Origin of the sequence: Embleya sp. NPDC020886, from assembly GCF_044333915.1 — a bacterium.
In the GTDB taxonomy this organism is placed as follows: Bacteria; Actinomycetota; Actinomycetes; order Streptomycetales; family Streptomycetaceae; genus Embleya.
In genome coordinates, this window is record NZ_JBIRRX010000018.1 from 57516 (window position 1) to 114233 (window position 56718).

The window sequence follows — 56718 nt, forward strand, 5'->3', positions numbered from 1 at the left end:
CCTGCCGCGCGCACCTCGACCAGCACCTCGCTCGGGCCGGGCGTCGGGCGCTCCGGTTCGATCACCTTCAGCACCTCGGGACCGCCCAGAACGTCCTGACTGACAGCGCGCATGCGACTTCTCTCCCGGTCCGAAGGATCCACTCGCACATCGTGGCGGCCGGGCCGGCGCTGGGAGAAGCGTCCGGAACGACATGATGTATACAATTCCGGACGTGAGCACAGTTGCGATAGCCGTCGCCGACGGGATCCTGCACTTCGAACTGGCCCTGGCCTGCGAGCTGTTCGGCACCGCGCCGCCGGTTCCGGTGGAGGACTGGTACCGGCTCGAGATCTGCGGGGCGGGCAGCGTGCGGGCCGACGGGCGCTTCCTGCTCGAACCCGATTGTGGCCTCGACCGGCTCCTCGTGGCCGACACCGTGATCGTCCCCGGGTGGGCCGATGTCGACCGGGAGCCGCCCGCGGACCTGGTCGATGCCGTGCGGGCCGCGCACGAGGCGGGCGCGCGGGTGGCTTCGCTGTGTACGGGCGCGTTCGTGCTGGCCGCGGCCGGTCTGTTGGAGGGACGGCGGGCCACCACGCACTGGGCGCACACCGAGGTGCTGGCCGCGCGCCATCCCGGGGTCGAGGTCGACCCGGATGTGCTCTACGTCGACAACGGCAGCGTGCTCACCTCGGCGGGCAAGGCCGCCGCGATGGATCTGTGCCTGCACCTGGTCCGCCGCGACCACGGCTCGGTGGTGGCCAACGCGGTTGCCCGCAGGCTGGTCGTACCGCCGCACCGGGCGGGCGGGCAGGCCCAGTTCGTCGCCACCCCGATGCCCGAACAGCCCGACCATCCACTCGGCGAACTGCTCGCGTGGGCGACCGGACGGCTGGACCGGCCGCTGACGGTGGAGGACCTGGCCCGCCGGGCGAACATGAGCTCACGCCACCTCGGCCGGCACTTCCGATCGATGACGGGCACCACCCCGCTGCAGTGGTTGCTGACCCAGCGCATCCACCGGGCCCAGGAACTCCTGGAAACCACCGACGACAGCGTCGACGCCATCGCCGAGGCCACCGGCATGGGCACCGGAGCCACCCTCCGCCGCCACTTCAACCGCACCGTGGGCGTTCCCCCGGACGCCTACCGCCGCACCTTCCACCGCCGCCGCGCCGAACACCTCACCGCCCAGGGGTGAACCCCGGCGTCAACGTCGGCGGGCGGTGATCAGCCAGGCGCGGGAGTCGAGCCATACGCCGGCGGCGGTGGTGTGGGTGGCGAGCATCGTGTGCAGGCGGGCGAGTGCGTGTTCGGTGGCGGCGGGGGTCAGGCCGCTGAGCAGGTCCCGGGCCGGTTGCAGGTGGAGTACGGCCGCTTGCGCGTGGTCGGCGTCCGGGCCGTAGTAGACGGGTTCGCGTACGTCGGTGACCTGCACGGTGGTGAAGCCGGCCGTGGTCAGGGCGCTGGTTGCGACGTCCGGATCGGCCAGGGTGAAGGCGGCTTCGGTTTTGTCGGTAGAGGTGGTCGCCGATCGGCCGGGAGCGAGTGCCGCTCGGATCTCGGTGTCCCACTGCTGGTGGTCGCGGGGCTGCCAGACGAGTTGTGCGAAGAGTGCGCCCGGGCGCAGGGCGCGTGCGATGTTGGCGAATGCGGCGGTGGTGTCGGCGAAGAACATCGTGCCGAATCGGCTGACGGCTACGGTGAATTGCCCCGGCGGGAAGGGGTGGGTCTGGGCGTCGGCCCGGACGAAGTCGAGGTTGGCGAGTCCTTCCGTTTCGGCCTGTCGGCGGGCCTGCGTCAACATCGGGTCCGAGATGTCGATGCCGAGCGCGGTGCCCGGGGAAGCGGCTCGGGCGGCGCGGCGGGTGATTTGGCCGGTGCCGCAGCCGATGTCGAGGACACGATTGCCGGGGCGGACGTCGAGGGCTTCCCAAAGGTGTTCGTGGTACCGGGCGAGTTCCGCGTCGTAGTCGAACAAGGCGATCGATTCCTTACCGTGCGGGGCCGTCGCGGAGCACACCGCGCACGGTGTCGAGCGGTACGCCCGGGTCGAGTTCCGGCAGCCACCATGTTGCGCCGGCCTGCGCGTACGGCTCGGGATCGACACCGGGCGGCAGTGCGACGGCGATGTCGTACGAGGCCATCTCGCCCCGGCGTAGTTCGGTGAGGGTGGCGACCGTCTCGGCGAGCCGGTCCGGGTGTTCCAGGTTGATCGGGAAGAAGCCGTCGAGCCGGGCGGCCCGACGGATCGGCCTGGGGCGGCCCGGGAATCCGGCGGCCCATACCGGCACGCCGGGCCGCTGGATCGGCCTGGGCAGGAAGGTGAGGTCGTCGACGGTGTAGTGCTCGCCGTGATGGCGCACCGGCTCGCCGGACCAGGCGGCGGCCAGGATCTCCAACGACTCGTCGAGCATGCGCCCGCGCCGCCGGTCGTCGAGTTGCTCGCCGGTCTTGGACAACTCGCCGCCGAACCGGTCGCCGCCGAGGCCGACGCCGAGGGTGAGGCGGCCGTCGCTGAGCCGATCCAGCGTCGCCGTCTCCCGGGCGACCTTGGCCGGCCGTCGGCGGGAGAGCGGCGACACCATCGGGCCGAGCCGCAGCCGCTCGGTCGCGGTCGCGATCGCCGCCAGCACGATCCACGGGTCGGCGACCCGGCTTACCGGCGGCTGCCAGGACAGGTGGTCCCACACGAAGCAGCCGTCCCACCCGGCCTCCTCCGCGTCGGCGGCGAGCCCCGCCACCACCCTCGGGTCGGCCAGGTCGTCGAAGAGCGGCAACCACAGTGCCGACCGCAACCGGCTCACGATCGGCCGCCTTGCGTGTGCCGGATCAGGGCCGAGACGAATGCGTCCCACACCGGCCTCGGCAGGTCGTGCCCGGCTCCCGCCAGGACCAGCAACTTTGCCCCGGGGATCGCCGCGCACAGCGCCTCGCCGTGCGGCAGCGGCAGCAGCGGGTCGTGATCGCCGTGCACCACGAGCGTCGGCGCCGCGATGTCGCCGAAGCCGCCTCGGGTCGGGCCGTCCTGGTCGATGGCGTAGTGGTTGACCAGCGTCGACGCGTAGTTCTTGGTGCGTGCCACGTCGTGTTCGGCCAGTGCTCGCATCGCGGTCTCGTCGAAGTACGGCGAGCCGCCGGCGCACGCCCGCGCGCCGGCGACCACGTATTCGGCGAGCGCGGCGGCGTCGGAGGTGTCCGGCTCGGCCGGCATGGCCAGGTCGGCGGACGGCGGCGGCAGGTCGTCGGCGCCGGTCGAGCAGGAGAGGAAGGTCAGCGACGCGAGCCGATCGGGATGGTCCACGCCGAGGATGAGTCCGGCCCCGCCGAACATCGATTGGCAGACCACGTGGGCGCGTTCGATGCCCAGGGTGTCCAGGAGCGCGACCACGTCCAGGGTCAAGTCGGTGAACGAGTAGGCGGGTCGGCCCGGCGGGTAGGTGGTCGACCGGCCGGTGTCCCGGTGGTCGTAGCGGACCACGAACCGGCCGTGGGCGGCGATGCGTTCGCACAGATCGGCGTCCCACCACAACATCGAGGCGGACGACCCGGCGACCAGTACGACCGCGGGGGCCGTGCGGTCTCCGAAGGTCTCGACGCACAGTTCGACACCGTTGATGTGGAGGAGTTGCTCGCCGTGTGCTTGAGAAGAGGTCATGTCCGGAACGTTAGAGTCGGTGGCTCGATCGTGAAAAGCGATGATTTTCGATCGGATCGATCGGGAATCGCGATGCTCCTCGCTAGATTGGCGCACATGACCGACGTCGAGCTGCGCCACCTGGCGGCGTTGGCCGCCGTTGCCGAGGAGGGCTCGTTCGGCCGGGCCGCCACCCGTCTCGGGTACACCCAGTCGACGGTGAGCCAACAGATCGCCGCGCTGGAACGGGCCGTCGGCGGCCTGGTGTTCGACCGGCCGGGCGGTCCCAAGCCGGTACGACTCACCCCACTCGGTTCCGTGATCCTCGGCCACGGTCGCGAACTGCTGGCCAGGGCCGAGGCGTTGGCCCACGCCGTGGACCGATTCCAGGCCGGGGAAGGCCGCATCGAGATCGGCACGTTCCAGAGCGTGTCCAACGCGATCCTGCCGCCGCTGGTCCGCCGACTGCGCGACGAGCACCCCGGCTGCGACATCCGGTTGTCCGAAGACGAGCCGGACCAGCCGCGGATCGGTGACCTCGACCTGCTGTTCTACGACGGCCGCATCGACGGCGACGCCGAACACCTCAAGCTGCTCGACGACCCGTACCTGCTGGTGGCAGGCGTCGGCACCTTCCCGGACGGCCCGGTTTCGCCGGCCCGGCTCGACGGTGTGCCGCTGGTGGCCTGGCCGCTGACCTGCGATCAGCCCCGCATGGAGCAGGCGATCGCCCGGAGCGGCGCCCGTCCGCAGATCGTCTTCCGCAGCGCGGTCAACGACACCCTGCTGTCGATGGTGCGCGCCGGCATGGGGTCGGCGGTACTCCCGTGGCTCGCCATCCGCGGTGCCGACGTCGCATCCGACGACCGCCTCCGCATCCACGAACTACGACCCGCCGTGCCGCCACGCGAGATCTACCTGCACTGGCAGGCCGGCCGCACCCAATCCCCACTCACGACCAGAGCCATCGAAATCGCCACAGAGGTCGCCACCGCCCTCGCACCCCCACCGCCCACCGCCTGACGCCTCACGGCGTGCCGCCCCGAGTTGCCCGGTCCATCCGACGTCGGCTGGGCTCCGATCTCTCGTCCGACCCGGAACCGAAATAGCACTGCACATCCCGCAGTTGCATACCGATACCGGATGACGGCCCTCGGTGACTTGGTCAACAGCCTTTTCCTACAACGGCGTTGAACGCCGCACAACCGGCGTGCGCCCGCAACGTCTCCCGTTACAGAATGCGGAATGCATCATTCCGATATCTCGAGCCCGCGTATTCAGGCATGCGCCCGACGGGCAACTCCCGTACCACGTATATGAGGTGCTTCGGTCAGGTCCTCCAAGCCGCCGGCAAAACAGCCGTGGCAAGTGGTCCGAATCGCCTTATCGCCTGTAACGTGTGATGTCGGCGGGGTCATGAGCAGATAACCTGCCGTATCTGTCACACCGCCGTGAGATCCTGCCGGACCGGCGATGACATGCGCATTCGAGCACCGGGCAAGGCATGCCCGCCCGACCAGTCCGGCCGCACCAAACAGAGCCTCCCGCACGCGAAGGTTCGTAGGTCCTGATCGCGAGCCTGTCGACGGAGGTGTACATCATGGTCGGACCCACACTGCCCCCTGCCTCACACCCGGCTCCCGAGGTGCGCAAGGTCTTGATCAAGTGGGTGGCAGCCGGGTGGTCGCTGGCCAAGGAAGCCCATTGGGGCAGGCTGTATTGCCCATGTCAGTGCACCACCATCCCGATTCCGGGCACTCCGAGGAGTCCGAGCAACGCGGCTCGACGGATCGACCGTGCGGCTGCGCGCTGCCCGTTGCCTGCCGACGACCCGCGTCGTTCTCAGACGGGGCGGCGCCCGTGAGTGGGCAGGCGAGTGCCCACCGTGTTCATTGCTGTTGACGCATGTCAACAATCGCGGAACACTGGATGGGTTGCACCCCGGCCGGCGGATCACAGCACGACAGGGAGGTGGGACATGGAGTACGAGTTCACATTCGTGGTCGACGGTGTCGATGTCGAGGACGACGCCCTGGTGTGCGCGTTGTTTGACTCTCTGGACGCCATGCTGGTTCGAACCGCAGGCCGGCATTTCGTCACCCTGAGCGCCGAGGGGCCGGGTGCGATCAGAGCGGCCCAGACCGCCGTCGCAGCGCTGGCTACCGTTGCCCCCGCAATGCGAGTGATCCGTCTGGATCGCGATCTGGTCGGAATTGCCGACATCGCCGAACGCACCAAGCGAACGCGCCAGAACGTCACCCAGTGGGCGCACGGCGCCCGCCATTCGAAACAACCTTTCCCGCTGCCCGATGGCGTGGTCGGCTGTTCTCGCGTCTGGTTGTGGTCGGAAGTCAACACATGGCTACGCACCATCGACCTTGGCGATCCGATCGAATTGCCGAGCCGCGAAGAAATGGCCGCCATCGATTATGCTCTCGCCTTCCCACGGCAGGACCTCGGCCTGACGCTGGAACTCCACATCGCCGCCGACGAGCATGAACGTGAACGCCATGAGGTCGCTCGTCGTTTGATGGCCAAGGCCGTGGCTCACGCCGGTCGCATCTCCGACGACGATGTGTATGGCGGGGGTCCCATCCTGGTCGTATGCGCCGTCTGTTCCGATTCCCTCGCCTGGGTGATGTCGCAACTCCCACTCGGCGGCAAGTTGGCAGTCGTCGCAGTGTCGGTCGGCGACGACGGAGACGTGTGGGAACTCGGATTGAGCGCCGTGCCACTCCCAGGGAGCGTTCCCTTGGAGCAGGCAGGTCTGGATTGCCACGCAAGTGTCGGCGACCTCGTGCGAGCACACTCGTCGGGTCGTCTCGATCGCCAGACGGTCCTGGAGATGTGAACACCGGATTTGCGGCCTTCACCGGGACGCTTGCGTCTCGAAGGTCGACCCCGAAAGAAGCGGACACTGTGGATTGCTTCGCGCCCGGCCTTGCCTGGGTTGTCGGGGGCGACGGATCGGGCGCGGGCGACCGGGCCTGCCCACCTGGGCGCGGCGTTCCATGACGAGGGTCGCAACCTCGGTGAGATCCGTCGCCGGATGTGGCGATTCCCGGAATGGCGCCGCCCCCCGCAAGTCGCACCCTTGTGGATGCGATGGTCGGCCACGCGGCCGGCCGAGCCATCTGGCGGATCAGCCTGATCGACACACCCATTGCTGGCCGACCCCCGACCCGCCGCCGCTGCCACCGGCGGGCGGAGGCTGTGACCGCACCGGCCTGCAACGGCCGACGCGCTTGTATCCCGAGAGTTATGCACAGTCTGTGGATAACCTTCTGTGCGCACAGGGGAGCCTGAAGATCCCCAGTCGCCGAGTTCCGCCGTCATGCACACCCTGTGGAAACCCGCCCATGCCGGGCGCTCCGCCGTGGATTGGCACGGCTTTTCGGTCCTCCTCGGCGCTCGCCGAAACAAGCGCGCCACGAACCGGACCGGTCCCGGGTAATCGCCGGGTCGCCAAGGTCGCATCCGTGGGCAGGACGGCGGTGATGTCGGTACCGGACGCGCGCCCGTCGGGCGCGGTCCGGACGAACGGCCGGTCCGCGTAGGTTCGTTCGTCGCTGCTGCCGTTGTGGGTCGTGCTCGCCGGTCAGCTCTTGAGCGTGCGCACGAGTTCGGCCCATGCGGTGGCGCTGATTTCGAGGTGGCCGCGGGCTCGGTCCTTGGTGTCGCGTATGCCGGTGGCCGTGGCGAACCGGGCTATCTCGACGCACTCTTGGTTGTGCTGTGACCAGGTGGATGTGCGCCATTGAGGGGTTGGTCCGCTGCTCACAACTGCTCCAATCTTCTCGTGATCATTGCTCTTGAGGCGATCTCGTCCTGCGCCGTACCGCAGTAGTAGTCGAGATCCCGTCGGTAGCGTCCGACTACTCGCTCGTCTCGCAGTAGCTGAGACCCCGCTTCGTATGCAACATGTACCACTGCATCGTTCGTGTCTGGGAGTTCATACATCGTGACCGAGCCGAGGAAGGCTGCGGTCGGTGTCTCGAAGGAGACGATTCTCAACTCGACGTTCGTCATTTCGCCGAGCAGCAGCAGGTGCTCAAGCTGCTGACGCAGGGCCTCCCGACCGCAGAACGCACTCGCGAGCGCAGACTCGGACAGCGTTGCGGTGAGTTTGAGGCGCGTCGATGTGAGCACCTGCTGCCGCCTGTGCCGTACTCGCAGCAAGGATTCGGCATCGTCCGGATCCGGCACGAACGGCGACTGCAACAGTGTTGCTCGGGCATAGGCGGGTGCTTGCAGAAGACCGGGGACCATGGTGGACGCGGCATTGATTGTGTGCGCATAGGTCTCAAGAAAGATGAGATCTTCATACTCCGGGGTCAGTACCGATTCGTACTCGGCCCACCAGGGGGCGTCTTCCCCGTTTTCGAGGCCGAGCAGCCCCATCACGCGTCGTTTGTCTGCCGGTGAGAGCGACAGCACGTCGACGAAAGTGTCAACGTGATGCCTGTCGATGAGCATTGCTCCTGTTTCCAGGCGCGACACCTTGCTTTTGTCCCAGCCGGCTCGTTCGGCGACGGAGGTGAGGGTCATTTGCCTGGCAGTGCGCAGGCGCCGGAGCTCATCTCCGGCCTGGCGTTGCGCAGTACTGGGTCGCGAAGGCATCCGGACTCACCCCATTTTGTGACGGCATGGCTGCCGCAAAGGTCCGTCTTTGAAACGGTTGCGGCAACGAGTGTTGCATGTCACGTTGAGGGAGGCAATCGTCACGTCGGGCAATGGAGTTGCTCGCGTCCGTCCTTGTTCGCACCCCTGTCTTGGGAGTCGTCACATGGCAGATTTCCCCCAACGCGAGGTCTCGGGAGACGATTTCGACTACTTCCGGGATCACCCGGAGGCGTGGATTCGGGACGGCCGGTCGGGCTTGCGCGGGAGGTATGAGTACGCCGGCGAGTGCGTGGTGGTGGCTCGGACGTTCGGCGGCTTGCGGTTCCGTGTTCGACCGTCCGATGTCGAAATCCTGCACCCGGAGGCAGTGGCCTCTGCCGTATTCACGCCGCTCGTTGAGCCCCCGAACAGCGCGCGCTCTCAACTGTCGATTGGCATGCCGGACACGTTGGCGCCAAGCAACGGTCGGGGTGATTTGCCCTTCAAGCGACAGCGGCCGGGTTTCTCGATTGGAGCCGTGAGCCCGGCCGCTGTCTCCATCTATCCACCGTGAGGCAGTGATGGAGATTCAAGAATATCCAGCCGAAGGGCGGTTGCCGATCCGTGTCGGCTCGCGCGTTCGGCACGTCGACGCGCATGCCGAGTTGCCGGACGGGACCATCGTGGCCCTACCGGCAGCCTCGGAGCGCGTCGCCGTCGTGCAACCGCAGCAGGCTGGGCGGTCGCCGTACCTGTGCCCGATCGGTCATCTGGTCGTGCTCGACCTGGATACCGAACTGACCCTGGTGACACGGCAGTTGAGGCGTGTTGACGAGTTCGGATGCGCCGTTGGCCGCCCGCTGTCGGTGCCGATCGCGCCCGGCGGCGAATCCGTGCGGGAGGCAATGTGACCAGGCGCTACCGCTGGAGTGAACTTCCTTTCCAGGTAACCGAATTCGTGGAGAAGGCGGCCGGCCCCGTCCATGCCGTCGAACCCGTCACCGGACCCCACACCAGTTCCTTCGCCGCGACCGTCACCACTCCCACCGGCCTCGTGTTCGTCAAGGCCGCCGAAGAGGCCACCGCTCCCTTGTCCGCCCGAGCCCAGACCAGCGAGATCGCGGCCAGTGCCGTCACGGGCATCCTGTCTCCGCGCCTGTTGCACCACAGAGCGGTCGACGGGTGGCGGGTCCTCGTCTTCGAGCACGTCGAGGGCCGCCCCGTACGGCTGTGTCTCGACTCGCCCGACATGGCCCAGGTGGTCGGGATGGTGGACCGCATCGGACGCATCCAACCCGGCCGCAGCGCCGGGCTGCCCACGCTCGTCGGCCGGCTGCGGGAACACCTCCCGGCCACCCGGACCGGCCCGCTGTGCGGCAACCGCCTCCTGCACACGGACCTGACCTCGGCGAACATGATCATCCGATCCGACGGCCGACTCTCCGTCGTGGACTGGGGCCAGGTGGCGCTGGGCCCGCGGTGGGCGGAGATCGGTCACCTGGGTGCGGCGCTCCACCACGAGGGCCACAACCTCGGTGAGATTCGTCGCTGGATGTGGCGATTCCCCGACTGGCGCCGCACACCCCTCACCGCCCGCCGAGCGCTCGCGGAGGCGATGATCGGCCACACCGACGGCCGCGCCACCTGGTGGATCAGCCTGGTTGACCCACCCATCCCGGGTTGACCCACCGGCACCCCGAGCGAGCGGAGGACGCCGCCGAGGCGTCCTCCGCTCGCTCGGGGCCGACAATCCGACGGCCTCGACGGCGTAGAGCCCTTGGCACGCTGTTCCAACGCTCGACTCGCTCCGGCCCGCAACCGCTCGCCTTCACCTTCGAGATCGGTCGTCACACTTTTTTCGGCCCGTCCGTCAGGGAAGCAGGAGCCCACCAAGGGCCCCGACGAAGAGGCCGGGAACCGAAAGAAGAGTCCCGGTCCGAACAACGGGAGCAGTCATGACGAAGTCGATCCTGGTCACCGGCGGTACCGGCACCCTCGGCCGGCTGGTCGTCCCGCTGCTGCGCGACGCGGGCCACACCGTCCGCGTGCTCAGCCGCACCGGCGGCGCGGCCGAGGAAGACGTCGAGTACGTGACCGCCGACCTGGTCGAGAACAAGGGCGTCGAAGCCGCCGTCGCCGGCATCCACACCGTGCTGCACCTGGCCGGCGGCCCCAAGGGCGACGACGAGGCCGCCCGCAACCTGGTCCGGGTCGCCAAGGCGGCCGATGTACGACACCTCGTCTACATCTCGGTGATCGGCGCCGACCGCGTCCCGCTCGGCTACTTCAAGGCCAAGTTCGCCGCCGAGCAGGCCGTGGCCGAGTCGGGCCTGCCCTGGACCACCCTGCGCGCCGCCCAGTTCCACGACCTGATGCTGACCGCCGTGGACAAGATGACCAGGCTGCCGGTCGTCCCGGTACCGGGCGGGGTTCGGCTCCAGCCGGTCGACGTGCGCGAAGTGGCCGCGCGGATGGCGGAGTTGACCCTCGGTGACCCGGCCGGCCTGGTGCCGGACCTGGCCGGGCCGAAGGTGTACGGGATGCGCGAACTGAGCCGGACCTACCTCCAGGCGCGCGGCCGGCGGCGGCCGATGATGCCGGTGCGCTTCCCGGGAAAGGCCGGCCGGGCCTACCGCGCCGGCGAGAACCTGACCCTGCAAGGCGCCACCGTCGGCACCCGGACCTGGGAGGACTTCCTCGCCGAGCGCGTAACCGCGAAGTAGCCCGTGACCGGGCCCACCACCCGAACCCGCCCCCGAACGGGGCCTTCCGCACCGACCCGCACCGACCCGCGCGACCTACAAAACCCACGCGACCCACGCGACCGGCCCGGAAGGCCCCACCCCCCCGCCCCGCCTCAGTGCACCTGCCGCTCACCCTCCGCCCAATACCGCGCCCGCAACGTCTTCTTGTCCGGCTTGCCCAGCGGCGACAGCGGAATCGAGTCGGCGAAGTCGACCGACTTCGGCGCCTGCACCGCGCCCTTGCGCTCCTTCACCAGCGCGATCAGCTCGGCCGGATCCACCTCGTGCCCCGGCCGCAGCACCACGACCGCCTTGACCGCCTCGCCCCACTTCTCGTCCGGCACCCCGACCACCGCGACCGCGGCCACCGCCGGGTGGGCCGAGATGACGTCCTCCACCTCGCGCGGGAAGACGTTGAAGCCGCCGGTGATGATCATGTCCTTCTTGCGGTCCACGATCGTCAGGAACCCGTCCGGGTCCGCCCGGGCGATGTCGCCGGTGTGCAACCACCCGCCACGCAGCGCCTCTTCGGTCTGTTCCGGCTTGTTCAGGTAGCCGGCCATCACCAACGGGCCGCGCACGCAGATCTCGCCCGGCTCGCCCTGGGCCACCTCGTTCAGCTCCTCGTCGAGCAGCTTCACCGTCAGGAACGGCACCGGCCGACCGCACGAGGCGAGTCGCGCCGGGTCGTTCGGGTCGTGCTCGTCCCGGCGCATGACGGTGATCGTCATCGGGCATTCGGCCTGACCGTAGTACTGGAAGAAGATCGGCCCCAGCCGCTCGATGCCCTCCTTCAGCCGCGCCGGCGACATCGCGGAGGCGCCGTAGAACACGGTCTCCAGGCTGGACAGGTCGTGCTTGTCCAGGTCCGGGTGATCCAGCAGCACATACAACATCGTCGGCACCAGCATCGTCGCGGTGATCCGATACTTCTCGATCGCCGCGAGCACCTGCTTGGGGTCGAAGTGCGGCAACACCACGATCGAACCACCGCGCAACAGCGTCGGGATGAACGCCGACATGCCCGCGTGCGACAGCGGCGTCGCGACCAGGAAGCGCACCTCGTCCGGCCAGTCCCACTCGGCGAGTTGCACGGTCGGCAGGGTCACCCCGGAGCGGTAGGTGGACATCACGCCCTTGGGTCGCCCGGTGGTGCCGCCGGTGTACGCGTAGCCCGAGACGTCCTCGGCGTTCACCTCCGGCGGCGTGAGCACCCCCGGCTCGAACTTCGCGGCCAGCGCGAGCAGATCCACGCCCAGGTCGTCCGACGCCGGCCCGAAGGCCAACAACTTCAGGTGCGGCAGCCGCTCCTTGAGCGCCGCCGCCCGCTCGCCGTACGGCCCCGGGTCGTAGATCAGCGCCTCGACGCCGGCGTCGGCCAGTACGTACGCGTGATCCTCCAGCGAGCCCATCGGGTGCAGCGGCGTCGCGCGACAGCCGGTCAACATGTTGCAGCCGGTCGCGAACAACACCTCGGGTCGGTTCGCCGACAACACCGAGACCATGGTGCCCTTGACCACACCCAGCGAGGCGTACGCCTGCTGGTATCGGCTGATCTCGTCGCGCACCTGACTGGCCGTCAATACCCGGTCGCCGATGTACATCGCGGGTTTGTCGGCGTGCCTGGTCAGGGCGTGCAGGAGCAGATCGGGGACGAAGACCGGGCGGTGCAGCGCGGCGGGCAGGTCGTACGACATCTGCGGCTTCCCCTCGGAGGTGGCGGATGGTGGTGGACCGCGGCGGATGCCGAAGGCATCGCCATACGACCCATACGACAACATGTTTTCGCCATCCATTGACCTCGTCAAGGAACCTTACCTATCGTTCGGCCGGTGGCCGACCTCGTTCCCAGGCCGAGAGGATGACCGTGTCGACACAGACCGTCAGTACTATCCAGTTCCCTTACAAGCGCACACTCGGACCGGTCATGGGTCGCTTCTTCTCGGAGCTGACCGCCCGTCGGATCGTCGGGATCCGGTCCGGTGAGCGGGTGATCGTGCCGCCCATGGAGTACGACCCGGAGACCGGGAACGAGCTCGCGCACGACTTCGTCGAGGTGGGCCCGGCCGGCACCGTCCGGTCCTGGACCTGGGTCGCCGAACCCATCGAATCGCACCCGCTGGACCGCCCGTTCGCCTTCGTGCTGGTGCGGTTGGACGGTGCGGACACCGATCTGGTGCACGTGCTGGACGCCGGCAGCGAGGACGCGGTGAGCACCGGCATGCGGGTCGCCCCGCGCTGGCGCGACGAGCCGGTCGGCCGGATCGACGACATCGTCTGCTTCGTCCCCGGTGAGCACGCCGAGAGCCCCGAGGGGGAGCCCGGCGAGGCGCAGGACGTGACGACGATGGAGTACTTCTCCAAGATCACCTACACCGACGTGCTCTCGCCCACGCTGGTCCGCTACGCGAGCAACCTGCGGGCCGGCCGACTGACCGGGCAGCGTTGTCCGAAGTGCAACCGGGTCTTCCTGGGCCGGGGTTACTGCTCGGTGGACGCCATCCTGCTCGGTCCCGAGCTGGACGAGGTGTTGCCCGACCGCGGCGTGGTGTCCAACTACACGATCATCACGCCCACGCCCTATCCCGGACAAAAGGAAACCGAGCCGTTCGCGCGGGCCTCCGTCGTGCTCGAAGGCGACGAGATGGTGATCGCGCAGCAGCAGATCCTGGACATCCCGGTGTCCGAGATCAGGGTCGGCATGCGGGTCCGGGCGGAATGGATGCCCGAGGCCGAGCGGGACGCGGCGGAGATCACCAGCAAGGGCTGGGGCACGGTCTCCGGCTTCGTCAAGGGCTGGCGGCCCACCGGTGAGCCGGACGAGCCCGCCGAGCAGTACATGAACCGGGTGTTCTGATGACGGCGCGTCGAAACGCGGGCGAGACAAGGGAGACGGCAGTGCGGCAGGACAGCGACATCGCGATCGTCGCGACCGCGCAGCTCCCGGCGGTGCGCCGGCAGGAGCTCACCGAGACCGAGATGTTGTTGATGGTCGTGGACGAGGCCCTGGACAAGGTCGGGCTCAAGCGCTCCGACATCGGCTTCAGTTGCCAGGGGTCGTGCGACTACATCTCCGGCGGCACGTTCTCCTTCGTGCCCAACCTGGACGCGATGGGCGCGTGGCCGCCGATCCACGAGTCGCACGTCGAGATGGACGGCGCGTGGGCGATGTACGAGGCGTGGGTGCGCCTCAAGCACGGCGACATCGACGTCGCGGTCGCGATGGGTTCGGGCAAGTCCTCCACCGGCGACCCGGCCGCGATCTACCCGCAGGAACTCGACCCGTACTACCTCGCGCCGCTCGGTCTGGACCCGGTCTCGCTGGCCGCGCTCCAGGCCCGGCAGTTGATCGAGTCGGGCAAGACCACCGAACGCGAACTCGCCGAGATCGCCGCCCGCTCGCGTCGCGACGCGGCCGGCAACCCCAAGCAGCAGGTGCGCGGCGCCGAGCAGGACGTGGACAAGTTGCTCGCCGAGGGCTACCTGCGCAATCCGCTGCGCAAGAGCGACCTGCCGCCGATCTCGGACGGTGCGTGCGCGGTGGTGCTGGTGCGCGGCCCGCGCGCCGCCGAACTGACCGAGCGCCCGGCCTGGATCACCGGCCTGGACCACCGCAGCGAGGTGCACAACCCGGCGCTGCGCGACCTGACCGACTCGTCCTCGACCCGGATCGCCGGGCAGCGGGCGGGCGGCGTGGCCGGCGTCGAGGTGGCCGAGCTGATGGCGCCGTTCACCGCCCAGGAGGTGATCCTGCGTCAGTCGCTGGGCCTGGCCGAGGACGTGGTGATCAACCCCTCCGGCGGCGCGCTCACCGGCAACCCGCTGATGGCCACCGGCCTGGTGCGGATCGCCGCCGCGGCCGACCAGATTCTGATCAACGGGCGCTCGCGCACGCTCGGGCACGCCACATCCGGCCCGGCACTCCAGCAGAACCTCGTCTGTGTCCTGGAAGGCGACTCCGCCGCGAAAGGTGACAACCGATGACCCATGAGCGCGTTGCCGTCGTCGGCATCGGCCAGACCAAGCACAAGAAGCGGCGGGACGACCTGTCGATCGCGGGCCTGGTCCGCGAGGCCGCCCAGCGCGCGTTGGACGACGCGCGGATGACCTGGAGCGACATCGACGCGGTGGTGATCGGGAAGGCGCCCGACATCTTCGAGGGCGTGATGAAGCCCGAGCTCTACCTCGCGGACGCACTCGGCGGGGCGGGCAAGCCGGTGTTCCGCGTGCACACCGCGGGCAGCGTGGGCGGATCGACCGCGATCGTCGCCTCCCACCTGATCAGCAGCCGGGTGCACAAGCGGGTGTTGGCCGTCGCGTGGGAGAAGCAGTCCGAGGGCAACGCGCAGTTCGGGCTCGGCGGCGGCAAATCCGGGTCGATCGGCGCGGGTGGCGCGTTCGCGCCGTGGATTCGGGCGTACATCCAAAAGTCCGGGGCGCCCGAGCACATCGGCTGGCAGGTGGCCGTCAAGGACCGGCAGAACGCGCTGCGCAACCAGTACGCGCACCTGCAGCTCAAGGACATCTCGATCGACAAGGTCCGCGAGTCGCCGATGATGTGGGACCCGCTGCACTTCCTGGAGTCGTGCCCGTCCTCGGACGGCGCCGGCGCGATCGTGCTGACCGACGAGGCCGGCGGCGACGCGGCGGCGGCCGACGGCCGGGCCCCGGCCTGGATCCTGGGCACCTCGATGCGCTCCGAGCCGTCGTCCTTCAACGGCCGCGACCCGATCCGCCCGCAGGCCGGTGTGGACTGCGCGTGGGACGTGTACAAGCAGGCCGGGATCACCGACCCGCGGCGGCAGATCGACGTGGCCGAGCTGTACGTGCCCTTCTCCTGGTACGAGCCGATGTGGCTGGAGGGCCACGACATCGCGCCCGTGGGCGAGGGCTGGAAGATGGTCGACCGCGGCGAGACGGCGTTCGACGGCGACTTCCCGGTGAACCCGTCGGGCGGTGTGTTGTCCTCCAACCCGATCGGCGCCTCCGGCATGTTGCGCTTCCTGGAGGCGGCGCTCCAGGTGCGGGGCGCGGCCGGGGAGCATCAGGTGGACGGGGCCAAGGTCGCGCTGGCGCAGGCGTACGGCGCGGCGGCGCAGTACTTCGCGATGTGGGCGGTGGGGTCGGACAAGCCGTAGCCGCCCGGTTCGGCGCGCGTGCGCCCGCTGCTGCGGCGCTCGCTCGAAAAATGGTAAGGCTCCTTGACCTTGATTTGGTCAAGGAGCCTTCCTAGTCTGGGGCCTTCACCCGGTGACCGGAGGTTCTGGCGATGAAGCCCCCCATCTGCGTGAAGCTCGGGATCGACTTCCCGATCTTCGCGTTCTCCCACTGCCGCGACGTGGTCGCGGCGGTCAGTCGAGCCGGCGGCTTCGGCGTGCTCGGTGCGCTCGCGTTCGATCCCGAGCAGTTGGAGGTCGAACTGGCCTGGCTCGACGAGCACACCGACGGCAAGCCGTACGGCGTCGACCTGGCGATCCCGATGGCGTACATCGGCAAGGGCGGTGGCGAGGCCGCGCTGCCGAGCAACCTGGAGAAGCTGATCCCGGAGCAGCACTGGAAGTTCGTCGACGAACTCCTGGAGCGCCACGGGATTCCGCCGCTGCCCGCCGAGTTGGCGGACAAGCCGGTCAAGGCCGCCGGGCTGAACGTGGACCTGGAGTCGCGCGCGCAGATCGAGGTGTCGCTCAAGCACCCGCTGGTCAAGATGTTCGTCAACGCGCTCGGCCCGCCGCCGGCCGACATCATCGACGCGTGCCACGCGGCCGGTGTCCTGGTCGGCGCGTTGTGCGGCAGCCCGCGGCATGCGCAGAAGCAGGTCGAGGCGGGCGTGGACGTGGTGGTCGCGCAGGGCACCGAGGCCGGTGGGCACTGCGGCGAGATCTCCACGATGGTGCTCATCCCGCAGGTCGTGGACACGGTGGGCCCGGACGTCCCGGTACTCGCGGCCGGCGGCATCGGCGGCGGCCGGCAGATGGCCGCGGCGCTCGCGCTCGGCGCCCAGGGGGTGTGGACCGGCAGCCTGTGGCTGACCGTCGCCGAGGCCGACACCCACGAGGTGTCGGTGCAGAACCTGCTGGAGGCCAAGTCCACCGACACCGTGCGCTCGCGGGCGATGACCGGCAAACCGGCCCGTCAGCTCAAGTCCGGGTGGACCGACGCGTGGGAGGACCCGGCCAACCCCGACCCGCTGCCGATGCCGCTCCAGGGCATCATCTTCAACGCGGCGTCCCGACGGTTCACCCGAACCAGGAACAAGGAGCTCAACGGCTGGCCGGTGGGCCAGGTCGTGGGCATGCTCGACAAGGTGCGGCCGACCCAGGAGGTCGTCCTGTCCCTGGTCGAGGAGTGGATCGAGACCACGGAGCGGCTGAACGCGTTCCTGGCCGAGGACTGAGCCCACCGGATCGCATCCGGCGCAGACCCACGCGGGCCGACACCCGCGCGGGCGCGGACCTGCCGGGCCGGGCGCGCGGGAGGACTCGCGTGCACGGCCCGGCGGTCGGCGGGTCACGGGAGTGAGTGACACCGGTCCCGCGCCTATGGGTATCGCGAACTGTCCCGGTACTTCCGCAACTTATGCGTTTTTGGAATGTCGGCGACGGATATCCGCTAAAATTCGCCGGCTTCGCCCGGTGTGCCCCCTACGGGGCGACCGAATCCCACCCGGTGAAGCCCGACGGGTCGTGCCGGCCGAACGTGCCGTGCTCGAAGATGCCCACCCCTTCGGCGAGCAACGCGCCGTCGGGGCCGGTGAGTCGGGCGGTCGCCACATGGTCGATCACGCTGAACGGGATGCGCTTGGCCACCTCGGGGTCCTTTTGTTCGTACACCGCGCCGTCGAGGTAGTCCGAACCCTTCCACTGACCGTGGCCCCAGTCCGGGTCGCCGCCGTAACCCGCACCCACGTTGAGCGCGATGTAGCCGTGGTTGTCCAGGTGCAGCGTCAGCGCGTTGCGCTTGCGGTCGGTCAGATGGATCGCGGCGCCCTCCGGCAGTCGGGTGCCGGACGTGTAGCGCACGTCGAACTCCGGCCAACCGAGTTGCTCGGGCGCCCTGCCGTCGGCGATCGGGAAGATCCGGATCGCCTCGGTCAGGAAGCGGTGCCCCTCGGCCGACTCCTGGGCGATGATCATCAGCGCCTGGTCGCCGAGGTGGATGGGGATCCAGTTCCACCAGAATCCGGCGGTCTGCGCGGGCCGCCCGGCCGGCGGTGCCTCGCCCGACGGGCGAATGCCCCAGGAGCGGTCGCGCGAGCCGGACCAGGTCTGCGGGGTGACCGCGATCTCCTCGCCGTCCAGGGTCACCGTGCCGGTCCAGTCGCCGATCTGCACGAAGCGCGACGCGTCCAGGAGCGGCTTGAAGTCGCTGCGCTGCACGTGTCGAGGTTCCGGCAGCGGCGCGAACGGCGACGTGAAGGTGAGGTCGAGCGAGATGCCCTGCTCCGGCGCGTCGCACACCACGCGCACGCTGGCCAGCGGCTCCAACACCTCGATCCGGTACGGGCCGACCTCCTGCTTGAGCCGATCCGGGCCGAGCGCGCCCGACATCCGCACCGCGTGCTGGCGGCCGTCCTTGCGGATCACCACGTACGCGTCGATCACGCCCAGGTTCGGATAGACGCCGAGGCCGGTCGCGATCTGGACGCCGCCCGCACGGTCGTAGGCGTGCATGATGCAGCGGTCGTAGAAGTTCCGGTCGGTCGAGCCGACCTCGCTGTGGAACAACGGGACCTGGTGGACCGGGTATTCGTCCAGGGGTACGGGGATCGGCATCGGTTCCTCCTGACCACGCGTCGGCGACCCGCCGACGCGTAGGCGCTGGTTGAGACGTCGTGCGAGTCTGCGCCAAATCATTGACGCAATCAAGCGTCTCGACGGGCCGTCGGCGGGTCGGTCGCACCGGCCCGTGCCCCTCGGGTGTGCCGTCCATGCGGCTCAATCAGCCACCCGGTTGGCCGCTCCGACTTCCGTGCGGTTGCCACGCTCCGTGATAAGCGGGTTACTGAAGGTGTCCATGTGAAGGGATGCACCGCCGGACCACGCCGCTTTCCACCCATCGAAGGAACGGCGGTCGGGGCGGAAGTCCGCGACGCGTCGGGAGAGACCATGAGTCACCAGCAAGACCTCGTCATCTGCCGCGAACTCGGCGACCGCAATGGCGAGGGTCGGGCGTTGAACAACCTCGGTACCGCGCTCCAGCAGGTGCGGCGCTTCGACGAGGCGATCGATGCTCATCAGGAGGATCTCGCCCTGTGCCGCGAGCAGGCCGACCACCACGGCGAAGGTCAGGCGCTGGGCAACCTCGGTACCGCGCTCCAGCAGGTGCGGCGCTTCGACGAGGCGATCGAGGCCCATCGGCAGGCCGCCGCGCTGTTCGCGGACCTGGACGACCACCACCGCGAGGCCCAGGTCCTCAACAACCTCGGCACCGCGCTCCAGGAACTGCGCCGGTTCGAGGAGGCGATCGACGCCCATCGACAGGCCGCCGCCCTGTTCGCGGACCTGGACGACCACCACCGCGAGGCCCAGGCGCTGAACAACCTCGGCATCGCCCTCCAGGAGGTGCGCCGATTCGTCGAGGCGATCGAGGTGCACCGGCAGGCCGCCGCGCTGTTCGCGGACCTCGACGATCACCACCGCGAGGGCCAGGCCCTCAACAACTTCGGCGTCGCCCTTCGGGAGATGCGCCGATTCGTCGAGGCGATCGAGGTCCACCAGCAGGCCGCCGCCCTGTTCACCGAACTCGACGACCCGCACCGCCAGGGCCAGGCGCTGGACTACCTCGGCGCCGCACTCCACCAGGTGCGCCGGTTCGACGAGGCGGCCGCCGCGCTCGAACACGCCGCCGCCCTGTTCGCCAAGTTCGGCGACCAGCCCCGCGAGGGCCAGGCCCTCAACAGCCTCGGGGCCGCACTCCAGCAGGTGCGCCGGTTCGACGAGGCCGCCGTCGCACACGAGCAGGCCGCGACCTTGTTCGGCAAACTCGGCGACCACGACCGCGAGGGCCAGGCCCGGGACAACCTCGGCACCGCCCGAAAGCGGGCACGCGGAGACGAGGAACCGCGACCGGGCCTGCGCCGACGGCTCGCGGACAGGCGCCGAGAGCGGCGCGAACGCCCCTTCGACGCGGTCGCCGCCCTGGGCCCGGTCCTCGAACCGACCCAATAACGAGCACGGCACGGCCCGGCGGGAGCGGGCGGCGCGGCACCGCGGGCCGGTCGCTCCGCGCCGGGTCGTTCCCGTGTCGCTCCGCCGCTCTGCGCCGGTACGGGGCCGTCGTGCGGAGTGCGCCGGAATTCGAAATTCCGGATCAGCGACCCGAGCGGAAGTAATCGCGCGGGTCGTTTTCCGTGCGGCGGTGCGAGGGGCGCGTGCCGACCCGGTCGGTCGGCGTCGCGCCGATCCGGTTGTCCTCCAACCGGGCCAACCTGGCGTTGAGTTCGTCCTCTTCCTTGATCTCGTCGGCGGACGGCGACAGCGCGACGATGAACAGCGTGATCACCGTGAAAAGGCTGATGCCGGTGATCAACGGCGCGAGGAATTGGGACGCCTCCACCCCGTGCACCATCCCGTGCCGACCCTCGGTACGCACGCTCATCGCGGACATTCCCGTGTAGTGCATTCCGCTGACCGCCAGGCCCATGATCAACGCGGCGCCCCCGGTCGCCGCGAATCCGCTCACGTTGAGCGCGGCCCACAGCGCCGCGGTGGCCGCGACCACCGCGATCAGGATCGACAGGCCGACTCGGAACGAGTCGTATTCGACCGAGCCGTCCAGGCTCATCGCGGCCATGCCCATGTAGTGCATGATCGCCACGCCGCCGCCGGTGATGATCCCGCCGAGCACCAGCCCCACGGCGCCCGCCTTGCGCCGACCCGCGACCGCCATGCCGATGCCGACCACCACCACCGCGAGCACCAGCGAGGTCAACGTCTTGGCCACGTCGTAACGAATCGGGGTCTCGCGCACCGAGAATCCGAGCATGCCGATGAAATGCATGACCCAGATTCCGGTACCACCGATCGAGGTCGCACCCAGTACCAACCAACGGGCGCGTACCCAACCGCTTACCGCCCGCGCACGTGTCGTGCAGAGCAGCCCGAGAGCCGATCCGACGCAGGACATGAGGTAGGCGATACCGGGAGTGACGGCTCCGTATGCAAAATGATCAACGTGTCCCATGTCGGCGAACCGCTCCGTTGCTTCGGGCCCCTTCTGAAGCGGGGAAACCTCATCGTCGAATCGCCGATGATAGGGCAGTCCGGGTGGCGTCTCTCGGGCGGGTTTCCCTATTCGTGAACAGCGATCAAGATCGTTACCGCCCGTATGCGGAGCTGGAATTCGGATAAAGATCTCGGTAGGCCGGGACTTCACCGCCGCCCTTCGCGGTCAACACGCCGTGCAGTACCGCTCGGGCGAATACGTCGGCCGCCGCCGCGTGGATCATGGTCAGTGCGGCGGCCTCCGCGTTCACCCCGTAGGGCGTGTCCGGATCGGTCGCGGGCAGCGGCACCCGGGCCGTGGACACGGCGAAGACGGTGTCGCCGTCGTAGAGCGTGTGCACCGGCCGGATCGCCCGGGCCAGCCCGTCGTGTGCGACGCCGGCCACCTTCTGCGCCTGTGACCTGGTCAGCACCGCGTCGGTGGCCACGATCCCGATCGTGGTGTTGAGCGTGGGCGGCACCTGGGCGGCGGCCGCGGCGCGGTGCAACGCGGCGGCGTGCTCGGCGTGTTCGGGCGCGGTGAGCGGGAACTCGGCGGGCAGGCCGAGGCCGGCCGCGTAGGGCAGGCCGCCGATCGGGTCCACCGCGGACCCGGCCGCGTTGACCACCGCGAGCGCCGCGACGGTGACCCCGCCGGGCAGGACCACGCTCGCCGTGCCCACCCCGCCGCGCAGTCCGCCGACCATCGCACCGGTGCCCGCGCCCACGCTGCCCTGCGCCACCACCGCGTGCTCCGGCTCGGCGTCGGCCGCCGCGATCGCCGCCCGGCCCAGCGCCGCGTCGGGACGCCTCGCCCAGTCGCCGCCGCGCCCGAGGTCGAACAACGCCGCGGCCGGCACCACCGGCACCACCTGGTGCGGCTCCGTGCCCACCGGGAACCCCCGCCCCCGCTCGGCCAGCCACGCCACCACCCCGCTTGCCGCGTCCAAGCCGAACGCGCTGCCCCCGCCGAGCACGATCGCCTCGATCCGGGGCACCAGGTTGCGCGGGTCGAGCGCGTCCAACTCACGGGTGCCCGGTCCGCCGCCACGCACGTCCACGCCGGCCACGAAGCCGCCGACCGGCCCGAGCAGCACGGTGGTTCCGGTCATCGCACCGGCATCGGTGTAGGCGGCGTGCCCGACCCGCAGGCCGGCCACGTCGGTGATCGCGTTGCGGGGCCCGGCCGTGCATTCCTCGACATCGAACATGTCTCTCCCCAGAGTGGTGGAACGTGTTGCGGTGGTCCTGTTCCCATGCTGCTCCATGGCTCATGTCTCGAAGTGCGAGATTCTCGTCTCAGTCCCTGAGAAAGCTTGTATGGTGCACAGATATTGACGTGGAGGTGGCGCGATGGGGGAGAGCCGGCGCTGGCTGATGCTGGCCATCGGGATGTGCGCACAGTTGGCGAGTTGTGTGTTCCTGTACGGCCTCGCCTATCTCGTTCCGGTGTTGCGCGTGGACGAGGGCATGTCGCTCGCGCAGGCCGGCACCGTCGTGGCCTGTCCGACCTTCGGTCTGCTGCTGACCCTGGTGTTGTGGGGCGCGGCGGCGGATCGCTGGGGCGAGCGCCGGGTGATGGCCACCGGCCTGGCGCTGGCCGGCACGGCGATCGCGGTGGCCCTGGCCGGTGACGGCGCGGTGTGGCTGGGGGGTTGGCTCGCGGTGGCGGGCGCGTGCTCGGCGGCGGTGAACGCGGCCAGTGGGCGGGTCGTGCTGGGCTGGTTCGCGCCCGAGCAGCGCGGACTGGCCATGGGCATCCGGCAGATGGCGCAACCGCTGGGCATGGTGGCCGGCGCGTTGGTGCTGCCGCCGATCGGCACCCAGGCGGGCTTCCGGGCCGCGTTGGTCTTCCCGGCCGTGTTGTGTGTGGTGGGCGCGGTGTTGGTCGTGGCGCTCGTCCGCGATCCGGCCCGGCCCGCGCCGGCGGCCGGCTCGGCGCGAACCGCCTCGCCGTACGACTCGCCCGTGCTGTACCGAATACACGCGGCCAGCGCGCTGCTGGTGGTGTCCCAGTTCGTCGTGGTGTCCTTCGCCGCGGACTATCTGGTGTCCGAGCACGGCTGGACCGCGACCGCGGCCGGTCGGCTGCTCGCGGCCGTGCAACTGGTGGCGGCCGGCTCCCGGATCGCGGTCGGCCGCTGGTCGGACCTGGTCGGCTCCCGGCTGCGGCCGATGCGCACGCTGTGCGTGGTCAACGCCGTGGTGGTCGGCGCGCTCGCGGTGACCTCGACGATCGGCGGCCCGCCGGCGATCGTCTTCCTGCTGCTCGCCTCGGTGGCCACGGTGAGTTGGAACGGACTGGCCTTCACCGCGGTCGCCGAACTCGCGGGCAGCGCGTGGGCGGGACGGGTGATGGGCATCCAGAACACCGGCCAGAACCTGACCGCCGCTGCGGGGCCGCCGGTGTTCGGCGCGCTCATCGGCGGCCCGGGCGGCTATCCCGTCGCGTACACCATCTGTGCGGTGATCCCGATCCTGGCCGGGTTCCTGACGCCGAGTCAGGACTCCCGGTCGGTGTACGCGATCATGCCGAGCAACAACACGTCGATGCCGAACGCGAAGCGCTCGTCGCCGTCGCCCGAGGTGAGCACGTCGCCGAGCGAGGTCAACGTGGGGAAGCGGGCGGCGGGCAAGGACGCGAAGTAGTCGTGCAGGGCGGTGTAATAGGCCCCGCGCTCCTCGTCGGTCGCCCCGTGCATGGTGTTCTGGCCGCCCATTTCCAGGCCGGACATCACCGTGTACATGGACAGCAGGTCGGCCGCGAACGCGCTCACCTTCGGGGAGAGTCCACCCGCGCGCAGGATCGCCAGCAGCCGCTCGCTGGAGTCCAGCGAGTTCGGCCCGATCGGCACCGCGCCGATCAACGCCCGACCCAGATCGCGGTGTGCGGCGTAGACGTCGCGGATCGCGAACATCGCCTCGCGTAGTTGCTCGCGCCAGCGATCGGGATCCGCGAGCGGAATCCGCACCTCTCCGTTGACCCGGTCCACCACCAGCTCCACGAGCTCTTCCTTGTTCGCGACATACGCGTACAGGGAGGCCGCGCCGGTGTCGAAGCGCTGGGCGACCCGGCGCATGCTCAGCGCGTCCATGCCCTCCGCGTCGATGATCTCCAGCGCGGCGGTGACGATCGCCTCCTGGGTCAGCGTCGGCTTGCGCGGCGACCGACTCCTGGGCGACGTGCGCCACGGCGGCACGGGCACTTCGGCAACCTCGGGAACCTCGGACACGGCGCCACCTCCTCGACCAACCCTCGCCGATCGCATCACTCGGCTTTACGAACACTGTACTTGACGCGAACAGTGTTCGTAGCTAAAACAGTGTTCGTGGATGAAACGCCGTTCGATGTGCGAACGGTGTTCGAGCAACAGGGGGAGACGATGGAAACCGACACCAGCAAGGCGGTGCCGATCGCGGCCGAGCCGGGGGAGCGCCGGCCGGCCTACCCGCTCCGGTGGATCGGTCTCGCCGTGGTCATGGGCGCCGACATCATGGACCTGCTCGACGCGACCATCGTCAACGTGTCGGGCCCCGGCATCAGGGATGCCCTGGGCGGCTCCTCGACCCACCTCCAGTGGTTCTCGGCCGCGTACACCCTGGCGTTCGCGATGTTCCTGATCACCGGCGCCCGACTGGGCGACATCCTCGGCCGGCGACGGATGTTCCTGGGCGGGGTGCTCGCCTTCACCCTCACCTCGGCGCTGTGCGGCCTGGCGCAGTCACCGGAGATGCTGATCGGCGCCCGCGGCCTGCAGGGGCTCGCCGCGGCGCTGATGGTGCCGCAGGCGTTCGGGCTGATCCGGGAGATGTTCGACGAGCGCGAGGTGGGCGCGGCGTTCGCGGTGTTCGGGCCGGCGATGGGCCTGGCCGCGGTGCTCGGGCCGATCCTGGGCGGGGTGGTGATGGACGCCGACCTGTTCGGTCTGGGCTGGCGCGCGGTGTTCCTGGTGAACGTGCCACTGGGGCTGTTCGCCTTCTTCGCCGGCGCCGCGGTGGTGCCCCGACCCACCCCGGAGGCAGCCGGTGCGCGCCGGCCGGGCCTGGACGTCGTGGGCATGATCCTGGTCACCGCGGCGATGGTGCTGCTCGTCTATCCGCTGGTGCAGGGACGCGAACAGGGCTGGCCCGGCTGGACGTTCGCCTGCATGGCCGGCTCGCTGCCGGTGCTCGCGCTGTTCGCCTGGTACGAGGTGCGCAGCAGCCGCGCGGGCCGCGACGCACTCGTGGAGATCAGCCTGTTCCGCAACCGCGCCTACACCGGCGCCCTCGCGGTCGGCCTGATGATGTTCGGCTCGATGATCGGCCTGATGCTCGTGCTCGGCCTCTACCTCCAGGTCGGCCTCGGCTGGACCGCCACCCACGCGGCGCTCGCGCTGATCCCGTGGTCGCTCGGCTCGACCGTCGGCGCCGGGCTGGCCGGCGCGGTGCTCGCCGCCAGGTACGGCCGTCGGGTCCTGCACGCGGGCCTGCTGCTCGGCCTGCTCGGTGTGATCGGCATCGGCGGCACCATCGCGATGCACGACGGCCCGGTGAACGCCTGGGTCCTGCTGCCGGCCACGGCGCTCGCGGGCTTCGGCTTCGGCCTGTTGATGGCGCCGTTCTTCGGCATCGCGCTCGCCGGGGTGGACGACCACGAGATCGGCTCCGCCTCGGGTGTGCTCAACGCGGTCCAGCAACTCGCGGGCGCGCTGGGGGTGGCGCTGTTCGGCACGCTGTTCTTCGGCCACGTGGAGGACCACGTGGGCGCGGCGCGCGGGGCGGACGCGGTGCGGGCGGTGTTCGACGACGGGTTCACCATCGGTCTCACCGCCAGTGCACTGGCGCTGGCTGCGGCGTGGGGGCTCGCCTTCCTGATGCCGCGGTGGGAGCGTCCGCTCGGCGCGGGCCACTGAGCCGGCGCTGCCACCGGACGCGGATCGGCGCCGGATCGGCTCGATGGAGCCGATCCGGCGCCGACGCACATGCGGTCCGCTGCCCACCCGCCGGACCCGCCGCGGTCCTACCGGTGACCACCCGCGACGCCGGGTCGGGTCGGGCCGCCGCCGAGCGCCGATGCCCCGTCGCGGGAGAGCACCGAGGCCCGATTGCGGAAGGCGTCCTCGCGCGCCGCCTGCGCCGGGTGGCGCGAGCGCCAGTACGGGTTGTCGTGCGGCAGATGGCCGCTCACCCTCCCGTACAAACCGAACGTCATCACCAGCAGGCCGACCACGAAGCTGAAGATCACGTTCGGCATCTCGAAGGACAGATAGTTGATGTCCGGGGTGCCGATCAGGCCCAGGTTGACGAAACCGCTGATCACGAACAGCGCGCCCACCACGATGTTCACGGTCGAGGCGGTGTTGCCGCCGATGATCGCGCCGATGATCAGGATCGCGCCGACCACGACCGAGATCAGGCTCAGCGCGCCGTTGGTGGACATCCCGGCGACCTGGCGCCCGGTGGTGGAGAAGAAACCGACGTTGTTCGTGAAGCCCAGGACACCGAACGTGATCAGCACGAGCCCCATGAACCCGCCGCCGTACCGGTAGACCTGTCCGAGCCGGTGATCGACCGGCAATCCTTCGTCCAACAAGCCCGTCATGGTCGCCTCCCAACACTTAATTTTGTGGTGAAAACTCCCCTCTATCCCTTTTCCCGGAAATACTCGTTCAACGCCGCACGCGACTTGTTCAACGCCGCGCGCCTCGTTCGACGTCGCACGCGACTCGTTCGACGCCCCAAGCGGACGGGCGGGCGGGCGACTCAGCCGATCAGCTCCACGTGCGCCTCGCGGATCCCGTACACGAACGCGTTCGGCATCTGGACCACCGTGCTGTCCGGGACCGCCCGCAGCTCGCGCACCCGGGCGAGCAATTCCTCGAAGAAGACCCGGATCTCCAGCCGGGCCAACGGCGCACCCAGGCAGAAGTGCGTGCCGAAACCGAAGGTGATGTGGTCGTTGGGCGTGCGCGTCACGTCGAACCGCTCGGGCTCGGCGAACACCGCCGGATCGCGGTTGGCCGAGCCGTACATCAGCACCACCTGGTGTCCGTCCGGGATCACCGTGTCACCGATGCGCTGGTCCCCGACCGCGACCCGACACATGTTGTGGATCGGCGTGCTGTACCTGATGAACTCCTCCGTCGCGACCGCGAGGTCGGCGCCCGCGCGCAGCAGTTCCCACTGCTCCGGGTGTTCGAGCAGATACAGGAAGGTGCGCGCGATCACCGTGCGGGTGGTCTCCGCGCCGCCGTCGAGCAGCAGCAGGCAGTCGCTCGCCACGTCGGCCGGCCCCACCGGCTCGCCGTCGATGTGGGCCGTGGTCCACACCGACATCACGTCGTCGGCCGGACACGCCTTCTTCGCCTCGTACAGCCCCAGCGCCGACCGGATGAACTCGCCCGCCGCGGCCCGGCCGTCCTCGCTCAGGTAGCGCGGGCCGCCGCCGAGCGCGATGGTGCGCTCGGACCAGTCGCGCAGTCGCGGCCAGTCCTCGTCCGGGAAGCCGAGCAGGCGGCCGATCATCTTCGCGGGCAACACCGAGGCGAGGTCGCCGACCACCTCCACGGTGCCCTTGGCCACGGCGGCGTCCAGGATCTCCACGCACGTCGCGCGCACGTGCTCCTCCCACTCGCGCACGCCGCGCGGGGTGAACCACTTGCTGACCAGCCTGCGCCGCTTGTTGTGCAGCGGGTTGTCCAGGCCGATGATCGCCGGGTCGGCGGGCAGGTTCGGGCGGTAACCACCCTTGTTCCGGTCGGAGTTGACGAAGTGGTCGCTGCGCGCCTCGACATCCTTGACGTCCGCGTACCGAAAGACGCCCCACAGCTCGTTGCCCGCGTCCCAGGCGACCGGTTCGTGCTCGCGGAACCACGCGTAGTCCGGATAGGGGCCGTTCGCGTACCAGTCGCCGTCGAGCAGATCCAGGCTCGGCCGCGGGGTCGGCGGTGTCGTCGTCATGGGTGGGGTCCTCCGCATCGCGTCCTGGCCCGGGACGGGCTCGGGTACGCAATCACGAAGCGGGAGCGGAAACCATAGCCGCGCGGGCGGTCCACCACCCGCGCGGCGCGGACCGGCCCACCGGGCTCGGCGCCCCGACCTACGCGGGCTTGAGGACGACCTGGCCGTTGGTGACCGTGATCTGCTTCGCGGCGAGCGGGCGCGGGGCCGGGCCGCCGAGCACCGCACCCGTGCTCGCGTCGAAACTGCTGCCGTGGCACGGGCAGTTGATCTTGCCCGCCGCCACGCTGCCGACCAGGCACTGCTGGTGGGTGCACACCGCGGTGAACGCCTTGAAGTCGCCGGCGGTGGGCTGGGTGACCACGACCTTGGCGTCGTCGTAGATCTTGCCGCCGCCGACCGGCACGTCGCCGACCGGACCGAGCGTCTTGTCGCCGCCGGAGCCGTCGGAGGACTTGTCCTTCGAGTCGCCGTCGTCGCTGCCGCAGGCCACCAGGGTCGCTCCGGCGGCGGCCACGACGGCGCCGCAGACCAGGACCCGCCGGGTCGGCTCGGCCCTACCGGTCCGGGCGATCGTGGTCGTCGGTGGGGTGCCGGTCGGCTCGGTGTTCGGGTCGGTCGTTCGCATCGGGTGCCTCCGTCGTCGTCCCCGACGCCGGCCGGTCACGCGGCGCCGATGCAACGGAAACGTACGCGAGCGGCTCGTGGTTCGACGGATCCGTGAAGCGAACGGGTTCAACGAGTGCGGAGTTCGCCACGACCGGTTCGGCGGGCCCGATCGGCTCGGCGATTTCGGCCGGATCCACCGGGTGGCCGGGCACCGCGTTCGGGTCCGGGCCGGCGCCGCCCGACTTGGGTCCGTCGGGTTCGTCGACGTGGCCCGGCAGGGTGAAGGCGATTCGGGCGCCCTCGGTGTGGTCGGTGTCCACGGCGATCCGGCCGCCGTGCTGTTCGACGATCCGCTTGGCCATCGCGAGCCCGATGCCGCTGCCGGTGTAGGTCTCGCGCGGGTGCAGGCGTTGGAAGGCCGCGAACACCCGTTCCGCCGCCTCGGTGGGGATGCCGATCCCGTTGTCGGTCACGGTGATCCGCCACCCGGCGGCGGCGGGCTCGGCGTCGACGCGCACCCGCGGCTGCTCGTACGGGCGCTGGAACTTCACCGCGTTGCCGAGCAGATGCCGGATCAGTGTGGCCAGCAGCCCGGGATCGGCCTCGACCACCGGCAGTCGCCCGTGTTCCAGCTCGGCGCCGGTGTCCTCCACCTGGTCCGCCATGTCCAGCCAGGTCTGCCGCACCAGTTCGCCCAGGTCGACCTCGGCGTTCTCCGCACGTGAGCGGCCCACCTCGGTGAGGGTGACCATCTCGTCGATCAGCATCTGCAGCCGGCGGGCGTTGTCGATGGTGAAGTCGATGTACTGCCGGCCGCGTCGATCCAGCACGTCCTCGTAGCGCTCCTGGAGCATCCGGCCGAACGAGACGATCCGCCGCAGCGGGTCCTGCATGTCGTGCGTCGCGGCGTACGCGAAGCGATCCAGGTCGGCCTGGGCGAGCCGGGCCCGCCGCGCGTGTTCCTCGACCCGGCCGCGCAGCTCGGCCAGTTCGCGGACCAGCTCGCGCGACCGCGCGCGCTCGCCGTCCAGCGTCCGGTCCCGTTCGGCGAGCAGTTCGGTCAGCCGGGCGACCCGCGCGCGGTCGCGGTGCGCCCGGTCCTCGCTGTCCCTGGCCCGGTCGCGCAGGGCCGCCATGACGTCGGCGATCCGGTCGAACTCGCGACTGTCGTAGCGCCCGGCCGGCGGCTCCCGGGTCGGATCGGCCAACCGGGCGAGCGGTTGCTCGACCGTACGCCGCAAGGCGCTCTCGATCAGCACCGTCGACCCGACCACGAGCAGCAGATCGATGCCCAGCACCAGGAGCAGGCCGCGCGAGCGCGCGTCGCCGTCCAGGGTCAGGCCCACCACCAGCGCGGCGACGGTGGCGATCATGACCGCCACGCAGGGCACCCAGATCAGCCGCAGCCGAGCACGCACCGTCCACCACGAGTCCTCGGACCCAGCCATCGGTACCCCCGCCTCTCCGGCCGCCCTCGTGGAACAAGGAAAGTGTGGCAGCGCCGGGCCCGGGGCACGAGGGCATGATCCGGCCGCCCGGATGCGGGCGGGCCGGTCCGGACGCGCCTTCGAAAAGGGTGCACGGACCATGGAAGTTTCTTAAGGCAGTCATAAATCACCCATACCGGGGTGCCGATGTCGCCGGCCCTCGGGATACGGTCGCAGGGTCGCCAGGCGCGTTTGGAGAGACGGCGCCGGGCCGGCACACGAAGAAAAGCGGGGGATTCCTGCGACCGTCGCCCACCTCCCACCCGTTGGGGCGACGGTCGGAGGAACACTTCGTCACGACCCGGTGACCGTGCGGGCAATCGGTCTGATTCCTCCCCACCGGGGTATCCACCCAGCCGGTAGCGTCCACAACCGAGGCCGTAACCCGCTGAGATTGGTGGTCGAGTGTCCCGACTGGCTGCGGATGCCCGGGCGAACCCGCGCAGGCGTCGACCGGCGATCGGTATCGCCCTTTGTGTGCTCGCGGTGCTGGTGGCGGTCGCCTTGGCCTCGGGCGGGCGGATCTCCGGCCATCCGCGAGCGCGCGGCACCGGCGACACCTCCCGCGGCTACCACCTCCCGGACCCCGCGGAGGGCGACCGGACCGCGGCGAACCTGCTGGGCGCGGCGCCCACCGATGCGCCCTCGGCGCCCGCGCCCCCGGTGCCCACCGAGTCCTCGACCGAGGTCGAGCCGCTGCCGGCGTCCGAACCGCTCCAGGCGAGCACGATCGCGGCGACTCCGGCGATCGGCGCGCTGTTGCGTGGGGGCGACGGGGAGGACCCGGAGCACTTCTGCACCGCGACCGTGGTGCAGTCGCCGAATCGGAACCTGGTGGTCACCGCCGCGCACTGCGTGTACGGCGACGCCTTCACGACCGACATCGCCTTCGCGCCCGGCTATCACGACGGCGTGATGCCGTACGGCGTGTGGGTCCCGTCCCGGATCGACGTGGACCCGCGCTGGGTCACCGACGGGGACCCGGCCTACGACGTCGCCTTCCTTCAGGTCCGCCGCCCGGGCTCGGACGAGCGGATCGAGACCGTCACGGGCGCCGAACGACTCGCCTTCGGCTCCTCGCCTTCGCGGCCGGCGCGGCTGGTCGGCTACCCGGACGACGAGGACGAGCCGATCGGCTGCCAGAACACCACCGCGGCCTACTCCGACACCCAACTGCGCTTCGACTGCGCGGGCTTCCCGGCGGGCACCAGCGGCGGCCCGATGATCACGGACATCGACCCCGCGAACGACCGCGGCACGGTGATCGGCGTGATCGGCGGCTACGAGCAGGGCGGCGACGACCTCACCTCGTACAGCAGCTACTTCGGCCCCGACATCGCCGCCCTGTACGACCGAGCCGGCACCGCCGAGGTGAGCCCCACGACCTGAGGCGACCCCACAAACACCGAAACCCCGGCCGAAGCCGGGGTTTCCCACCCGTACGGGCACGGTGCCCCCAGCAGGATTTGAACCTGCGACACCCGCTTTAGGAGAGCGGTGCTCTATCCCCTGAGCTATGGAGGCTTCGGGGCCGTGTGGTCCCGCAGGACAGGGTAGCGGAACGGTTGCCGGGGTGGCCGGCGGCTTTGTGGCCGGTCAGGGTTTGCCGACGGTGAGGATGACGGCGGAGTCCTCGAGGGCCTCCAGGGTGTGCGGCTCGGTGGGGATGACCAGGAGGTCGCCGGAGCTGCCCTCGACCGACTCGTCGTCGGCGGTCAGTCGCACCCGGCCGGTCAGCACGATCAGCGACGCCTCGCCGGGGCTGGTGTGTTCGGCCAGCGAGTTGCCGGTGGTCAGGGCGATCAGGGTCTGCCGCAGGTGTTGGCGGGAGCCGCCGAGCATGGTGACCGAGCTGCGGCCGGACGAGGTGCTGCGGGCCGACGCGAGTTGCTCCTTGGTGGCCGTCCGGAGCGAGATTTTGTCCATGTATGCCAGTTTCGCGGGCGATCACTCTCCGCGCATGTTCTGGATGCGCCCGGGCGTGCGCGGTTCGGCGGGTCGGGCGATGCTGGGCGGATGGGCGTGGCCTGTGCCGAGACGCCCACGATGGCCGCCGCGGGCGCTGCCCGGCGGTCGGGATCGAGGCCGCTGAGAGGGGATAACCACTTGCTCGGGCATCGAAGAATGAAGCTCATGACCACAGACGAAAGTGTTCGTACGCGGGGGACCGTGTTCGATCGGGACGGGGCACTGGTCGCCGACTACCGGCTGGGCAATCGTTCGGGGCGCCCGGCCGCGCTCGACCTGCGCCTGCACCGGCTTCCGGCCGAACTCGCCGCGCCCGCCATCCTGACCGCGCTGCCCGGGTGGGTGGTGTCGGCCCGCGCGGACACCGGCGCGGTGCTGGTCGCCGCGGGCGGCCGGTTGATGCGCCATCTGCATCAGTACTTCCGCGATCTGGGTCCGGATCTCGGGGACGCCACATGGGCCGAGCCCGGGATCGAGGTGCGCGCGGCGGCGTCCGTGCCGTCCTCGGAGTTGTACGACACCTGGATCGCCGCCTATCCGCCGGAGCACCCGGACGGCGGTGACGACGCGAGCCCGGAGAACCTGGCGGGTCTGTTCGACGGCCGCGCGCTCGGGCCGTTGTTCGGGTTCAGCACGGTCGCGTTCGACGAGGGGCGGGTGGTCGGCGCGGTGCTGGTCAACGACGCCGAACTGCTCGGTCCGTGGATCACCGAGGTCTTTCGCGACCCGGATCCCAAGTACGCGGGGCTCGGCGGCCGGTTGTTGCGACACACGCTCGGCCTGGCGCTGCTCGACGGGCTGCCCTCGATCGGGCTCGCGGTCACCGAGGGCAATCCGGCCCGGGCGGTGTACGAGCGGCTCGGATTCCGGCCGGGCGAGTCGTTCATGACGATCGTGCTGCCGGGAGGGGAGCGGTAGACAGTCCTTCGATGACGTGAGACATTTGTGTCTCACAAGGATTGAGGATGTCTCATGGCCGGCTCCACCGCCCTCCGCCCCGCGCCCGACCCGTTGCGCTGGGCCGTGCTCGCGATCCTGTCGGGGAGCCTGCTGATCATCTCGATGGACGCGACCATCCTGAACGTCGCGTTCCCGTCCCTGGTCGCCGATCTGCGGCCCGGCTCGGTCGAGCAGTTGTGGATCATCGACTCGTACGCGCTCGCGTTGTCCGGCCTGTTGGTCACCGCGGGCGCGCTCGGGGACCGCTGGGGGCGCAAGCGGCTGCTGCTCGTCGGCTTCGCGATCTTCGCGCTGGCCTCGCTGCTGGCCGTGGCGGCAACCGCCGCCTGGCACGTGATCGCGGCCCGGGTGCTGCTCGGCGTGGGCGGTGCGGCGATCATGCCGTCCACGCTGACCATCCTGCGCCAGGTGTTCACCGACGCCCGCGAGCGGGCCTTCGCCTACGCCGTGTGGTCGGCGGTCTTCGGCGGCGGCATGGCGCTGGGGCCGGTGGTCGGCGGGCTGCTCGTGCAGTCGCACGGTTGGCAGTCGGCGTTCCTGTTGAACGTGCCGATCGCGGTCGCGGTGATCGGGTTCGGCCTGTGGTTGTTGCCCGAGTCGCGTTCGCCGCGCTCCGGCGCGTGGGACTGGCCCGGTGTCGGCCTGTCGATCGTCGGCATGGGCACCCTCGCGGGCGGCGTCAAGCAACTCGGCAAGGGTGGCGTCGGCGATCCGGTCGCGTGGGTCCTGCTCGTGGTGGCCGCGCTCACGCTGACCGTGTTCGTCCGTCGCCAGTTGCGGCTGGCCAATCCGCTGCTCCAGGTCCGGCTGTTCACCGATCGGGCGTTCAGCATGGCCGCGACCGCGATCTTCCTGGGCATGCTCGGGCTGGGTGCGGCGCTGTTCCTGCTCAGCCAGTGGTTCCAGTACGTGCAGGGCTACAGCCCGGTCTCCGCCGGTCTGCACCTGCTGCCCGCGCCGATCGCGCTGATCCTGGCGTCGATGTTCGTGCCCTCGCTGATGCACCGCTTCCCACCTCGGAACGTGCTCGCGATCGGCCTGGCGCTGATGGCGCTGGGGCTCGCGCTGCCGTGGATCGGGCAGCACTTCCGGGACGTGGACTATGCGCTGGTGGGCACCTCGCTCGCGGTGGTCGGGCTGGGTGTGGGCACCTTGGCCACGGTCGCGTCGGTGGTGCTGATGTCCTCGGCGCCCGCCGCCGATTCCGGTGGCGCGGCGGCGATCGACGAGACCGCGTACGAACTCGGCGCCGCGCTCGGCGTCGCGATCCTGGGCAGCATGGCGTCCGCGCTCTACCGGGCCGACCTGCCCGACCTCGACCTCGACTCGGCCGACGCGGCGGCGGTGCGCGAGTCGATCGGGGACGCGTCCGTGGTCGCGGATCGACTCGGCGCGAGCGCTCTCCTGGGCCGGGCCGGCGACGCCTTCACGGCCGCGATGACGCCGACCTTCCTGGTCGGTGGCGTGGTCGCGCTGGTCGCCGCCGTACTGGCCTGGCGGCTGATCCCGCGCGACCTGGAGCCCGCGCCGGACGCGCACTGACGGCCGGCCGAAAGCGGTCCCTCCCGGGGGTGTGCGGGGGCGTCGGGTCCGGAAGATCGGAACATCCGGGCCTCGTCGACCGTTGAGCGGGACGTAGGCACACCGAATGTGCATGCGGGGCCCGACGCCGGGCAGGCGCTCTCAAGGGCCGCTATCGGCCAACCTTTCAACAGTACATCTTCGGACGGAATATCACAGGCTTCTCGTTCGTTCGAAATATTGACGAATGCGAATGAAAGTGAGGGCTAGAGCATGCCGACTACACGTGGTGTGGCCCGACAGGGCGCCGAGCGAGTGGCGGCTTCCCGCACGCGGAAGGCTGCCGACGTCGAGCGCGACACGGTCGGTGTGTACCTGGACGAGATCAGCCGCACGAAGCTGCTCGACGCGGAGCGCGAGGTCGAAATGTCCAAGGACATCGAAGCCGGGCTGTACGCACGCAGGCTGATCGACGACGACGCGGTGCCCGAGGGCGTCGACCGGGCCGAGTTGGAGCGGCTGATCGAGCGCGGCGCGGCGGCCAAGGAGTTGTTCATCCAGGCCAACCTGCGGCTGGTGGTCTCCGTCGCCCGACGCTACCCGCGTAGCGGGATGCCGTTCCTGGACCTGGTTCAGGAGGGCAACGTGGGCCTGGTCCGCGCGGTCGAGAAGTTCGACTACGCGAAGGGCTTCAAGTTCTCCACCTACGCGACCTGGTGGATTCGGCAGGCGATCACCCGGGCGATGGCGGATCAGGCGCGCACCGTGCGACTGCCCGTGCACCTGGTCGAGGAGCTGAGCAAGATCCGCCGGGTGCAGCGGGAGTTCGCCCGTGACCACGGGCGCGATCCCGAGATGACGGAGATCGCCGAGGCGGTGGGCTCCACGCCCGAGCGCGTCGTGGACGTGATCGGCTGGGCGCGCGACCCGATCAGCCTGGACACCCCGGTGGGTGACGACGGCGAGACCGAGTTGGGCGAACTGGTCCAGGAGACCGATCCGTTGACGCCGGAGGACATCACCCTGGCGACGCTGCGGCGCGAGCAGATAGCGAGCCTGGTGGGTCGGCTGGACGGCCGCACGGCCACGATCCTGCGGGCGCGCTACGGCATGGCGGACGGCAAGGAGCACACGCTGACCGAGGTCGGCAAGCAACTCGGGCTCACCCGTGAGCGGATCCGCCAGATCGAGAAGCAGGCCCTGGTCGAGCTGCGCGAGTTGGCCACCGCCCAGGGGCTCGAAGCCGCGTGAGCGGGTTGCCGCCGGAGCGCCGGCACACTGATGCGATGGCCGAGGCGGATGTGCGTGCGACGAGTGGACCGGGCGAACCGAGGCGGCGGGACCGGTTCGGTTGGGACGACCTGCTTCCCGAGGTGAGTTCGGACGAGACCGATGCGGGTTGGGGCGACGAACGCCCGGCCTCGGACCCGGCGGACCTGCGCCGGTTCCTGGACGACAAGCCGCCGCATCACCTCTGAGTCCGGAACGGGCCCGGGGGCAACCGGTGCGAAACGAGACGGCGGGGCCGCGTCATCCTTCGAAGGATGACGCGGCCCCGCCGTCTCGCGTGCGTCCCGCAGGAGTGCGACCGGTCCTGCTCGGGTGTTGCCGATCGATCAGGTGTCGGAGCGGGAGGAGCCCGACCCGGTGACACCGTGGCCGGGGTCCGCCTCCGGGTTGAGCCGCTGGGAGAGCAGATCGCGGATCTCGACGAGGAGTTCGGCCTCGCTGAGCTCCTTCTCGCCGGCGTGGCCCAGGGCCCGCTTACGCTTTTCCATCATGTGGTTGAGCGGTAGCACGAGCAGGAAGTACACGACCGCCGCGGTGATCAGGAAGGTCAGTCCGGCGCCGAGGACCGAGCCCCACAGCAGTTGCACGCCGGTCGCCTCGCCGTTCGCGTCGACGCCGCACGGGCCCTTGATGCAGGACGTGTACCCGTCCAGGTTCTTGGTGCCGAGGGCACCCACCACGGGGTTGATCATCCCCTTCACGAACGCGTTCACGACCGCGGTGAACGCGGCGCCGATGACCACGGCCACGGCCAGGTCCACGACGTTTCCGCGCATGAGGAACTTCTTGAAGCCGCCCACTGCTTGATTCCCATCGATCTTGATCGGTCGAAGCCTCGTCGGGGCGATCCGGCCGATGATCAAGGCCGAAGACCGTAAAAATCGCGGAATACCCCATGAAGCCGGACAACTCGCACGAGTCTGCTGTCATTCGCGATTCGTCGCAACAGGGCCGCCCACGAACCTGTGGATGGTATAGGTCAGCACCGAACCCCCCGCCACGCCCGCGAGTTCGGCGGCGACCGTGCGGGGCACTTCGAGGATCAGCAGGGCCCCGGCGGAGGAGCCGGTCGCGGTCGGTCGGGCCATCACGATCGCGGCGGGGACGATCAGCCGGGCCGGACCGGGATGCTCGGGCGCGGGTGCGGCCAGCACGTCGATCCGGTCGCCGGGGCGCAGTACGGCCACCGCGTCGGCGTCCGCGAAGCGCGCGGGCAGGACCACGGTGCCCGGGTCGTGCGGGCCGCCGGGGTGGGCCACCCGGACGTCGGTCACCGGCTCGCCCCGGCGCAGCGGACCGGTCAGTGCGACCCCGGTGGCCTGCCCGACCGCGTGCAGAACTCCGGCCGGGTGCAAGGCAGTCGGCAAGGCGACCAGGGCCAGATCGGCGGGCCCGGGGGTGCTGCCCGCGGGCAGATCACGCGCGGCCACCAGGACCGCTCCGGTCGGCGCCGGGGTCGGGCGGACCGCCACGATCACCGCGAGCACCGCGACGGCGGCCGACAGCGCGGCCAGGCCGCGTCGATGCCGAGCCAGCACGCGGCGCCACGGCGGCCGGGCGCGCGGGGCCGGCGCGGACCGGAACGGCGGGCCGAACGACGGACCGGGCGGGGCTCCGAACGATCCCGAAGGGGACATCGCACCTCCAGCGGGCAGCGGGTGGGTGCGGCCCGACCCTCGCCGGAACCGGGGCAGGAAACGAGGGTCGAGCCGCGTTCCCACCGTGCCGCGCGGCGTCCCGGGCCGGCCGAGGTGCCTCGATGCCTGTGCACAACTCCGCCCCTGGGGATCATGAATTCACCCAAGTGAGTGACGCCCGGCCCCTGTGGGTGACGCCCCGCCCGGCAAGCACCCCCGCTCGGCGAACACCCCCGCCCACCCCGAGCGCCCACCCACGACAAAGGCCGCCTCCCGAACCCGGGAAGCGGCCTTCGCCACGAATACGGCCTTCACGACGAACGAAGGCCGGACGACGCTAGGCCGGTCGCTCGACCTCCGCCGTGCCACACGCACACGAGCGCGTCTTCGGCAGCGCCGCGACCACGTCGAACAGCAGCGTGCGCAGCCGGTCGACGTTGGCCGCGAAGACCTCCATCACCTCGGCGTGGGTGACCCCCTCGCCCGCCTCGACGCCCGCGTCCAGGTCGGTGACCAGGGCGATGGCGGTGCAGCAGAGCCCGAGTTCGCGGGCGAGCACGGCCTCGGGGTGGCCGGTCATGCCGATGATCGACCAGCCCTGGCCCGCGTACCACTTGGACTCGGCGCGGGTGGAGAAGCGCGGCCCGTCGATCACCACGAGGGTGCCGCCGTCCACCGGCTCCCAGCCCGAGGTGCGCGCCCGGGCGGCGACCACCGCGCGGCCGTCCGCGCAGTACGGGTCGGCGAACGTGGTGTGCACGACCGGCGGCAGCGTTCCGTCGGCGAGCGGCAGCCCGTCGAAGAAGGTCTGGGTCCGGCCCGTGGTGCGGTCGATCAACTGGTCCGGGACCACGAGCGTGCCCGGACCGAGTTCGATCTGCAGGCCGCCGGTCGCGCACGGCGCGAGCACCTGGATCACCCCGACGGCGCGCAGCGCCCACAGGTTGGCGCGGTAGTTGATCCGGTGCGGCGGAATCGAGTGGTCGCGGCCGTGCCGGGGCAGGAAGGCGACCCGACGGCCGGCCACCTCGCCCAGGAACAGGGCGTCACTGGGCGCGCCGTACGGCGTGTCCACGCGTACCTCGACGACGTCGTCCAGGAACGCGTAGAACCCGGAGCCGCCGATCACGCCGATCTCGGCCGGAGCCACTCCCGCCGGCAGCACGCCGGTCGCCATCGCTCAGGCCGCCGTCGACGTCGTACCGGACGAACCGGACGACGAGGAGGAGGACGACGAGGACGAGGAACCCGACGAGGACGAACCCGACGAGGACGACGAACCCGAGGACGAGGAGCCGTCCGAGGACGACGAAGACGAGGAAGAGCCGGTCGACGCCGCCGCCGGGGTCGAGGACGTGCTCGAACCTCGGCTGTCGGTGCGGTAGAAGCCGGAGCCCTTGAACACCACGCCCACCGCCGAGAAGACCTTGCGCAGCCTGCCCTGGCAGGCGGGGCACTCGGTCAGCGCGTCGTCCGTGAACTTCTGGACGGCCTCAAGGCCCTCGCCACAGGCGGTGCACTGGTACTGGTACGTCGGCACGGTCTGGTCCTCCTTCGACAGACAGGTCAGCGGGGTACTGGCACTCTCACCTGTCGAGTGCCAATGGTGCAGCATTCACCGGAGATCCGTCCACCACGGTCGCGGTCAACGGTGTAATGGGTGTCACATTCACGCTCGGTCGCAGCAGTCGCTGCCCGGTCAGCACCACCAGGAAGCCGATGCCGGCCGCCGCCAGGGTGAGCGCGAATCCGGCGCCCGAGCCGTGCGCGTCGGTGAGCATTCCGGAGAAGGTCGAACCGAGTGCGAGGCCCAGGCCGATCGCGCCGGTCAGCCACGTGAACGCCTCGGTCTTGGCCTCGGCCGGGACCAGTGTGTCGACGAGGGTGAAGCCGGTGATGAGCGTCGGTGCGATCGCCAGTCCGCACAGCAACGCGACGGGCACCATGATTCCCACGCTGGGGATGGCCCACAGCGGTGCGGTGCCCAGGGCCAGCAGCGCGAACGTCACGAGCATGCGACGGTGCGCCGACCGCCGCCAGGCGATCGCGCCGTAGACCGCACCGGCGATCAGGCTGCCACCCGCGAAGACCGCGTACAGCGCGCCCGCCAGGCCGGGCCTGCCGGCCTCCTCGGCGAACGCGGTGACCGATACCTGCACCGTCCCGAAAACGCCGCCGATGCACACGAACGCCACCACCAGCAGCCGGACGCCGCCGATCCGCAGCGCGGACGCCCGCGGGGCGTCGCCGACCGCCCGGACCACCCGGCGCGGCGCGGTGCCGCGTTGCAGTGCGAACAACAGCGAGCCGACCACGGTCAGCGCGGCCTCGACGATCAGCCCGGCGGCCGGGTGCACCCCGGTGGCCAGGAAGGTGGCCGCCACCGGGCCCACCACGAAGGTGAACTCGTCGGTCACCGACTCGAACGCGAACGCGGTCGGCAACAGCGGCGACCGCTCCAGGTGCGCGGCCCAGCGGGCCCGCACCATGGAGCCGATCTGCGGCACCGTCGCGCCGGAGAGCACCGCGGTGGTGAACAACAACCACAGCGGCGCGTTGGCGAGCGCCGCCACGATCAGCGCGGACACCGCCGCGCCGTGCAGCAGTGCCCCGGGGACCACCACGGCCGCCTGGCCGAAGCGGTCGGCGAGCCGACCGGTCTGCGGGCCGACGAAGGCGAGCGCGACGGCCGCGGCGGCGGAGACCGCGCCGGCCGTGCCGTACGAACCGGTCGTGTGTTTGACCAACAGCACGATGCCCAGGCCGAGCATCGCGTAGGGCAGCCGCGCGACGAGCGCGGGTGCCAGAAATCGCCACGCGGACGGGGTCCGCAACAGCGAGGAGTACGTGGAGATCATGCGCACCGCTCCCCGCGAACGGGTGCGGCGTTCCGATGCGTGGGCATCGTGGATATCGCTTCCTGCCACCTGGTGACGCACAAGGGAAACCCCGGTGCGCCGAGAGCTGTCCTCGAAAGCGTCCACCGGGGTAGATACCGAAGCCGTGCTTCGGCCGCCGTGCGGTCACGACGCCAGCCCTGCGTCAGGCAGAGTCGGTGTGTGGAGGGAATCGGCGATCGGGGCGCTCGTGAGCGCCCCGACGGCAATCCACCGAATTATACCTCACGTGTCACCTTTGACTCCGAACCAACCGGCCAGCTTGCCGCCCCGGCTGACCGCGCGCAGACGATCCTCGGCGTCGTCACGCACGGTGTCGGTGGCCACCACGAGCAGGTCGTCGCCGCGTTGGAGCACGGTGGTCGGCTCGGGTACGAAGCTCTCGTCGTCGCGCACGATCAGGGTGACCGCGGCCCCGCGCGGCAGCCGCAGCTCGCCGACCTCGACGCCGTGCATGCGCGAGCCCGTCGGCACGCTGACCGACAGCAGGTGACCCTGCAACTTCTCCAGGGGCGCGGACTCCACGCCCAGGTCGGTGGGCTCGTGCTCGCCCGCGAAGCCGGCCTTGCGCGCTATCCACGGCAGTGTCGGCCCCTGGACCAGGGTGAAGACCACCACCAGTACGAAGGTGATGTTGAACAGCCGCTGGGCGTCCGGGACGTCCTTGACGATGGGGATGGTCGCGAGCACGATCGGCACCGCGCCACGCAGCCCCGCCCAGGACAGGATCAGTTGTTCGCGCCACGGTATGCGGAACGGTGTCGTGGTCATCAGCACCGACAACGGCCGGGCGACCAGCAACAGGATGGTGCCGATCACCAGTGCCGGGACGATCGCGCCGGCCAACTCGTGCGGGGTGACCAGCAGTCCCAGCAGGACGAACAGACCGATCTGCGCGATCCAGCCGAGCCCCTCGGCGAAGCCGCGGGTGGCCGGGCCGTGCGGGAGTTGCGAGTTGCCCAGCACGAGCGCGGTCAGGTAGACCGCGAGGAAGCCACTGCCGTGGGCCAGCGCACCGCCGGAGTAGGCGAGTACGCACAGTGCCATCACCGCGATCGGGTACAGGCCGGACGCCGGCAGCGCGACGTGACGCAGGCCGAGCGCGCCGAGCTTGCCCACCGCGAGGCCGACGGCCACACCGATGACCAACTCCATGCCGATCTCGCCGACGATGACGTACCACGCCTCGATGTGACCCACGTGGGCGAAGGTGACCACCAGGATCACCACGGGAGCGTCGTTGAACCCGGACTCGGCCTCCAGCAGGCCGGTCAGTCGATGCGGCAGCGGCAACTTGCGCAGAACCGAGAACACCGCGGCGGCGTCCGTGGAGGAGACGATCGCGCCCATCAGGATCGCGGTCGACCAGTCCACGTCCAGCACGATCCGGGTCGCGAACGCGGTGACCGCGACGCTCACTCCGACTCCCGCGGTGGACAACACCGCGGCCGCCGGCACCGACGGCTTGATCTCCTTCCAACTGGTCGCTATCCCGCCCTCGGCGAGGATTACTATCAGCGCGGCGTAGCCGAGCGTCTGGGTCAGCTCGGCGTTGTCGAAACCTATGCCGAGGCCGTCGGCCCCGATCAGGATCCCGAGTCCCAGGTAGAGCAACAGGCTCGGCAGTCCGGTTCTGGTCGCCAGGCGTACCGCTATGACGGCGGACAACATGACGATGGCACCCAGGAGCAGGACCTGGTTGAGCTCGGACACGGACACGTGTGTCACCTCCGGCGGTCGTCGGTCCGGCCACCCCCCAGGCGGCCGCACGGAGTGCAGAACATGAAGGCAGGCGACGACGGGCAGAGCCGGCGACGCCGCGATGCGCAGGCAACCAGCGGGCCGTGGGAAGGGGGGCCCTGCCGCGCCGGCGAACCGGCGATGAATTACCTACGCCTGGCAAATATTTTACCAAAGCGAAGGATCCATACCCCAGAGGGGTCCCGTCTCGTACCCGTGGCTGTGATGCCGACGACGCTCGGCTTTTAAGGTGTCTCTTGCCGCACCGACCGCATAAGGACCTTGATGCCTCCCTCGAAGACGCCCGACCCGGAGCAGCCCCCCGGTGGCCAGGACGCCTCATCCTCCGGGTGGGACGACTGGCCCACGGGCGAGTGGCCCACATCGCAGTGGGCCGCGGCGGATCCGGTCGCGGCCCAGCGGCGCGCGGAAGAGCGCGCGGAGCGCGAGCGCCGGGCCGCGCCCGAGCCGTACGGCGAACCCGAGCCGTACGCGCCGCAAGAGCCGTATGCCGCGCAAGGACCGTACGCACCACAGGAGTCCTACACCGCCCAGGAGCCCTACACACCCCCCGAGCCGTACGCGGAGCCGCCCGCTCCCGTCGCCATCCCCGCGCCCGCCGCACCGCCCGCGGCCCGCGCCGCCGAGCCGCCGCGGGTCGAACGCGATCCCGCACCCGCGGCCGTACCCGCACCCGCCCCCGCACCCGCCGCGGAGCCCGCCGCCGCGGCCGAGCCGACCGTGCCCGGCGCCACCGCCAAGGTCAAGGAACGACCCACGACCCCCAAGGGGCCGTCCAAGGCGTGGCGCCGTTTCCGGTTGACGCTGATCGTCCTGGTCGTGGTGTTGGCCATCGCGATCGGCGGACTCGGCTGGTGGGGCTGGCAGTTGTCGCGCGACTCGTTCCCGCAGACCTCCGGCACGGTCCGGGTCCCGGGGCTGACCGGCAAGGTGGACGTGGTCCGCGACGCCGCGGGCATCCCGCAGGTGTACGCCGACACGTCCGAGGACCTCTTCCGGGGGCAGGGCTACGTACACGCCCAGGACCGGTTCTGGGAGATGGACGTACGCCGGCACATGACCTCGGGTCGGCTGTCCGAGATGTTCGGCTCCGGGCAGGTGGAGAACGACAAGTTCCTGCGCACGCTGGGCTGGCGCAAGGTGGCCGAGCAGGAGTACGCGGCGCTGCCGCCGGAGTCGCAGAAGTTCCTTCAGGCGTACGCCGAGGGGGTCAACGCCTACCTCAAGGACCACAAGGGCGCCGACGCGTCGTTCGAGTACGCGCTGCTGGGCGTCGTGCACGACGGCTACAAGGCCGAGCCGTGGACGCCGGTCGACTCGGTCGCCTGGCTCAAGGCGATGGCCTGGGACCTGCGGACCAACATGCAGGACGAGATCGACCGGGCGTTGTTGTCCGACAAGTTGACGGTCAACCAGATCGACGAGCTCTACCCGCCGTATCCGTACGAGGCGAACAAGCCGATCGTGCGCGACGGAGCGATCGTCAAGGACGCCCGGGACGGCAAGACCGAGCGTTTCGTCCAGGACGCGCCGCCCGCGGTGCCCTCCAAGAGTGCGCAGAACGTGCTCGCCGGGCTGTCCGAGTCGCTGGCCAAGCTGCCCTCGCTGTTCAGCGAGAAGTCCTCCGGCGTCGGCTCCAACTCGTGGGTGGTGGCGGGCAGTCGCACCAGCACCGGCAAGCCGCTGCTGGCCAACGACCCGCACCTGTCCCCGTCGTTGCCCTCGGTCTGGTACCAGATGGGCCTGCACTGCCGCACGGTCGGGCCGCAGTGCCAGTACAACGTCTCCGGCTTCACCTTCTCCGGCATGCCGGGCGTGGTCATCGGCCACAACCAGAAGATCTCGTGGGGCTTCACCAACCTCGGCGCCGACGTGACCGATCTCTACCTGGAGAAGGTCCAGGGCGACGGCGTTCTCTACAACAACAAGTACGAGCCGTTCACCGAGGTCCGCCAGGAGACGATCAAGGTGGCCGGCGGCGGCGATCGCCACCTCACCGTGCGCACCACCCGGCACGGACCGATCCTGTCCGATGTCTCGGACGTGTCCGACGAGTTGCAGGACGTCGGCAAGGACGCGCCGATCCCGGACCCGAGCCCCCAGCGCGAGGAGGGCTTCGCGGTCGCGCTGCGCTGGACCGCGCTGGATCCGGGCACCTCGATGGACGCGCTCTTCCAACTGAACAAGGCGCAGAACTGGAACGACTTCCGGGCCGCGCTGAAGAACTTCGACGCGCCGTCGCAGAACGCGATCTACGCGGACGTCGAGGGGCACATCGGCTACCAGGCGCCCGGCAAGATCCCGGTGCGTCGTACCGGTGACGGCCGCTGGCCGGTGTACGGGTGGGACGCCAAGTACGACTGGGCGGGCACCATCCCGTTCGACTCGCTGCCGAACGTGTACGACCCGCCGGAGGGCTACATCGTCACCGCCAACAACGCGGTCACCTCGCCGGCGTACCCGTACCTGCTGACCTCGGACTGGGGCTACGGCGCCCGCAGTCGGCGGATCGAGGAGATGATCGTCAAGGCGCCGGGCAAGATCGACGCGGCGATGATGCAGAAGATGCAGGCCGACGACCTCAATCCGGTCGCGCAGTTCCTGGTGCCCTACCTGCTCGCGGTCCGCATCGACGATCCGTGGGTGCGCGAGGCGCAGGACCTGCTTCGCAATTGGGACATGCGCAACGAGGCGGACTCCAAGTCGGCCGCGTACTTCAACGCGGTGTGGCGCCAGGTGCTGATGCTCGCCTTCGGCGACAAGATGCCGTTCTCGGTCCGGGCCGACAACGACTGCGCGAGCAACCCGACGAACAACCACGTGCAGTGCGGCGATCGGGACGACTCGACCGCGCAGCCCGACGGTGGCGACCGGTGGAACGAGGTGGCCCGCACGCTGCTGGCCGCCCCGGAGAGCCCGTGGTGGAACATCTCCAAGAACCCGGGTTCGATCACCACCCGCGACGGTCTGCTGCACAAGGCGATGACCGAGGCCAAGAAGGACCTCACCGCCCGGCTCGGCAAGGACATCGACACCTGGTCGTGGGGTCGGCTGCACACGCTGACGCTGCGCAACCAGACGCTGGGCACCGAGGGGCCGGGCGTGGTCAAGTACATGCTCAACCGCGGCCCGTACCAAATGGGCGGCGGCGAGGGCCTGGTCGACGCGACCGGGTGGAACGTCGCGCAGGGCTACGAGGTGACCACCGTGCCGTCGATGCGGATGGTGGTGGACCTGTCCGATCCGGACGCGTCCCGCTGGATCAACCTCACCGGCGCGTCCGGACACGTCTGGCACGACAACTACACCGACCAGACCGACCTGTGGCGCCAGGGCAAGACGCTGCCCTGGGCGTACACCCCTGCGGCGGTGGACAAGGCGGCCAAACACCGGCTGACCCTGGAGCCCGGCGGCCCGGCCGTACCGGCCGCACCCGCCCCGGCCGGCCCGTGACGGCGGCCCGCGGCGGTGCTACCGGGTGAACCGGTACACCGCCGCGGGCGTCACCGCGATGTCCACCGGCACGTCGTGCGGCTCGGCCGGCACCCGGTCGAGCACCTCGTCGTCGTAGAGCAGCACCACCGTCACGGCCGAGGCCGGCACCCGGGCCAGCGCCCGGTCGTAGGACCCGCCGCCGCGCCCGAGCCGCAGCCCCCGGCGATCCACCGCGAGCCCCGGCACCACGAGCACGTCCGCCGTCCGCACCCCCTCGACGCCCAGCCTGGGCCCGATCGGCTCGCGCAGTCCCCGGCCGGCCGGCACCAGCGAGGCGGGCCCCTGGTAGAGCGCCCAGTCCAGGTCGTTGTCCGACAACAGCACCGGCAGCAGCACCCGCCGCGTCGACCCGGCGGCGAGGTCCTCGGCCAGATCCCGCCCGCCCGGCTCCGAGCCCACCGGCACATACGCCGCCACGGTCGTGGCGGCGGCCACCTCGGGGAGCGCGAGGAGCGCGTCCCGGAGCGCGCGACTCGCCGCGACACGCCGGTCCGACCCTACGTGTGACCGTGAGTGCATCAACTGTGACCTCAGCGTGGCCTTGTCGTTGAGGATGTCCTTCATGCTGTTCCCTGAATGACGTGTTTGGACGGGTTATCGAAGGAGTCCGCGCAATCGACACAGTTCGCGCCACCGCACCTGACCCGGACCCCGCATGGGCCTGACTTTCGAACGTCTCCTGATCATCCTGCTCGTCGGCGCGCTCTCGGTCGCGGTCGGCTCGCTGGCGGTCGCCGTGCGCCGGTTGCGCGCGATCGCCGGCAACGAGCTGCCCGAACTGCGCCACGAGGTCACCCGGCTGGAACTCAGCCGCGCCGAACTGGAGCGGCTGTCGGTGACCGATCCGCTGACCGGCGTGTGGAACTACCGCTACCTGCAACTCGTGCTGGACCGCGAGGTGATGCGCGCGTCCCGGTTCGGCCGGCCGCTCGGGTTGCTCATACTCGACCTCGACCATTTTCGCGACGTCAACGAGCGGCACGGCCACCAGGGCGCGAGCGCGGTGTTGCGCGAGGTCGCCCAGCGGCTGGCGCTGGAGATCCGCCAGGTGGACACGATCGCCCGCTACGGCGGTGAGGAGTTCGTGATCCTGCTGCCCGAGACCGACGCGGCCGGGGCGGCCAAGGTCGCCGAACGGCTGTGCTACGCGGTGCGGCGCGGCACGTTCGGCGCGACGGCCGACCCGGTGCGGTTGACGATGGCGATCGGCCTGGCCGTGCTGCCCGGGGACGGCACCCACGCCACGACCCTGTTGCGGGCCGCGGACCGCGAACTGGCCCGGGCCAAACGGGCGGGTGGCGACCGATTCTGCGGCCCGGATCCGGCCGAAGGCAGACCCCACGTCGACAACCGGCCGATCGCCGGGCTTCCGGGCACCCCAGGTGATCTCACCCGTTAGTGTGCGAGCATGCCTGCGCGCCGCTCGTTCCACATCACGAAGGCCGTCGTACCCGCAGCCGGTCTGGGGACCCGCTTCCTGCCGGCCACCAAGGCGACGCCCAAGGAGATGTTGCCGGTCGTGGACACGCCGGCCATCCAGTACGTGGTCGAGGAGGCCGTGGCGGCCGGGTTGACCGACGTGCTGATGGTCACCGGGCGCAACAAACGCCCGCTGGAGGACCACTTCGACCGTGCCTACGAGCTCGAACACGCGCTGGCCGCCAAGGGCGACCTGGATCGGCTCAAGCTGGTCCGCGAGTCGAGCGAACTGGCCGCGATCCACTACGTCCGCCAGGGCGACCCGCGCGGCCTGGGCCACGCGGTCTCCTGCGCCCGCCCGCACGTGGGCGACGAGCCGTTCGCGGTGCTGCTCGGCGACGACCTGATCGACCCGCGCGATCCGCTGCTGAGCACGATGTTGCGGGTGCGCCGCGAACTCGGCGGCAGCGTGGTCGCCTTGATCGAGGTCGACCCGACCCAGATTCACCTCTACGGTTGCGCGGCGGTCGAACCGCTCGCCGAAGGCGTCTCCGAGCCCGGCGTGGTGCGGGTGACCGACCTGGTGGAGAAGCCGGAACCGGGCCTGGCGCCCAGCAACTTCGCGGTGATCGGCCGCTACCTGCTCGACCCCTCGGTCTTCGACGTGCTCGAACACACCCCGCCGGGTCGAGGCGGCGAGATCCAGCTCACCGACGCCCTGCGAGTGCTCGCGGGCCGGGGGCCGGACGAGGGCGGCACGGTGCACGGCGTGCTCTTCTCCGGCCGCCGGTACGACACCGGCGACCGGGCCGACTATCTGCGTGCCATCGTGAAGCTGGCATGCGAGCGTGATGATCTGGGACCCGAGTTCCGGGCCTGGCTGAGGCAGTACGTGAACGAGGAGATGCAAGCATGAAAAGCGTCGAGGACCACCTGACCGGGATCCTCGGGCGGATCGCACCGCTGGCCCCCCTCGAACTGCAACTGCTCGACGCGCACGGCAGCCTCCTGGTCGACGAGGTGGCCGCCACCGGCGACCTGCCGCCGTTCGACAACTCGTCGATGGACGGATACGCGGTGCGGCTCGCCGACGTCGCCGACGCGGGCGAGCGTTATCCGGTGGTGCTCGACGTGGTGGACGACATCGCCGCGGGCAACGACCCCAAGATCGCCATCGGTTCCGGCACCTGTGCCCGGATCATGACCGGCGCGCCGCTGCCGGAGGGCGCCGAGGCGATCGTGCCGGTCGAGTGGACCGACGCGGGCATGCCCACGGTACGGATCACCAGGGCGCCGAAGGCCGGCCAGTACATCCGCCGCCGGGGCAGCGACGTCACCGCCGGCCAGACCGTCCTGGACGGGGGCAGCACGATCGGCTCGGCGCAGGTCGGCCTGCTCGCCGCGATCGGCCGCGAGCGCATCCGGGTGCGTCCCAAGCCGCGCGTGGTGATCCTGTCCACCGGCAGCGAGCTGACCCAGCCGGGCCGGCCGATCGGCCCCGGCCAGATCCGCGACTCGAACAGCTACATGCTCACCGCCGCCGCACGCGAGGCGGGCGCCATCGCGTACCGGGTCGGCAACGTGCCGGACGACCCGAAGATCCTGATCGACACGATCGAGGACCAGCTCATCCGGGCCGACGTGGTGGTCACCACGGGCGGGGTGAGCGCGGGCGCCTACGACGTGGTCAAGGAGGTGCTCTCCGAACTGGGCACGGTCGAGTTCGGCAAGGTCGCGATGCAGCCGGGGATGCCGCAGGGCTTCGGCGTGATCGGCCCGGACGAGACGCCGATCTTCACCCTTCCCGGCAATCCGGTCAGCGCGTTCGTGTCCTTCGAGGTGTTCGTGCGTCCGGCGCTGTTGCGGATGCAGGGCGCCGAGGTCACCGAGCGGCCGGTCGTGCGGGCCACCTGTTCGGCGGCGCTGAAGTCCCCCGAGGGCAAGCGCCAGTTCCTGCGGGCTTGGTACACCCCGCCGGTGGCGGGGGTGGGCGAGGGCACCGTGGACCCGGTCGGCGGCACCGGCTCCCACCTGCTCGGCAGCCTGGCCAAGGCGAACGCGTTGATCACCCTGCCCGCCGACGTCACCGAGGTCGCCGAGGGCGCCGAGGTGTCCGTGATGCTGCTCGGCTGAGCGCCGCGAGCCTCGTCCGGGCGGGCCCGTGCATGCGGGCCGCCCGGTTGTGCCTCTAACGTTGCCCCAGCACGACACGTGGTGGTCCGACACACCCGGCGGTTCGATACACCCGACAGTCCGATACACCCGCAGTTCGATCACAAGGCACTTCGACGCCCACCCGCACGGGGGGCTCACCGTATGGGGTGGAAAGTTGACGCGCGGCGCCAAGAACCTCACGCACCTCGACGAGGCCGGCGCGGCCCGCATGGTGGACGTCACGGCCAAGCAGATCTCGGTCCGCACGGGCACCGCCTCGGGCCGGGTGCTCGTGTCGCCCCGCGTGGTCGAACTGCTCCGGGGCGAGGGCATGCCCAAGGGTGACGCACTGGCCACCGCCCGGATCGCGGGCATCATGGCGGCCAAGCGCACGCCCGACCTGGTGCCGCTGTGTCACCCGATCGCGCTGCACGGCGTCGCGGTGGACCTGACCGTGCACGACGACGCGGTGGCGATCACCGCGACCGTGCGCACCGCCGACCGAACCGGCGTCGAGATGGAGGCGCTGACCGCGGTCTCCGTCGCGGCGCTCACGGTCGTGGACATGATCAAGGCAGTGGACCCGGGCGCGGTCATCACCGACGTCCGGGTCGAGCGCAAGACGGGCGGCGCCTCCGGAGACTGGCAACGGGACACCGGGGCAGAGGCCACACAACGGGACGGAGGGCAAGTCTGATGCGAGCCATGGTGATCACCGTGTCCACGCGCGCGGCGGCCGGGACCTACGGGGACGAGAGCGGTCCGGTGATCGTGCGCGGGCTGCAGGCGCTGGGCTTCGAGACGCGGGGCCCGCAGATCGTGCCGGACGGCGAGCCCGTCGGCCAGGCGCTGCGGGACGCGGTGGCCGGCCACTACGACGTGATCATCACCACCGGGGGGACCGGGCTCAACCCGTTCGACCAGACTCCGCAGATGACCAGCCGGGTGATCAGCTACGAGGTGCCGGGCATCGCCGAGGCGATCCGGATGGAGAACTTCGACAAGGTGCCGACCTCGATCCTGTCGCGCGGCATCGCCGGCGTCGCGATCACCCAGGACTCGCACTGGACCTACCGCAGCCTGATCGTCAACCTGCCCGGCTCGCCCGGCGGCGCACAGGACGGCATCAACGTGCTGGCCAAGGTGTTGCCGCACGTGGTGTCCCAGCTCCAAGGCGGCGACCACCAGCAGGGCGGCGGGTTCGGCGGCGGCGGTGGTGGCGGCTTCGGCGGCGGTGGGCAGCAGCCCGCGCCCGGAGGCGGCGGCTACCAGGGCGGCTTCGGTGGCGGGGGTGGCTACCAGGGCGGCGGCGCGGGCGGTGGGTTCCAGGGCGGCGGGGGCTACGGAGGGGCGCAGCAGCCGCCATGGGGCACGCGCTGACTCGCGGGTGGCCGGTGGAACTCACCGAGGGCCGGGTCACCCTGCGCCCGATCCGCGCCCGGGACGCCGTCGCCTGGCAGGAGGTGCACACCCGCAATCGCGAGTGGCTGCGCCGCTGGGAGGCGACCGTGCCGCCGGGCTCCGCGGCGGGTCGGCGGCCGACGTTTCGCCAGATGGTGCGCTTCCTGCGGGCCGAGGCGGGCGCGGGCCGGATGTTGCCGTTCGTGGTCCTGTACGACGGGCAGTTGGTCGGTCAGGTCACGGTCGCCGGGATCACCTGGGGGTCGATGTGCTCGGCGCACGTCGGCTACTGGGTGGACGAACGGGTGGCCGGGCTGGGCGTGATGCCGACGGCGGTCGCGCTCGCGGCCGATCACTGCTTCTTCCGGCTCGGCGTGCACCGGCTGGAGGTGTGCATCCGACCGGAGAACCGGGCCAGCCGGCGGGTGGTGGACAAGCTGGGCTTTCGCGAGGAGGGTCTGCGCCCGCGCTATCTGCACATCGACGGCGACTGGCGCGACCATCTCGCCTACGCGTTGAACGCCGAGGAGGTCCCCGAGGGGCTGCTGATGCGGTGGCGCGCCTACCGGGAGAGCCGGGGTTTCACCTGGTAAGTGGAATCTCTTCGAGGTCGATCCCGCCATATCGACACATCGATCTTGCGATTTCGCTACTCTCCCGGAGATATGAGCGGTGTCACCTCGGCAGACCCCGGCGCCCCCGGGAGAACGGCTGCCCGAGGGGTCTCGGGAGCCACATCGGCTCCGGGCGTCCCGGGCGTCCCGGTTGTTTCCACCGGGTCGGGGGTCCTGGTTGTTTCGACCGGGCCAGGCTTCCTGGTGAATTCGGTCCTGTCGGGCTTCCCGGTTGTTTCGCCCGTGTCGGGCGGTTCGGTGGATTTGCTCGCCCCGGCCGTCTCGGCAGTCACATTCGTCACATCGGCATCACCGCGGATCGGGCGACACACCGTGCCTAATCCGACGATGCGGTGCCCATCCGGCTTAGCGTGTGAAGCGTGAACGGCAGCGGCCTGATCTACGCAGCGATCGTGGGGGCCTGGGCTGCCTATCTGGTGCCCATGTGGCTTCGCCGACAGGACGAGCTGAACGAGGCCCGGCCGACCGAGCGATTCACCACCGCGATCCGGATTCTCTCCCGTCGTGGCGCCTTCGAGCGCCGCTCCGCCCGGGCGCTCGCCGAGGAGGGCACGGACGCGCCCGAACGACGCGGCCCGGCCGAACCGCCGCGCGCTCGGCAACACCCGGGCAAGGCCGCGGCGGCGCAACCGGCCGCGCCGCAGCCGGTGGTGTCGCAGCCGGCCGCGACCGCGGGGCCGGCGACACCGGCCAAGGCCGCCAAGTCCGGCACGACCAAGCGACCCGCCGCCCCGGTGCGCCGGGACGAGGGGCGGGCCGCGCTGCTCACCCGGCGCCGCCGGGTCATCGCGACCCTGTTCGCCACCTTCACCGCCGGCGCGGTCCTGGCCGGGGTGGCCGGCCTCGCCTGGGTGTGGCTGCCGGCCGTACCCGGCGTCCTGTTGTCCGCCTACATCGTGCATCTGCGCGTACAGGAGCGGCGGCGCTACGAGGCGGGCCTGCGTCGGCTGGGCCGCCCGGCGGCCGGCAAGTCCGGCTCGGCGGCCGACGCCGCGTCGGGCGGCGAAGCGCGCCCGCGGACCAAGGCCCGCGAGAGCCACGACGCGCCGCCGCCCGAGCCCCGCGCCGCGACCCCGCCGGCACCTCGCTCGGGGACCGGTTCGTCCGGGCCGGGCAGCGCCTCGGGGGCCGCGCCCTCGGCCGCGCCCCGGGGCAGGCGCGACCGGGAGGCGGAGGAGCCCGCGCTGGCCGAGTGGATCGCCGAACTGGCCACCGGCGGCGGCGCGCACGACCGCGACTCGTGGGACCCGGTGCCGGTCCCGCTGCCCACCTACGTGACCGCGCCGGTGGTTCCGCGCGGCGACGTCGAACACGAGCCGGAACGCCCGCAGATCCACGCCGTCCCGGACCCCGGCCCGGCCGAGGCACCGCGCCCGTCCACCCCGTTGTTCGACCAATACGCCGAGGACACCCGCACCGGCTACGGCGCCTCGGTGGACTCGCTGCCCCTGTACGAACACGAGTGGCGCCGGGCCGCCAACGACTGAATACCCGTGCACGACCCACCTCGACGAGGTGGTAATGTTTCTCCTCGTTGGGCCTGTGGCGCAGTCTGGTAGCGCACCTCGTTCGCATCGAGGGGGTCTGGGGTTCAAATCCCCACAGGTCCACACAGCACGAAAGCCTCGCCGGATTTTCCGGCGAGGCTTTCGTCGTTTTCGACCCGATCACCCCGCTCGCCCATTGCTCGCCCGGCCGGGTGCGGACGGTGAAATGCGGCAACTCGTGGACCGGGAACGGTGGTTGGCCGAGGGGTGGCCGGCGGGGGTGGGTGCGCGGTGCGGCTGTGGCCCGCGTCACTGCGCGACGGTCGGGGCCGGGTGTCGCGGCGGTGACGCGTCGGTGAACTGTGTCGCATTTCGCGGCGATCGGGAATGCGTGGCGGAGAGTCGCTCTTGGCCAAGGACGTGGCCCCGCGCCCTGCGTGGAGGTGCGCTGCGGTTCACTGCGCTGCCGTGGGTGGCGGAGTGTGTTCGGGTGGTTATTACGGTCGCGTAGGCGAGGTGAGCGATGCCAACATCGGGTGACATGGCCGAGCTAGTGAATCGACACGGGAACCTGTCCGGAATCAACTCTTATGTGGCCATCGGCGACAGCTTCACCGAAGGGGTCGGCGATCCCGGTCCGGACGGGAAGTTTCTCGGATGGGCCGATCGGTTCGCGGCTCGGCTCGCGGTCGAGCAGCCGGGGTTGAGGTACGCGAATCTCGCCGTGCGCGGGAAGTTGTTGCACCAGATCGTCGAGGAGCAGGTGCCGCTGGCCATCGCGGCGCGGCCCGATCTGGTGACGTTGTGCGCGGGCGGCAACGATGTGCTGCGGCCCGGGAGCGATCCGGACAAGTTGGCCGCCGAGTACGAGGAGGCGGTCGCCGCGTTGACGGCGGCGGGCGCGCGGGTCGTGGTGTTCACCGGGTTCGATACGCGCTGGGTGCCGGTGCTCAAGCTGATCCGGGGCAAGGTGGCCACGTACAACGAGCTGTTGCGGGCGGTCGCGGATCGCTACGACTGTGCCGTGGCGGACATGTGGGGGCTCACCTCGCTGCACGATCGGCGGGCGTGGAGCGAGGACCGGCTGCACCTGTCGCCGGAGGGTCACGACCGGGTGGCGCTCAAGGTCGGGCGGGCGCTCGGGCTGGCCGCCGAGGGCGACCCGGATGCGCCGTGGCCGGCCGAGGAGGTCGAGGTCACCGCGGGTGCGGCGCGGCTGGAGAACGTGCATTGGGCGCGGGAGCACCTGGTGCCGTGGATCGGGCGGCGGCTGCGGGGGCAGTCGTCCGGGGACCACATCACCGCTAAGCGGCCGGAGTTGGCGCCGCTGGACGTCGCTGCGGTTGCGCCCGTTGGCGCGCCCGTGAGGCGTCAAGCCTCGTAGGGGGTGTCCTCGCGTGTCCTCAAGCGCCGGACTGGCTGAGGGGGTTGCGGGGTTGCGGGGCTGCGCGTGCGCTCGTCTCGCGAGGCTTGGGTTGTCCTCAAACGCCGGACGGGCTGATGGGGGTTGTGCGCCCGTGTGTGGGTGCGTCTCGCGAGGCTTGGGTTGTCCTCAAACGCCGGACGGGCTGATGGGGGTTGCTGCCCGGGTGTGCGTGCGTCTTGTGGGGCTTGGGGTGTCCTCAAACGCCGGACGGGCTGAGTGGGGTTGTCTACCTGGGTGTGCGTTTTGGGGCCTTGGGGGTTGGAGGCTAGGGCGTGGGGGGTTCTGCTGTGGTGCCGAGGATCAGGAGGCGGGCGGAGCGGGTTACGGTTTGTTCGACTTCGGTCATGGACATGCGGCCGAAGGCCCAGCTGAAGAGGGCGCCTTCCCAGGCGATGCCGAGCAGGTGGACGAACTCGTCGGCGTCGGCGATCTCGTCGGCTACCGCGGTGCGGAACATGTCGTTCATGATGCGGTTGATCTCGCGGTGGCAGTCGCCCACGCCGGGGTCGGACGAGCCGAGGGCGTGGATCAGCGCGGCGGTCAGCCGCGGGTGGCGGGCCATCGTGCGGCAGGTGGCGCGCAGGATCGCGCAGACCCGTTCCGCGGCATCGACGCCGTCCGGCCGGGCCGCGCCGCTGCGTTCCAGTGCCGCGATCCACTCCAGGTGGGTGGCCGCGAGCAGGTGGTCCTTCGAGGAGAAGTGCCGGTAGATGGTCGCCGACGAGAGCCGGGACAGGCGGACCACGTCGCGCATCTGCACGCTGTCGTAGCCGCCCGCCGCGGCCAGTTCGCGGGTCGCCTCGATGGCTCGCCTGCGTATGTCCTGCTCTCGCGCGACGGACACCGGCGCAGCCTCTCTCGGGATCGACGACGGGATCGGCAACGGGATCGGCGTCGGCACGCTAGATCCAGGTGCTGAACCACATGCGATCCAGCCACCCGCTGCGGGAGATCGTCTCACCGGTGAAGATCGGATAGAAGTACAGGAAGTTCCAGGCGATCAGGGCGATGATGGCGACCACGCCCGCCGTGCCCCAGGCGCGTCGTCGTTCGGATGCGTCGGGTGGGCCGAGGAGTGCGCCGAGCATCATGGTGACGGCCAGGCACAGGAACGGGACGAAGGCGACGGCGTAGAACAGGAAGATCGTGCGTTGCTGGTAGGCCATCCAGGGCAGGTAGGCCGCGCCGAGGCCGCACAGGATGGCTCCTGCGCGCCAGTCGCGGCGGCCGGCCCAGCGGAAGAGCAGGTAGCCGACCGCGATCACGCCGCTCCACCACAGCAGCGGCGTCCCGATGCCCAACACGGTCTGGTAGCAGTCCTGCTCGGTACACCCGGCCGTGCCCTGGTGCACGGTCTCGAAGTAGTAGGCGACCGGCCGCCCCAGGACCAGCCAGCTCCACGGGTTCGACTGGTACGGGTGTGGGCTGTCCAAGCCGGTGTGGAACGACCACATTTCGGCGTGGTAGTGCCACAGGCTGCGTAGTGGCGCCGGTACCCAGGACATGCCGAATTGGGGCAGGGGGATGCCGAGTACCTCGTCGGGGGAGAGTCCGGAGCGGTCGTCGGCCCAGTGGCGGAAGTAGCCGCCGTCGGTCGTGAACCAGCCGGTCCAGGACCAGGTGTAGATGGCCACCGCGATGCCGACGGTGGCGAGGAAGGCGAGGAGTACGTCGTGGCGCAGGGTGGCGCGGTAGGGGCGGCGGGCGCCGCAGGCGCGTCGGGTGCCGGCGTCCCACAGGACGGTGAGGATGCCGAAGGCGGCGAGGACGTAGATGCCGCTCCATTTGGTGCCGCAGGCCAGGCCGAGGCAGATGCCGGCCATGACGCGCCAGGGGCGGAGTCCGAGTTTCATGGAGGCGGCGCGGGCGGGGTCGGGGCCGGATTCGAACATGCGGGCGGCGACGCTTCTGCTGTCGTCGCGGTCGATGAGCAGGCAGCCGAACGCGGCGAGGATCCAGAACATCAGGACCAGGTCGAGCAGCGAGGTGCGGCTCATCACGAAGTGCAGGCCGTCCAGGGCCATGAGCAGGCCGGCGACGCAGCCCAGGAGGGTGGAGCGGAAGAGTCGGCGGCCGATGCGGCACAACATCAGCACCGACAGGGTGCCGAGGACGGCGAGGGCGAAGCGCCATCCGAAGGGGGTCAGTCCGAAGAGTTGTTCGCCCAGTGCGATGGTCCATTTCCCGATGGGCGGGTGGACGATGTAGGAGCCCTGGGTCTGGAGGGTGTCGGTCCGGCCGGCGAGGATCTGGTCGTTGGCCTCCTTGGGCCAGGTGCCCTCGTAGCCGAGCTTGAGCAGCGACCAGGCGTCCTTGGCGTAGTACGTCTCGTCGAATATCACCGCCCGCGGCTTGCCGAGGTTCCAGAACCGGATGAAGCCGGCCAGGAGGGTGACCAGGATGCAGGGCAGCCAGCCGCCGCCGGTGTAGGGGCTGTTGTCGGTGTACGAGGGCACCAACCG

Annotated in this window: 52 protein-coding genes, 2 tRNA genes and 1 pseudogene (2 of these 55 running past the window's edge); 29 read left to right on the top strand and 26 right to left on the bottom strand. The window is 70.4% G+C overall.

Annotated elements, in window-relative coordinates; all coding sequences use genetic code 11:
* On the bottom strand, window positions 1-113 hold the 5' portion of the coding sequence (locus tag ACH4U8_RS39300; protein WP_395782904.1) for an NADP-dependent oxidoreductase. Its footprint begins 808 nt before the window's first position; the window shows 113 of its 921 coding nt (coding positions 1-113); its start codon is at window positions 111-113; its stop codon lies off the left edge, out of view.
* Window positions 114-214: 101 nt separating this feature from the next.
* On the opposite strand from ACH4U8_RS39300, the gene ACH4U8_RS39305 reads away from it, so the two are divergent.
* Window positions 215-1183, top strand: a complete 969-nt coding sequence (locus ACH4U8_RS39305) for a helix-turn-helix domain-containing protein (RefSeq protein ID WP_379988464.1) — start codon at window positions 215-217, stop codon at window positions 1181-1183.
* 9 nt (window positions 1184-1192) lie between these two features.
* Here the strand turns inward: ACH4U8_RS39305 and ACH4U8_RS39310 are convergent, their stop codons facing one another.
* From ACH4U8_RS39310 to ACH4U8_RS39320, 3 genes are read right to left on the bottom strand one after another with little or no spacing between them, the layout of a single operon-like run.
* Complete coding sequence (locus ACH4U8_RS39310) at window positions 1193-1963, bottom strand: class I SAM-dependent methyltransferase (protein ID WP_395782905.1); 771 nt, start codon at window positions 1961-1963, stop codon at window positions 1193-1195.
* 13 nt (window positions 1964-1976) lie between these two features.
* The gene (locus tag ACH4U8_RS39315; protein ID WP_395782906.1) at window positions 1977-2789 is read right to left on the bottom strand and encodes an LLM class flavin-dependent oxidoreductase; all 813 of its coding nucleotides are present in this window, start codon (window positions 2787-2789) and stop codon (window positions 1977-1979) included.
* Complete coding sequence (locus tag ACH4U8_RS39320) at window positions 2786-3640, bottom strand: alpha/beta fold hydrolase (RefSeq protein ID WP_395782907.1); 855 nt, start codon at window positions 3638-3640, stop codon at window positions 2786-2788. Before ACH4U8_RS39320 ends, ACH4U8_RS39315 begins: the two co-directional genes overlap by 4 nt.
* Window positions 3641-3736: 96 nt before the next feature.
* On the opposite strand from ACH4U8_RS39320, the gene ACH4U8_RS39325 reads away from it, so the two are divergent.
* Window positions 3737-4642 carry a LysR family transcriptional regulator gene (locus ACH4U8_RS39325; RefSeq protein ID WP_395782908.1) on the top strand — a complete coding sequence of 302 codons (906 nt, stop codon included), beginning with the start codon at window positions 3737-3739 and terminating at the stop codon, window positions 4640-4642.
* Between the two features lie 955 nt (window positions 4643-5597).
* Window positions 5598-6470, top strand: a complete 873-nt coding sequence (locus tag ACH4U8_RS39330) for a hypothetical protein (protein ID WP_395782909.1) — start codon at window positions 5598-5600, stop codon at window positions 6468-6470.
* Window positions 6471-7217: 747 nt separating this feature from the next.
* On the opposite strand, the gene ACH4U8_RS39335 is transcribed toward ACH4U8_RS39330, so the two are convergent.
* Together ACH4U8_RS39335 and ACH4U8_RS39340 are read right to left on the bottom strand one after the other, a co-directional pair.
* Window positions 7218-7400 (bottom strand): DUF397 domain-containing protein, encoded by a 183-nt coding sequence (locus tag ACH4U8_RS39335; RefSeq protein ID WP_395782910.1) that lies wholly within the window; start codon window positions 7398-7400, stop codon window positions 7218-7220.
* A complete protein-coding gene (locus ACH4U8_RS39340; RefSeq protein WP_395782911.1) occupies window positions 7397-8239 on the bottom strand; it encodes a helix-turn-helix domain-containing protein in 843 nt (280 codons plus the stop codon). Before ACH4U8_RS39340 ends, ACH4U8_RS39335 begins: the two co-directional genes overlap by 4 nt.
* A gap of 166 nt (window positions 8240-8405) precedes the next feature.
* On the opposite strand from ACH4U8_RS39340, the gene ACH4U8_RS39345 reads away from it, so the two are divergent.
* The 4 genes from ACH4U8_RS39345 (at window position 8406) to ACH4U8_RS39360 (ending at window position 10944) form a co-directional block, all read left to right on the top strand.
* On the top strand, window positions 8406-8795 hold the full coding sequence (locus tag ACH4U8_RS39345) for a hypothetical protein (RefSeq protein ID WP_395782912.1): 390 nt from the start codon (window positions 8406-8408) through the stop codon (window positions 8793-8795).
* Between the two features lie 4 nt (window positions 8796-8799).
* The gene (locus tag ACH4U8_RS39350; protein ID WP_395782913.1) at window positions 8800-9132 is read left to right on the top strand and encodes a hypothetical protein; all 333 of its coding nucleotides are present in this window, start codon (window positions 8800-8802) and stop codon (window positions 9130-9132) included.
* A complete protein-coding gene (locus ACH4U8_RS39355) occupies window positions 9129-9905 on the top strand; it encodes a phosphotransferase (protein WP_395782914.1) in 777 nt (258 codons plus the stop codon). Before ACH4U8_RS39350 ends, ACH4U8_RS39355 begins: the two co-directional genes overlap by 4 nt.
* Before the next feature lie 271 nt (window positions 9906-10176).
* Window positions 10177-10944, top strand: coding sequence for an SDR family oxidoreductase (locus ACH4U8_RS39360; RefSeq protein WP_395782915.1), 768 nt, complete (start codon window positions 10177-10179; stop codon window positions 10942-10944).
* Window positions 10945-11078: 134 nt separating this feature from the next.
* Here ACH4U8_RS39360 and ACH4U8_RS39365 read toward each other — a convergent pair whose 3' ends face one another.
* A complete protein-coding gene (locus tag ACH4U8_RS39365) occupies window positions 11079-12662 on the bottom strand; it encodes an AMP-binding protein (RefSeq protein WP_360318210.1) in 1584 nt (527 codons plus the stop codon).
* Window positions 12663-12892: 230 nt separating this feature from the next.
* Between ACH4U8_RS39365 and ACH4U8_RS39370 the strand changes: the two genes are divergently transcribed.
* The 4 genes from ACH4U8_RS39370 to ACH4U8_RS39385 all read left to right on the top strand — a co-directional run bounded on the left by ACH4U8_RS39370 (window position 12893) and on the right by ACH4U8_RS39385 (window position 17359).
* Window positions 12893-13822 (top strand): OB-fold domain-containing protein, encoded by a 930-nt coding sequence (locus ACH4U8_RS39370; RefSeq protein ID WP_360318207.1) that lies wholly within the window; start codon window positions 12893-12895, stop codon window positions 13820-13822.
* Between the two features lie 41 nt (window positions 13823-13863).
* Window positions 13864-14949, top strand: a complete 1086-nt coding sequence (locus ACH4U8_RS39375; protein WP_395782916.1) for a lipid-transfer protein — start codon at window positions 13864-13866, stop codon at window positions 14947-14949.
* A complete protein-coding gene (locus tag ACH4U8_RS39380) occupies window positions 14946-16103 on the top strand; it encodes a thiolase domain-containing protein (RefSeq protein WP_395782917.1) in 1158 nt (385 codons plus the stop codon). The genes ACH4U8_RS39375 and ACH4U8_RS39380 overlap by 4 nt, the downstream gene beginning before the upstream one ends.
* A gap of 131 nt (window positions 16104-16234) precedes the next feature.
* Window positions 16235-17359 carry a nitronate monooxygenase family protein gene (locus ACH4U8_RS39385; RefSeq protein WP_360318199.1) on the top strand — a complete coding sequence of 375 codons (1125 nt, stop codon included), beginning with the start codon at window positions 16235-16237 and terminating at the stop codon, window positions 17357-17359.
* Between the two features lie 247 nt (window positions 17360-17606).
* Here the strand turns inward: ACH4U8_RS39385 and ACH4U8_RS39390 are convergent, their stop codons facing one another.
* On the bottom strand, window positions 17607-18737 hold the full coding sequence (locus tag ACH4U8_RS39390; RefSeq protein WP_395782918.1) for a hypothetical protein: 1131 nt from the start codon (window positions 18735-18737) through the stop codon (window positions 17607-17609).
* 333 nt (window positions 18738-19070) lie between these two features.
* Between ACH4U8_RS39390 and ACH4U8_RS39395 the strand changes: the two genes are divergently transcribed.
* The gene (locus ACH4U8_RS39395; protein ID WP_360318194.1) at window positions 19071-20132 is read left to right on the top strand and encodes a tetratricopeptide repeat protein; all 1062 of its coding nucleotides are present in this window, start codon (window positions 19071-19073) and stop codon (window positions 20130-20132) included.
* A gap of 142 nt (window positions 20133-20274) precedes the next feature.
* On the opposite strand, the gene ACH4U8_RS39400 is transcribed toward ACH4U8_RS39395, so the two are convergent.
* Together ACH4U8_RS39400 and ACH4U8_RS39405 are read right to left on the bottom strand one after the other, a co-directional pair.
* Entirely contained in the window at window positions 20275-21147 is an 873-nt protein-coding gene (locus tag ACH4U8_RS39400; protein ID WP_395782919.1) for an MHYT domain-containing protein, read from the bottom strand.
* Window positions 21148-21280: 133 nt separating this feature from the next.
* Window positions 21281-22378: a P1 family peptidase gene (locus ACH4U8_RS39405; RefSeq protein WP_395782920.1), complete on the bottom strand. Its 1098-nt coding sequence runs from the start codon at window positions 22376-22378 to the stop codon at window positions 21281-21283.
* 142 nt (window positions 22379-22520) lie between these two features.
* On the opposite strand from ACH4U8_RS39405, the gene ACH4U8_RS39410 reads away from it, so the two are divergent.
* Window positions 22521-23816 carry an MFS transporter gene (locus ACH4U8_RS39410; RefSeq protein WP_395782921.1) on the top strand — a complete coding sequence of 432 codons (1296 nt, stop codon included), beginning with the start codon at window positions 22521-22523 and terminating at the stop codon, window positions 23814-23816.
* Here the strand turns inward: ACH4U8_RS39410 and ACH4U8_RS39415 are convergent.
* Window positions 23753-24436 (bottom strand): annotated as a pseudogene (locus ACH4U8_RS39415) (TetR/AcrR family transcriptional regulator); the annotation flags it as partial. The gene ACH4U8_RS39410 and the pseudogene ACH4U8_RS39415 sit on opposite strands and share 64 nt — an antisense overlap.
* 60 nt (window positions 24437-24496) lie before the next feature.
* On the opposite strand from ACH4U8_RS39415, the gene ACH4U8_RS39420 reads away from it, so the two are divergent.
* Window positions 24497-26062, top strand: a complete 1566-nt coding sequence (locus ACH4U8_RS39420) for an MFS transporter (protein WP_395782922.1) — start codon at window positions 24497-24499, stop codon at window positions 26060-26062.
* A gap of 107 nt (window positions 26063-26169) precedes the next feature.
* Here ACH4U8_RS39420 and ACH4U8_RS39425 read toward each other — a convergent pair whose 3' ends face one another.
* The 4 genes from ACH4U8_RS39425 to ACH4U8_RS39440 all read right to left on the bottom strand — a co-directional run bounded on the left by ACH4U8_RS39425 (window position 26170) and on the right by ACH4U8_RS39440 (window position 30166).
* On the bottom strand, window positions 26170-26751 hold the full coding sequence (locus ACH4U8_RS39425; RefSeq protein ID WP_360318179.1) for a DUF4383 domain-containing protein: 582 nt from the start codon (window positions 26749-26751) through the stop codon (window positions 26170-26172).
* A gap of 161 nt (window positions 26752-26912) precedes the next feature.
* A complete protein-coding gene (locus ACH4U8_RS39430) occupies window positions 26913-28109 on the bottom strand; it encodes a cytochrome P450 (protein ID WP_395782923.1) in 1197 nt (398 codons plus the stop codon).
* Between the two features lie 139 nt (window positions 28110-28248).
* Window positions 28249-28737 carry a Rieske (2Fe-2S) protein gene (locus tag ACH4U8_RS39435; RefSeq protein ID WP_395782924.1) on the bottom strand — a complete coding sequence of 163 codons (489 nt, stop codon included), beginning with the start codon at window positions 28735-28737 and terminating at the stop codon, window positions 28249-28251.
* Entirely contained in the window at window positions 28667-30166 is a 1500-nt protein-coding gene (locus ACH4U8_RS39440) for an ATP-binding protein (protein ID WP_395782926.1), read from the bottom strand. Before ACH4U8_RS39440 ends, ACH4U8_RS39435 begins: the two co-directional genes overlap by 71 nt.
* 516 nt (window positions 30167-30682) lie before the next feature.
* Here ACH4U8_RS39440 and ACH4U8_RS39445 point away from each other — a divergent pair.
* Window positions 30683-31594, top strand: coding sequence for a trypsin-like serine peptidase (locus ACH4U8_RS39445; RefSeq protein ID WP_395782928.1), 912 nt, complete (start codon window positions 30683-30685; stop codon window positions 31592-31594).
* Between the two features lie 62 nt (window positions 31595-31656).
* Here the strand turns inward: ACH4U8_RS39445 and ACH4U8_RS39450 are convergent.
* Both ACH4U8_RS39450 and ACH4U8_RS39455 read right to left on the bottom strand, forming a co-directional pair.
* Window positions 31657-31729 (bottom strand) — tRNA-Arg (locus ACH4U8_RS39450).
* A gap of 72 nt (window positions 31730-31801) precedes the next feature.
* On the bottom strand, window positions 31802-32131 hold the full coding sequence (locus tag ACH4U8_RS39455; RefSeq protein WP_360318165.1) for a cupin domain-containing protein: 330 nt from the start codon (window positions 32129-32131) through the stop codon (window positions 31802-31804).
* 207 nt (window positions 32132-32338) lie between these two features.
* Between ACH4U8_RS39455 and ACH4U8_RS39460 the strand changes: the two genes are divergently transcribed.
* The 4 genes from ACH4U8_RS39460 (at window position 32339) to ACH4U8_RS39475 (ending at window position 36132) form a co-directional block, all read left to right on the top strand.
* Window positions 32339-33091 carry a GNAT family N-acetyltransferase gene (locus tag ACH4U8_RS39460; RefSeq protein ID WP_360318163.1) on the top strand — a complete coding sequence of 251 codons (753 nt, stop codon included), beginning with the start codon at window positions 32339-32341 and terminating at the stop codon, window positions 33089-33091.
* A gap of 54 nt (window positions 33092-33145) precedes the next feature.
* The gene (locus ACH4U8_RS39465; protein ID WP_395782930.1) at window positions 33146-34675 is read left to right on the top strand and encodes an MFS transporter; all 1530 of its coding nucleotides are present in this window, start codon (window positions 33146-33148) and stop codon (window positions 34673-34675) included.
* 252 nt (window positions 34676-34927) lie between these two features.
* Complete coding sequence (locus ACH4U8_RS39470) at window positions 34928-35905, top strand: sigma-70 family RNA polymerase sigma factor (protein ID WP_360318157.1); 978 nt, start codon at window positions 34928-34930, stop codon at window positions 35903-35905.
* Between the two features lie 35 nt (window positions 35906-35940).
* A complete protein-coding gene (locus ACH4U8_RS39475; protein ID WP_360318153.1) occupies window positions 35941-36132 on the top strand; it encodes a hypothetical protein in 192 nt (63 codons plus the stop codon).
* Window positions 36133-36270: 138 nt separating this feature from the next.
* Here the strand turns inward: ACH4U8_RS39475 and mscL are convergent, their stop codons facing one another.
* The 6 genes from mscL to ACH4U8_RS39505 form a co-directional block, all read right to left on the bottom strand.
* A complete protein-coding gene (gene mscL / locus ACH4U8_RS39480) occupies window positions 36271-36744 on the bottom strand; it encodes a large conductance mechanosensitive channel protein MscL (protein ID WP_360325221.1) in 474 nt (157 codons plus the stop codon).
* Window positions 36745-36870: 126 nt separating this feature from the next.
* A complete protein-coding gene (locus tag ACH4U8_RS39485) occupies window positions 36871-37581 on the bottom strand; it encodes an SAF domain-containing protein (protein WP_395782932.1) in 711 nt (236 codons plus the stop codon).
* 337 nt (window positions 37582-37918) lie between these two features.
* Window positions 37919-38758, bottom strand: coding sequence for an S-methyl-5'-thioadenosine phosphorylase (locus ACH4U8_RS39490; RefSeq protein WP_395782934.1), 840 nt, complete (start codon window positions 38756-38758; stop codon window positions 37919-37921).
* A 3-nt stretch (window positions 38759-38761) separates the two neighbouring features.
* The gene (locus tag ACH4U8_RS39495; protein WP_395782936.1) at window positions 38762-39121 is read right to left on the bottom strand and encodes an FmdB family zinc ribbon protein; all 360 of its coding nucleotides are present in this window, start codon (window positions 39119-39121) and stop codon (window positions 38762-38764) included.
* A gap of 46 nt (window positions 39122-39167) precedes the next feature.
* Window positions 39168-40565 carry an MFS transporter gene (locus ACH4U8_RS39500; RefSeq protein WP_395782938.1) on the bottom strand — a complete coding sequence of 466 codons (1398 nt, stop codon included), beginning with the start codon at window positions 40563-40565 and terminating at the stop codon, window positions 39168-39170.
* Between the two features lie 138 nt (window positions 40566-40703).
* Entirely contained in the window at window positions 40704-42206 is a 1503-nt protein-coding gene (locus ACH4U8_RS39505; RefSeq protein WP_395782940.1) for a potassium/proton antiporter, read from the bottom strand.
* A gap of 297 nt (window positions 42207-42503) precedes the next feature.
* Here ACH4U8_RS39505 and ACH4U8_RS39510 point away from each other — a divergent pair, with 297 nt between their 5' ends.
* The gene (locus ACH4U8_RS39510; protein ID WP_395782942.1) at window positions 42504-45692 is read left to right on the top strand and encodes a penicillin acylase family protein; all 3189 of its coding nucleotides are present in this window, start codon (window positions 42504-42506) and stop codon (window positions 45690-45692) included.
* Window positions 45693-45710: 18 nt separating this feature from the next.
* Here the strand turns inward: ACH4U8_RS39510 and ACH4U8_RS39515 are convergent, their stop codons facing one another.
* Complete coding sequence (locus tag ACH4U8_RS39515; RefSeq protein WP_360324423.1) at window positions 45711-46298, bottom strand: 5-formyltetrahydrofolate cyclo-ligase; 588 nt, start codon at window positions 46296-46298, stop codon at window positions 45711-45713.
* A 91-nt stretch (window positions 46299-46389) separates the two neighbouring features.
* Between ACH4U8_RS39515 and ACH4U8_RS39520 the strand changes: the two genes are divergently transcribed.
* From ACH4U8_RS39520 to ACH4U8_RS39560, 9 genes are all read left to right on the top strand, one after another.
* Window positions 46390-47133 carry a GGDEF domain-containing protein gene (locus ACH4U8_RS39520; protein WP_395782944.1) on the top strand — a complete coding sequence of 248 codons (744 nt, stop codon included), beginning with the start codon at window positions 46390-46392 and terminating at the stop codon, window positions 47131-47133.
* A gap of 9 nt (window positions 47134-47142) precedes the next feature.
* On the top strand, window positions 47143-48069 hold the full coding sequence (locus ACH4U8_RS39525; RefSeq protein WP_360324427.1) for a UTP--glucose-1-phosphate uridylyltransferase: 927 nt from the start codon (window positions 47143-47145) through the stop codon (window positions 48067-48069).
* On the top strand, window positions 48066-49286 hold the full coding sequence (gene glp / locus ACH4U8_RS39530; RefSeq protein ID WP_395782946.1) for a gephyrin-like molybdotransferase Glp: 1221 nt from the start codon (window positions 48066-48068) through the stop codon (window positions 49284-49286). The genes ACH4U8_RS39525 and glp overlap by 4 nt, the downstream gene beginning before the upstream one ends.
* Before the next feature lie 250 nt (window positions 49287-49536).
* Complete coding sequence (moaC, locus tag ACH4U8_RS39535; RefSeq protein WP_360324441.1) at window positions 49537-50004, top strand: cyclic pyranopterin monophosphate synthase MoaC; 468 nt, start codon at window positions 49537-49539, stop codon at window positions 50002-50004.
* A gap of 8 nt (window positions 50005-50012) precedes the next feature.
* Window positions 50013-50687, top strand: coding sequence for a MogA/MoaB family molybdenum cofactor biosynthesis protein (locus ACH4U8_RS39540; RefSeq protein ID WP_360324431.1), 675 nt, complete (start codon window positions 50013-50015; stop codon window positions 50685-50687).
* A complete protein-coding gene (locus ACH4U8_RS39545) occupies window positions 50672-51301 on the top strand; it encodes a GNAT family protein (protein WP_360324433.1) in 630 nt (209 codons plus the stop codon). Before ACH4U8_RS39540 ends, ACH4U8_RS39545 begins: the two co-directional genes overlap by 16 nt.
* Before the next feature lie 401 nt (window positions 51302-51702).
* On the top strand, window positions 51703-52830 hold the full coding sequence (locus ACH4U8_RS39550) for a hypothetical protein (protein ID WP_395782948.1): 1128 nt from the start codon (window positions 51703-51705) through the stop codon (window positions 52828-52830).
* Window positions 52831-52879: 49 nt separating this feature from the next.
* Window positions 52880-52953: transfer RNA gene (locus ACH4U8_RS39555), tRNA-Ala, on the top strand.
* A gap of 418 nt (window positions 52954-53371) precedes the next feature.
* On the top strand, window positions 53372-54214 hold the full coding sequence (locus ACH4U8_RS39560) for an SGNH/GDSL hydrolase family protein (RefSeq protein ID WP_395782950.1): 843 nt from the start codon (window positions 53372-53374) through the stop codon (window positions 54212-54214).
* Window positions 54215-54521: 307 nt separating this feature from the next.
* Here the strand turns inward: ACH4U8_RS39560 and ACH4U8_RS39565 are convergent, their stop codons facing one another.
* Both ACH4U8_RS39565 and ACH4U8_RS39570 read right to left on the bottom strand, forming a co-directional pair.
* On the bottom strand, window positions 54522-55100 hold the full coding sequence (locus ACH4U8_RS39565) for a TetR/AcrR family transcriptional regulator (RefSeq protein ID WP_379990645.1): 579 nt from the start codon (window positions 55098-55100) through the stop codon (window positions 54522-54524).
* A 58-nt stretch (window positions 55101-55158) separates the two neighbouring features.
* Window positions 55159-56718, bottom strand: the 3' portion of a protein-coding gene (locus ACH4U8_RS39570; RefSeq protein WP_395782952.1) for a dolichyl-phosphate-mannose--protein mannosyltransferase. The gene runs 165 nt beyond the window's last position; the window shows 1560 of its 1725 coding nt (coding positions 166-1725); the start codon falls outside the window, past its right edge — the gene reads right to left on this strand; it ends in the stop codon at window positions 55159-55161.

Coding starts and splice junctions, on each gene's coding strand:
- ACH4U8_RS39320 (WP_395782907.1), bottom strand. CDS start 3,640: ATGACCTCTTCTCAAGCACACGGCGAGCAACTCCTCCACATCAACGGT.
- ACH4U8_RS39325 (WP_395782908.1), top strand. CDS start 3,737: ATGACCGACGTCGAGCTGCGCCACCTGGCGGCGTTGGCCGCCGTTGCC.
- ACH4U8_RS39330 (WP_395782909.1), top strand. CDS start 5,598: ATGGAGTACGAGTTCACATTCGTGGTCGACGGTGTCGATGTCGAGGAC.
- ACH4U8_RS39340 (WP_395782911.1), bottom strand. CDS start 8,239: ATGCCTTCGCGACCCAGTACTGCGCAACGCCAGGCCGGAGATGAGCTC.
- ACH4U8_RS39345 (WP_395782912.1), top strand. CDS start 8,406: ATGGCAGATTTCCCCCAACGCGAGGTCTCGGGAGACGATTTCGACTAC.
- ACH4U8_RS39360 (WP_395782915.1), top strand. CDS start 10,177: ATGACGAAGTCGATCCTGGTCACCGGCGGTACCGGCACCCTCGGCCGG.
- ACH4U8_RS39365 (WP_360318210.1), bottom strand. CDS start 12,662: ATGTCGTACGACCTGCCCGCCGCGCTGCACCGCCCGGTCTTCGTCCCC.
- ACH4U8_RS39370 (WP_360318207.1), top strand. CDS start 12,893: ATGGGTCGCTTCTTCTCGGAGCTGACCGCCCGTCGGATCGTCGGGATC.
- ACH4U8_RS39380 (WP_395782917.1), top strand. CDS start 14,946: ATGACCCATGAGCGCGTTGCCGTCGTCGGCATCGGCCAGACCAAGCAC.
- ACH4U8_RS39385 (WP_360318199.1), top strand. CDS start 16,235: ATGAAGCCCCCCATCTGCGTGAAGCTCGGGATCGACTTCCCGATCTTC.
- ACH4U8_RS39390 (WP_395782918.1), bottom strand. CDS start 18,737: ATGCCGATCCCCGTACCCCTGGACGAATACCCGGTCCACCAGGTCCCG.
- ACH4U8_RS39395 (WP_360318194.1), top strand. CDS start 19,071: ATGAGTCACCAGCAAGACCTCGTCATCTGCCGCGAACTCGGCGACCGC.
- ACH4U8_RS39400 (WP_395782919.1), bottom strand. CDS start 21,147: ATGGGACACGTTGATCATTTTGCATACGGAGCCGTCACTCCCGGTATC.
- ACH4U8_RS39405 (WP_395782920.1), bottom strand. CDS start 22,378: ATGTTCGATGTCGAGGAATGCACGGCCGGGCCCCGCAACGCGATCACC.
- ACH4U8_RS39410 (WP_395782921.1), top strand. CDS start 22,521: ATGGGGGAGAGCCGGCGCTGGCTGATGCTGGCCATCGGGATGTGCGCA.
- ACH4U8_RS39425 (WP_360318179.1), bottom strand. CDS start 26,751: ATGACGGGCTTGTTGGACGAAGGATTGCCGGTCGATCACCGGCTCGGA.
- ACH4U8_RS39430 (WP_395782923.1), bottom strand. CDS start 28,109: ATGACGACGACACCGCCGACCCCGCGGCCGAGCCTGGATCTGCTCGAC.
- ACH4U8_RS39435 (WP_395782924.1), bottom strand. CDS start 28,737: ATGCGAACGACCGACCCGAACACCGAGCCGACCGGCACCCCACCGACG.
- ACH4U8_RS39440 (WP_395782926.1), bottom strand. CDS start 30,166: ATGGCTGGGTCCGAGGACTCGTGGTGGACGGTGCGTGCTCGGCTGCGG.
- ACH4U8_RS39455 (WP_360318165.1), bottom strand. CDS start 32,131: ATGGACAAAATCTCGCTCCGGACGGCCACCAAGGAGCAACTCGCGTCG.
- ACH4U8_RS39460 (WP_360318163.1), top strand. CDS start 32,339: ATGACCACAGACGAAAGTGTTCGTACGCGGGGGACCGTGTTCGATCGG.
- ACH4U8_RS39465 (WP_395782930.1), top strand. CDS start 33,146: ATGGCCGGCTCCACCGCCCTCCGCCCCGCGCCCGACCCGTTGCGCTGG.
- ACH4U8_RS39470 (WP_360318157.1), top strand. CDS start 34,928: ATGCCGACTACACGTGGTGTGGCCCGACAGGGCGCCGAGCGAGTGGCG.
- ACH4U8_RS39475 (WP_360318153.1), top strand. CDS start 35,941: ATGGCCGAGGCGGATGTGCGTGCGACGAGTGGACCGGGCGAACCGAGG.
- ACH4U8_RS39485 (WP_395782932.1), bottom strand. CDS start 37,581: ATGTCCCCTTCGGGATCGTTCGGAGCCCCGCCCGGTCCGTCGTTCGGC.
- ACH4U8_RS39490 (WP_395782934.1), bottom strand. CDS start 38,758: ATGGCGACCGGCGTGCTGCCGGCGGGAGTGGCTCCGGCCGAGATCGGC.
- ACH4U8_RS39510 (WP_395782942.1), top strand. CDS start 42,504: ATGCCTCCCTCGAAGACGCCCGACCCGGAGCAGCCCCCCGGTGGCCAG.
- ACH4U8_RS39515 (WP_360324423.1), bottom strand. CDS start 46,298: ATGAAGGACATCCTCAACGACAAGGCCACGCTGAGGTCACAGTTGATG.
- ACH4U8_RS39520 (WP_395782944.1), top strand. CDS start 46,390: ATGGGCCTGACTTTCGAACGTCTCCTGATCATCCTGCTCGTCGGCGCG.
- ACH4U8_RS39525 (WP_360324427.1), top strand. CDS start 47,143: ATGCCTGCGCGCCGCTCGTTCCACATCACGAAGGCCGTCGTACCCGCA.
- glp (WP_395782946.1), top strand. CDS start 48,066: ATGAAAAGCGTCGAGGACCACCTGACCGGGATCCTCGGGCGGATCGCA.
- moaC (WP_360324441.1), top strand. CDS start 49,537: ATGGTGGACGTCACGGCCAAGCAGATCTCGGTCCGCACGGGCACCGCC.
- ACH4U8_RS39540 (WP_360324431.1), top strand. CDS start 50,013: ATGGTGATCACCGTGTCCACGCGCGCGGCGGCCGGGACCTACGGGGAC.
- ACH4U8_RS39545 (WP_360324433.1), top strand. CDS start 50,672: ATGGGGCACGCGCTGACTCGCGGGTGGCCGGTGGAACTCACCGAGGGC.
- ACH4U8_RS39560 (WP_395782950.1), top strand. CDS start 53,372: ATGGCCGAGCTAGTGAATCGACACGGGAACCTGTCCGGAATCAACTCT.